General features: G+C 62.5%; 41 protein-coding genes and 2 pseudogenes (2 of these 43 cut by a window edge). 25 read left to right on the top strand and 18 right to left on the bottom strand.

The window, feature by feature from the left end:
• The 3 genes from J1G34_RS03925 to J1G34_RS03935 form a co-directional block, all read left to right on the top strand.
• Positions 1–4,920, top strand: the 3' end of a protein-coding gene (locus tag J1G34_RS03925) for a non-ribosomal peptide synthetase (RefSeq protein ID WP_222993384.1). The gene continues 9,552 nt to the left of window position 1, outside the view; 4,920 of the gene's 14,472 nt are visible here — the last part of the coding sequence; its start codon lies off the left edge, out of view; its stop codon occupies positions 4,918–4,920.
• A gap of 480 nt (positions 4,921–5,400) precedes the next feature.
• A complete protein-coding gene (macA, locus tag J1G34_RS03930) occupies positions 5,401–6,552 on the top strand; it encodes a macrolide transporter subunit MacA (protein ID WP_065885031.1) in 1,152 nt (383 codons plus the stop codon).
• 3 nt (positions 6,553–6,555) lie between these two features.
• Entirely contained in the window at positions 6,556–8,514 is a 1,959-nt protein-coding gene (locus J1G34_RS03935) for a MacB family efflux pump subunit (RefSeq protein ID WP_122463971.1), read from the top strand.
• A 326-nt stretch (positions 8,515–8,840) separates the two neighbouring features.
• Here J1G34_RS03935 and J1G34_RS03940 read toward each other — a convergent pair whose 3' ends face one another.
• The gene (locus tag J1G34_RS03940; RefSeq protein ID WP_122463985.1) at positions 8,841–9,512 is read right to left on the bottom strand and encodes a LuxR C-terminal-related transcriptional regulator; all 672 of its coding nucleotides are present in this window, start codon (positions 9,510–9,512) and stop codon (positions 8,841–8,843) included.
• A 342-nt stretch (positions 9,513–9,854) separates the two neighbouring features.
• On the opposite strand from J1G34_RS03940, the gene J1G34_RS03945 reads away from it, so the two are divergent.
• Positions 9,855–11,276, top strand: coding sequence for a M10 family metallopeptidase C-terminal domain-containing protein (locus J1G34_RS03945; protein ID WP_222993386.1), 1,422 nt, complete (start codon positions 9,855–9,857; stop codon positions 11,274–11,276).
• Between the two features lie 6 nt (positions 11,277–11,282).
• Here J1G34_RS03945 and J1G34_RS03950 read toward each other — a convergent pair whose 3' ends face one another.
• Positions 11,283–12,695, bottom strand: a complete 1,413-nt coding sequence (locus J1G34_RS03950; protein WP_122463975.1) for an aminotransferase-like domain-containing protein — start codon at positions 12,693–12,695, stop codon at positions 11,283–11,285.
• A gap of 158 nt (positions 12,696–12,853) precedes the next feature.
• On the opposite strand from J1G34_RS03950, the gene J1G34_RS03955 reads away from it, so the two are divergent.
• The 5 genes from J1G34_RS03955 (at position 12,854) to J1G34_RS03975 (ending at position 17,052) form a co-directional block, all read left to right on the top strand.
• Complete coding sequence (locus tag J1G34_RS03955; protein WP_065885035.1) at positions 12,854–13,036, top strand: rubredoxin; 183 nt, start codon at positions 12,854–12,856, stop codon at positions 13,034–13,036.
• A 27-nt stretch (positions 13,037–13,063) separates the two neighbouring features.
• Positions 13,064–13,933: a sugar phosphate isomerase/epimerase family protein gene (locus J1G34_RS03960; protein WP_065892981.1), complete on the top strand. Its 870-nt coding sequence runs from the start codon at positions 13,064–13,066 to the stop codon at positions 13,931–13,933.
• Positions 13,934–14,004: 71 nt separating this feature from the next.
• The gene (locus J1G34_RS03965; protein WP_057721872.1) at positions 14,005–14,637 is read left to right on the top strand and encodes a LysE family translocator; all 633 of its coding nucleotides are present in this window, start codon (positions 14,005–14,007) and stop codon (positions 14,635–14,637) included.
• A 78-nt stretch (positions 14,638–14,715) separates the two neighbouring features.
• Positions 14,716–15,774 carry a diguanylate cyclase gene (locus J1G34_RS03970; RefSeq protein ID WP_065892982.1) on the top strand — a complete coding sequence of 353 codons (1,059 nt, stop codon included), beginning with the start codon at positions 14,716–14,718 and terminating at the stop codon, positions 15,772–15,774.
• Between the two features lie 48 nt (positions 15,775–15,822).
• A complete protein-coding gene (locus tag J1G34_RS03975) occupies positions 15,823–17,052 on the top strand; it encodes a M20/M25/M40 family metallo-hydrolase (RefSeq protein WP_222993388.1) in 1,230 nt (409 codons plus the stop codon).
• Positions 17,053–17,106: 54 nt separating this feature from the next.
• Here J1G34_RS03975 and J1G34_RS03980 read toward each other — a convergent pair whose 3' ends face one another.
• The 4 genes from J1G34_RS03980 to J1G34_RS03995 all read right to left on the bottom strand — a co-directional run bounded on the left by J1G34_RS03980 (position 17,107) and on the right by J1G34_RS03995 (position 26,671).
• A complete protein-coding gene (locus J1G34_RS03980; RefSeq protein WP_065892984.1) occupies positions 17,107–17,526 on the bottom strand; it encodes a hypothetical protein in 420 nt (139 codons plus the stop codon).
• A 6-nt stretch (positions 17,527–17,532) separates the two neighbouring features.
• Positions 17,533–22,377 (bottom strand): RHS repeat-associated core domain-containing protein, encoded by a 4,845-nt coding sequence (locus J1G34_RS03985; protein WP_459077109.1) that lies wholly within the window; start codon positions 22,375–22,377, stop codon positions 17,533–17,535.
• Between the two features lie 110 nt (positions 22,378–22,487).
• On the bottom strand, positions 22,488–25,562 hold the full coding sequence (locus J1G34_RS03990; protein ID WP_222993390.1) for an efflux RND transporter permease subunit: 3,075 nt from the start codon (positions 25,560–25,562) through the stop codon (positions 22,488–22,490).
• 2 nt (positions 25,563–25,564) lie between these two features.
• A complete protein-coding gene (locus J1G34_RS03995) occupies positions 25,565–26,671 on the bottom strand; it encodes an efflux RND transporter periplasmic adaptor subunit (RefSeq protein WP_122582596.1) in 1,107 nt (368 codons plus the stop codon).
• Between the two features lie 99 nt (positions 26,672–26,770).
• On the opposite strand from J1G34_RS03995, the pseudogene J1G34_RS04000 reads away from it, so the two are divergent.
• From J1G34_RS04000 to J1G34_RS04015, 4 genes and pseudogenes are all read left to right on the top strand, one after another.
• A pseudogene (locus tag J1G34_RS04000) lies at positions 26,771–27,974 on the top strand (multidrug effflux MFS transporter).
• A gap of 76 nt (positions 27,975–28,050) precedes the next feature.
• Positions 28,051–28,917 (top strand): pirin family protein, encoded by an 867-nt coding sequence (locus J1G34_RS04005; RefSeq protein ID WP_222993392.1) that lies wholly within the window; start codon positions 28,051–28,053, stop codon positions 28,915–28,917.
• Between the two features lie 700 nt (positions 28,918–29,617).
• The gene (locus tag J1G34_RS04010; protein WP_065936170.1) at positions 29,618–31,063 is read left to right on the top strand and encodes a mechanosensitive ion channel family protein; all 1,446 of its coding nucleotides are present in this window, start codon (positions 29,618–29,620) and stop codon (positions 31,061–31,063) included.
• A gap of 93 nt (positions 31,064–31,156) precedes the next feature.
• Positions 31,157–31,594, top strand: coding sequence for a carboxymuconolactone decarboxylase family protein (locus J1G34_RS04015; protein ID WP_065892910.1), 438 nt, complete (start codon positions 31,157–31,159; stop codon positions 31,592–31,594).
• Here J1G34_RS04015 and J1G34_RS04020 read toward each other — a convergent pair whose 3' ends face one another.
• On the bottom strand, positions 31,595–33,757 hold the full coding sequence (locus tag J1G34_RS04020; protein WP_222993394.1) for a TonB-dependent siderophore receptor: 2,163 nt from the start codon (positions 33,755–33,757) through the stop codon (positions 31,595–31,597).
• A 337-nt stretch (positions 33,758–34,094) separates the two neighbouring features.
• Between J1G34_RS04020 and J1G34_RS04025 the strand changes: the two are divergent.
• Both J1G34_RS04025 and J1G34_RS04030 read left to right on the top strand, forming a co-directional pair.
• Positions 34,095–34,175, top strand: a pseudogene (locus J1G34_RS04025) (short-chain dehydrogenase/reductase SDR); the annotation flags it as partial.
• A gap of 28 nt (positions 34,176–34,203) precedes the next feature.
• The gene (locus J1G34_RS04030; RefSeq protein ID WP_065892912.1) at positions 34,204–34,620 is read left to right on the top strand and encodes an SRPBCC family protein; all 417 of its coding nucleotides are present in this window, start codon (positions 34,204–34,206) and stop codon (positions 34,618–34,620) included.
• A 24-nt stretch (positions 34,621–34,644) separates the two neighbouring features.
• On the opposite strand, the gene J1G34_RS04035 is transcribed toward J1G34_RS04030, so the two are convergent.
• Complete coding sequence (locus tag J1G34_RS04035; RefSeq protein ID WP_130139179.1) at positions 34,645–35,163, bottom strand: AAA family ATPase; 519 nt, start codon at positions 35,161–35,163, stop codon at positions 34,645–34,647.
• A gap of 164 nt (positions 35,164–35,327) precedes the next feature.
• Between J1G34_RS04035 and dapF the strand changes: the two genes are divergently transcribed.
• Entirely contained in the window at positions 35,328–36,143 is an 816-nt protein-coding gene (gene dapF, locus J1G34_RS04040) for a diaminopimelate epimerase (RefSeq protein WP_065936173.1), read from the top strand.
• Here dapF and J1G34_RS04045 read toward each other — a convergent pair.
• Both J1G34_RS04045 and J1G34_RS04050 read right to left on the bottom strand, forming a co-directional pair.
• Positions 36,103–37,263, bottom strand: coding sequence for a PAS domain-containing sensor histidine kinase (locus J1G34_RS04045; protein ID WP_065892915.1), 1,161 nt, complete (start codon positions 37,261–37,263; stop codon positions 36,103–36,105). The two genes, dapF and J1G34_RS04045, sit on opposite strands and share 41 nt — an antisense overlap.
• On the bottom strand, positions 37,253–38,068 hold the full coding sequence (locus tag J1G34_RS04050; protein ID WP_222993396.1) for an alpha/beta fold hydrolase: 816 nt from the start codon (positions 38,066–38,068) through the stop codon (positions 37,253–37,255). The genes J1G34_RS04045 and J1G34_RS04050 overlap by 11 nt, the downstream gene beginning before the upstream one ends.
• A 131-nt stretch (positions 38,069–38,199) precedes the next feature.
• On the opposite strand from J1G34_RS04050, the gene J1G34_RS04055 reads away from it, so the two are divergent.
• A complete protein-coding gene (locus J1G34_RS04055) occupies positions 38,200–39,399 on the top strand; it encodes a TPM domain-containing protein (RefSeq protein WP_222993398.1) in 1,200 nt (399 codons plus the stop codon).
• 191 nt (positions 39,400–39,590) lie between these two features.
• Here the strand turns inward: J1G34_RS04055 and J1G34_RS04060 are convergent, their stop codons facing one another.
• Complete coding sequence (locus J1G34_RS04060; protein WP_065892918.1) at positions 39,591–41,006, bottom strand: purine-cytosine permease family protein; 1,416 nt, start codon at positions 41,004–41,006, stop codon at positions 39,591–39,593.
• 250 nt (positions 41,007–41,256) lie between these two features.
• Between J1G34_RS04060 and J1G34_RS04065 the strand changes: the two genes are divergently transcribed.
• Positions 41,257–42,168, top strand: coding sequence for a LysR substrate-binding domain-containing protein (locus tag J1G34_RS04065; protein ID WP_222993400.1), 912 nt, complete (start codon positions 41,257–41,259; stop codon positions 42,166–42,168).
• A 121-nt stretch (positions 42,169–42,289) separates the two neighbouring features.
• Here the strand turns inward: J1G34_RS04065 and argE are convergent, their stop codons facing one another.
• The 5 genes from argE to J1G34_RS04090 form a co-directional block, all read right to left on the bottom strand.
• Positions 42,290–43,435: an acetylornithine deacetylase gene (gene argE / locus J1G34_RS04070; protein WP_222993402.1), complete on the bottom strand. Its 1,146-nt coding sequence runs from the start codon at positions 43,433–43,435 to the stop codon at positions 42,290–42,292.
• On the bottom strand, positions 43,432–44,109 hold the full coding sequence (locus tag J1G34_RS04075) for a DUF1028 domain-containing protein (RefSeq protein WP_065892920.1): 678 nt from the start codon (positions 44,107–44,109) through the stop codon (positions 43,432–43,434). The genes argE and J1G34_RS04075 overlap by 4 nt, the downstream gene beginning before the upstream one ends.
• A 10-nt stretch (positions 44,110–44,119) precedes the next feature.
• Positions 44,120–44,530: a RidA family protein gene (locus tag J1G34_RS04080; RefSeq protein ID WP_065884765.1), complete on the bottom strand. Its 411-nt coding sequence runs from the start codon at positions 44,528–44,530 to the stop codon at positions 44,120–44,122.
• A gap of 22 nt (positions 44,531–44,552) precedes the next feature.
• Complete coding sequence (locus tag J1G34_RS04085) at positions 44,553–45,884, bottom strand: flavin-containing monooxygenase (RefSeq protein ID WP_370737783.1); 1,332 nt, start codon at positions 45,882–45,884, stop codon at positions 44,553–44,555.
• A gap of 146 nt (positions 45,885–46,030) precedes the next feature.
• Positions 46,031–46,633: a LuxR C-terminal-related transcriptional regulator gene (locus tag J1G34_RS04090; protein ID WP_065884763.1), complete on the bottom strand. Its 603-nt coding sequence runs from the start codon at positions 46,631–46,633 to the stop codon at positions 46,031–46,033.
• A 112-nt stretch (positions 46,634–46,745) separates the two neighbouring features.
• Here J1G34_RS04090 and J1G34_RS04095 point away from each other — a divergent pair, with 112 nt between their 5' ends.
• On the top strand, positions 46,746–48,359 hold the full coding sequence (locus J1G34_RS04095; protein WP_065892922.1) for an ATP-binding response regulator: 1,614 nt from the start codon (positions 46,746–46,748) through the stop codon (positions 48,357–48,359).
• Here the strand turns inward: J1G34_RS04095 and J1G34_RS04100 are convergent.
• A complete protein-coding gene (locus J1G34_RS04100) occupies positions 48,349–48,684 on the bottom strand; it encodes a hypothetical protein (RefSeq protein WP_065884761.1) in 336 nt (111 codons plus the stop codon). The two genes, J1G34_RS04095 and J1G34_RS04100, sit on opposite strands and share 11 nt — an antisense overlap.
• Before the next feature lie 176 nt (positions 48,685–48,860).
• On the opposite strand from J1G34_RS04100, the gene J1G34_RS04105 reads away from it, so the two are divergent.
• Complete coding sequence (locus J1G34_RS04105; protein WP_065892923.1) at positions 48,861–49,343, top strand: GNAT family N-acetyltransferase; 483 nt, start codon at positions 48,861–48,863, stop codon at positions 49,341–49,343.
• A 53-nt stretch (positions 49,344–49,396) separates the two neighbouring features.
• Here J1G34_RS04105 and J1G34_RS04110 read toward each other — a convergent pair whose 3' ends face one another.
• Positions 49,397–50,215 (bottom strand): alpha/beta fold hydrolase, encoded by an 819-nt coding sequence (locus J1G34_RS04110; protein WP_222993404.1) that lies wholly within the window; start codon positions 50,213–50,215, stop codon positions 49,397–49,399.
• A gap of 172 nt (positions 50,216–50,387) precedes the next feature.
• Between J1G34_RS04110 and J1G34_RS04115 the strand changes: the two genes are divergently transcribed.
• The 5 genes from J1G34_RS04115 to J1G34_RS04135 form a co-directional block, all read left to right on the top strand.
• Positions 50,388–51,455: an NAD(P)-dependent alcohol dehydrogenase gene (locus J1G34_RS04115; protein ID WP_065892925.1), complete on the top strand. Its 1,068-nt coding sequence runs from the start codon at positions 50,388–50,390 to the stop codon at positions 51,453–51,455.
• Between the two features lie 955 nt (positions 51,456–52,410).
• Positions 52,411–53,028 (top strand): transcriptional repressor LexA, encoded by a 618-nt coding sequence (lexA, locus tag J1G34_RS04120; RefSeq protein ID WP_222993406.1) that lies wholly within the window; start codon positions 52,411–52,413, stop codon positions 53,026–53,028.
• A complete protein-coding gene (imuA, locus tag J1G34_RS04125; protein WP_065891791.1) occupies positions 53,028–53,642 on the top strand; it encodes a translesion DNA synthesis-associated protein ImuA in 615 nt (204 codons plus the stop codon). Before lexA ends, imuA begins: the two co-directional genes overlap by 1 nt.
• Positions 53,643–53,649: 7 nt before the next feature.
• Positions 53,650–55,065 carry a Y-family DNA polymerase gene (locus J1G34_RS04130; protein WP_222993408.1) on the top strand — a complete coding sequence of 472 codons (1,416 nt, stop codon included), beginning with the start codon at positions 53,650–53,652 and terminating at the stop codon, positions 55,063–55,065.
• Positions 55,066–55,201: 136 nt separating this feature from the next.
• Positions 55,202–57,671, top strand: the 5' portion of a protein-coding gene (locus tag J1G34_RS04135) for an error-prone DNA polymerase (RefSeq protein WP_222993410.1). It continues 602 nt past the right edge of the window; only the first 2,470 of its 3,072 coding nucleotides appear in the window; it begins with the start codon at positions 55,202–55,204; its stop codon lies off the right edge, out of view.

The following is a 57,671-nucleotide window of genomic DNA, read 5'->3' on the forward strand; positions in this document are numbered from 1 at the left end:
GACATGAACGTGCTGTTCAGCCAGCCGACGTTGACGGCCCTGGCGGCGACCCTGGGTGGCAGCCGGGAAGTGGCCGTACCCGCCAATGGCATCGCCGCCGATTGCGACGCCATCACACCGTCCATGCTGACGCTGGCGCGCCTGGATCAGCCGGCCATCGACCGTGTTGTCGCCGCCATCCCCGGCGGGGCCGCCAATGTGCAGGATATCTACCCGCTGGCCCCGTTGCAGCAGGGAATTCTGTACCACCACCGCGCGGTTCAGGAGGACGACGTGTATGTGCTGCAGGCGCAATTTGCCTTCGACAGCACGGCACGCTTGCACGCATTTGCCGAGGCATTGCAGGCGGTGATCCGGCGTCATGACATCCTGCGTTCCTCGTTCCATTGGGACGGCTTGCAAGAGCCGATGCAAGTAGTGTGGCGTGAGGCGTCCCTGCACGTTGAGAAAGGGCCGTTGCCGCAGCGCCTGGACCTGGCTCAGGCACCGGTGATGCGCCTGGTCTACACCGAGGAACCGCAGCGCGTGGTGGCCACCTTGCTGTTTCACCACTTGGTGATGGACCACGTGACCCTGGGCATCCTCAAGCATGACATGCAGGCCTTCCTGGGCGGCAAAGGCGATACGCTGAGCGCACCGGTGCCTTATCGCAATTACGTTGCCCAGACCCGCCTGGGCATCACCGACGAAGAGCATGAGGCGTTCTTTCGCGACATGCTCGCCCAAGTCGATGAGCCGACCTGCCTGTGCGAGCTGGGCCCGGTTGAGCAGGTGCAAAGCCTGCTCGATCATGCGCTGAGCCAGCGCCTGCGTACCCAGGCGCGTCGGGCCGGCGTGAGCGCCGCCAGCGTCATGCACCTGGCCTGGGCCCTGGTCATGGGCAAGGTGGCCGTGCGCGAGTCGGTCGTATTCGGCACCGTGATGCTGGGCCGCCTGCAGGGCGGGGAGGGGGCCGAACGGGCCATGGGTGTCTTTATCAATACCTTGCCGCTGCGCGTCGACCTGGGTGAACACTCGGTGCGGGGTGCGCTGCGCGACACCCATGCGCGCCTGGCGCAGTTGCTCAAGCACGAACACGCGCCCCTGGCGCTGGCGCAGCGTTGCAGCAGCGTGCCTGCAGGCACGTCGTTGTTCAACGTACTGTTCAACTATCGTCACAGTGCCGAGGTACCCGGCACGCCAAATGACGATGCCGCAAAGGCATGGCAGGGCATCTATTTGATCGAGGGCGAGGAGCGCTCCAGCTACGGCCTGTCGATGAGTGTGGACGACCTGGGCGAGAGTTTCAGTCTGAGCGCAGCGGGTCAGGGCGCGCGGCGTCTTTGCGGTTACCTGGCCACGGCGCTTGAGCAGATGGTGACGGCGTTGGAGGACACTGTCGACAGCGCCATCAGCGCTGTGTCGATTCTGCCGGCCGACGAGCGCCGACAATTGCTTGAGGACTTCAACGCCACCGCCCGCCAATTCCCCCGCGCACACACGGTGCAACGCTTGTTCGAGGCCCAGGCCGGGGCCCGTCCCGGTGCGCTGGCGGTGGTGCATGGCGAGCAGCGCGTGAGCTACCTTGACCTCAACCTTCGCGCCAACCGCTTGGCCCATCACCTGCTCGGCCTTGGCGTGCACACCGGGGACAGCGTAGCGATCCTGCTGCCACGCGGCGTGGACTTGATAGTCGGCCAGTTGGCCGTGTTGAAATGCGCCGCCGCCTACGTGCCGCTGGATATCAATGCACCCGCCGAGCGCCAGGGTTTCATGCTGCAGGACAGCGGCGCGGTGCGGCTGCTGACCCGCAGTGATATAGCTGTTGACTACCCGGCTCACCGCCTGGACCTCGATACGCTGACCCTGGATGCGCACCCTGACCACAACCCCGACCTGTCGCAATCGTCGGACAGCGTGGCCTACGTCATGTACACCTCCGGGTCCACCGGCACGCCGAAGGGCGTAGTGGTGCCTCATCGTGGCATCACCCGGCTGGTCATCAACAACGGCTATGCGGATTTCAACGCGGGTGATCGTGTGGCATTCGCCTCCAACCCGGCCTTTGACGCCAGCACGATGGATGTGTGGGGGCCGCTGCTCAACGGCGGCCAGGTGCAGGTCATCGATCATTCCATATTGCTCGATCCGGTGGCGTTTGGCGCTGCGTTGGAGGGGGCGACGATACTGTTCGTCACCACGGCGCTGTTCAATCAGTACGTGCAACTGATACCCGATGCGCTGGCGGGGTTGCGCATCCTCCTGTGCGGCGGCGAGCGCGCTGATCCGGCAGCGTTCCGCAGCTTGTTGGCGCGCGCACCGGCACTGCGTCTTGTGCATTGCTACGGGCCGACGGAAACCACCACTTACGCGACCACCCATGAGGTGCGCGCACTCGCCGACCACACGGACAGCGTGCCGATCGGTCGACCGATTTCCAATACTCAGGTCTATGTCCTGGATGCGCAGTTGCAGCCGGTGCCGTTGGGCGTGACCGGTGAAATCTGTATCGGTGGCGACGGCGTGGCCCTGGGGTATTTGAATCGTGCGCAATTGAGCGCCGAACAGTTTGTGCACGACCCCTTCAAGCCCGAGGCCCTGATGTACCGCACCGGCGACCTGGGTCGCTGGAACGCGGACGGCTTGCTGGAGTGCGTGGGGCGCAACGACGACCAAGTGAAAATTCGCGGTTTTCGTATCGAACTGGGCGAGATTGAAGCACGCCTGGCAACCCACGCCGCCATTCAGGAGGCGGTGGTGCTGGCCCGTGAAGACGCACCGGGCGACAAACGCCTGGCGGCCTATTTCACCTGGGCGGCAGAGCCTGTTGGCATCGATAGCCTGCGTGCCCATCTGCAGGAACAACTCCCGGACTACATGGTGCCGTCAGCCTATATGCCACTGGAGCGGTTACCCCTGACGGCCAATGGCAAGATCGACCGCAAGGCCTTGCCGGTCCCCGCGCTGCAAGCGCCGGCTGACCGCGTGTTCGAACCGCCTCGCGATGCTTTGGAGCACAGGCTGGGTCAGCTATGGGCCGACGTACTCAAGCTTGAGCAGGTCGGCCGCGATGACAGTTTCTTCGAACTGGGCGGTCATTCCTTGCTTGCCATTCGCCTGGTCGGCCTGATGGAGGAGGCGGGTCTGCAGGTGAGCCTGGCCGAGCTCTTTGAGCACGTCAGCGTGGCGAACGTGGCCTCGATGTTGCGCGAGCGTGACGAGCAGGCAACGCGCTGCACCACGGTGGTAACCGTGCGCAGCAGCGGTGCCCAGCCGGCCTTGTTCCTGGTGCACGAGTTCAGCGGCATGGACGTGTATTTCCCGGCGCTGGGTCAGCACCTGCCGGGTGATTACCCGATCTATGGTCTGCCGGGCCTGGCGCTGGGCGAGGCTCACCTGAACACCATGGAGGGCTTGGCGGCGCGCATGGTCGGCCTGATTCGCGAGATCCAGCCGCACGGACCCTACCGTGTGGCGGGATGGTCGTTCGGCGGGGTGCTGGCCTATGAAGTGGCCATGCAACTGTTGGGGCTGGACGAAAGCGTCGCGTTCCTTGGCTTGATCGACACCTTCGTGCCGCGCATGACCGATCAGGGCAAGGCACGCTGGGAAGGGCCGCAGGCGCTCAAGCGGCATCTGCTGCTGCAGTGCACGGCCCATTGGACCGTACAAGGAGGCACGCATGAAGTGGCGAGATTGGCGCAACTGGAAGCAGACACTCAACAGCTGGACCTTGCGGGCCTGCTGCAATGTTGTCGCGATGAAGGTTTGTTATACCCGCAAATGGCGGCGGCCGCGGACGCCGACTTGATCAGTTTCATCGAGCGCGAAGTCGGGCATGGGCATGCGCTGGCGCATTACAGCCTGTTCCCGCTGCCGATTCCGGTGCATCTGTTCAGCGCCCAGGAACGGCCGACCGAACTGTCGCGGCGCAGTGAGTCGTTGGGCTGGGAGGACGCGCTGGCATCCGGTCAACTGCGCCAGATTGAAGTGCCCGGCAATCACCAGAGCATGATGCAGGCTCCGCATATCCGCAGCCTGGGCGCGGCGATGGCCCAAGCGTTGGCTGAGTCTTTACCGGTGATGGAGGCGACGCATCAGCCCTTGCTGCGTATCCAGGGCGGCAAGGCCGGGCATGCACCGCTGTTCTGCGTGCCCGGTGCGGGCGACAGCGTGACCGGCTTCGTCGGCTTGAGCGAGGCGCTGGGGCGGGACTGGCCGTTGTATGGCCTGCAGCCGCGCGGGCTGGACGGTGAAGCGGTGCCCCACAGCCAGGTGGAAGCGGCGGCGCAGTGTTACCTCGCGGCGCTGATTCATGAGTGCCCGGCGGGGCCGGTGCATCTGGTCGGGCATTCGTTTGGCGGCTGGGTCGCGCTGGAAATGGCGCTGCGCTTGCAGGCGATGGGCCGCGAGGTGGCGTCGTTGACGGTGATCGACAGTGAGTCGCCGGGGGGTAATGGTGTGGTGGGGCGGCCGTATACGTCGACGGCGGCGTTGTTGCGGTTGATCGAGGCGATGCAGTTGGCGGCCGGGAGATCCCTGGGGATCGATCCGCTGGATTTTGCCGCGAGTGATGAGGTGGCGCAGCGCCAGGCGTTGCATGCGGGGATGGTTGGGGTTGGGTTGTTGCCGGCGCGGTCTGCCGGGGATGCGATGGTTGGCCCGGCGCGGACTTATGCGGCGGCTTTGCGTACGGTGTATCGGCCGCAGGCGCGGTATGACGGGGTGGTGCGTTTGGTGCTGGCGCGTGACCCGGCGCTGGATGCGGCGGGTAATCAGCGTGAGCAGGGGTTGATGATTGAGGGGTGGCGGGGGCAGGGGCGTGGGTTGCAGGTTTGGTATGGCGGGGGGAATCATTTCACTTTGCTTAAGGCGCCGAATGTGTCGGCGTTGGCCAGGTGGTGGGTTGAGGGGGTTGTGGTTGGGGAGGTGGTGTCTTGATGGCCGCCCAATGTGGGAAGGGGTTTGTTCCTGATACACCTCGGTTCAAATGTGGGAGGGGGCTTGCTCCCGATGGCGGCCTCTGGGCCGACCAGGATGTTGGACTAGACCGAGTACATATCCGTTTCTGCGGACACGGCTGCTATGGGTTCCGCTCTTACAGCGGCTCACTTTTGAAAAGCGCAAAAGTAAGCAAAACGCTCTTGCCCCACCACTCGGCACCTCGCCTAGGCTCGGTGTGCCCTCACTCCGGCTTGAATCCGTGGGCCGCCGCAATGGGCCATCCATGGCCCAGTGCGGCTAACCCGGCGTCCTGCCGGGTTACCCACGGATTCAAGCCTGCGTTCGGCCAGCGTGGTTTGACGGGGCGCCTGAGATCAAGATCAAAAGCCAGATCAAGATCAGGAGCGACTCGCTGCGCATCGTGGTTAGGGTTTGGATTTCCTTGCTCAATCAAAAAGCTCAACTTTATGGTCATTTATGCAAACGTCTAAGTTACGCAAAATCGGGATATTCGCCGTGCTGGCGGTTGCCATCGGCTTGATCATTTACACCGTCAAGGCGCCTGCCGATGCGCCTCAATACCTCACGGCCACTGTCGAGCGCGGTGATATTGAAAACGCCGTTCTCGCCACCGGCTTGTTGGAGGGCGTCAAGCAGGTCGATGTGGGTGCGCAGGTTTCCGGTCAGTTGAAGTCGCTCAAGGTCAAGGTCGGTGACAAGGTCAAGAAAGGCCAGTGGCTGGCTGAAATCGATCCGCTGATCCTGCAGAACACGCTGCGCAAGGCCCAGGTCGATGAGGAGAATCTGCAGGCTCAACGCCGCGCCACGGCGGCGCAGGTCAAGCAGGCCAGGTCGGTGTATGAGCGCTATAAGGGCTTGCAGGCCGATGAGTCGGTGTCGCGCCAGGATTTCGAGGACGCCGAGTCGACCTTTCAGGTGCAGCAGGCCAATCTGTTGTCTCTGGATGCGCAGATCAAGAGCGCGCACATTCAGATCGACACGGCCAAGGTCAACCTGGCTTATACCCGTATCAATGCGCCGATTGACGGCGATGTGGTGGGTATCGTTACCCAGGAAGGCCAGACGGTCATCGCCAACCAGCTGGCGCCGGTGCTGCTCAAGCTGGCCGACCTGGATACCATGACGGTCAAGGCCCAGGTGTCGGAAGCGGATGTGATTCACATCAGCCCCGGCCAGCAGGTGTATTTCACTATTCTCGGTGAGGCCGACAAGCGCTACTACGCCAAGCTGCGTGGCACTGAACCGGCACCGCAGAATTTCCTCGAAACCCAGACCGCCGGTGCGCCCAAGCAGAATACGGCGGTGTTTTATAACGCGCTGTTCGATGTGCCCAACCCCGACCACCGCTTGCGCATCGCCATGACCGCCCAGGTGCGTATCGTGCTCGACACCGCCGAGGCTGCGCTGATGATGCCGGTGGCGGCGCTGGGCGCGCGCAATGCCGAGGGCGGCTATGCAGTGCGGGTGCTCGACGCCAAGGGCAGGGCGCAGGTGCGTGAGGTGAAGACCGGTATCAACAACAACGTCAAGGTGCAGATCCTCGACGGCCTGGTCGAGGGCGACAAGGTGGTGATTGGCGACGCCTCGCCTGCCGTGGCGGGGAATTGAGCCATGACTCAACCTCTGCTGGAGCTCAAGGGCATCACCCGCAGTTTCATGGCCGGCGAGCGCGAATTCATCGCGCTCAAGGGCATCGACCTGACCATTCACGCCGGGGAAATGCTGGCGATCATCGGCGCCTCGGGTTCGGGTAAATCGACATTGATGAACATCCTCGGCGGCCTGGATTACGCCACCGCCGGCAGCTACAAAATCAACGGCATCGAAACCCGTTCCCTGGGCGATGAGCAACTGGCGGAACTGCGCCGCGATTACTTCGGGTTTATCTTCCAGCGCTACCACCTGCTGGCGCACCTGAGTGCCTTGCACAACGTGGAAATGCCGGCGATCTATGCCGGCATCCCGGAAGGCCAGCGCCACAGCCGCGCGCGGGAGTTGCTCGCGCGCCTGGGCCTGTCGGGGCATATCACCCATCGGCCGAGCCAGTTGTCCGGTGGGCAGCAGCAGCGCGTGAGTATCGCCCGGGCCTTGATGAATGGCGGCGAGGTGATCCTGGCCGACGAACCCACCGGGGCCCTCGACACCCATAGCGGCAAGGAGGTGATGCGCATCCTCGCCGAGCTGCACGCGGCCGGGCACACGGTGATCATCGTCACCCACGACCCCAAGGTGGCGGCCAATGCCCAGCGTATCGTCGAGGTGTGCGACGGCGAGATCGTCAGCGACAAGGCCAACGACAGTGCCGGCCTGGAGCTGCCCGGCGAAGCGCCGCTCGAGCCCCGGCGCAGCGGCGCGCGGCGCCTGGTGGCGAGCCTGGGGTTGTTCAAGGAAGCGTTCAACATGGCCTGGGTCGCGCTGATTTCCCATCGCATGCGCACCTTGCTGACCATGCTCGGTATCGTCATCGGCATCACCTCGGTGGTGTCGATCTCGGCCATCGGTGAGGGCGCCAAGCGTTATGTGCTCAAGGACATCCAGGCCATCGGCAGCAACACCATCGATATCTTTTCCGGCACCAGTTTCGGTGACAGCCGCGCCTCGGCCATCGAGACCCTGATGCCGTCAGATGTGGACGCGTTGAACCAGCTGTATTACGTCGACAGCGCCACCCCGGTGGTAGGGCGCAACCTGTTGCTGCGCTTTGGCAATATCGACGTGGACGCGCAGGTCAACGGCGTCAGCGACCGCTACTTCAAGGTCAAGGGCGTGAAGCTCGAAGCCGGTATCGCCTTCAGCGAAAGTGATGCACGGCGTCAGGCGCAGGTGGTGGTTATCGACCACAACACCCGGCATCGCCTGTTCGGACCGAACGTTGACCCCCTGGGCCAGGTGATCCTGGTGGGCAACCTGCCGTGCACGGTGATCGGGGTGACGGCGGACAACAAGAACCTGTTCGCCGCCAGCAAGGTGCTGAACGTGTGGGTGCCGTATGAGACGGCGGCGGGGCGCCTGTTGGGGCAGCGCCATCTGGACAGCATCACCGTGCGCATCAAGGACGGCCAGCCGAGCAAGGTGGTGGAAGACAACGTCAATAAGCTCATGCTGCAACGCCACGGCACCAAGGATTTCTTCACCAACAACCTCGACAGCATCATGCAGACGGTGCAGAAAACCAGCCGTTCGCTGGCGCTGCTGTTGTCATTGATCGCGGTGATTTCGTTGTTGGTGGGTGGTATCGGCGTGATGAATATCATGCTGGTGTCGGTCACCGAACGCACCCGCGAGATTGGCATTCGCATGGCCGTAGGGGCGCGGCAATCGGATATTCGCCAGCAGTTTCTGGTGGAGGCGGTGATGGTGTGTCTGATCGGCGGGATTATCGGTATCTCGCTGTCCTATGCCATCGGCTATTTGTTTTCGCTGTTCGTGAAGGAGTGGGAAATGGTGTTTTCCCTGGGCTCGATCATCACCGCGTTTGCCTGCTCGACGCTGATCGGCATCGTGTTCGGCTTCGTGCCGGCGCGCAACGCGGCGCGGCTGGACCCGATCGAGGCATTGGCTCGAGATTGATGGAGATCAAATGTGGGAGGGGGCTTGCCCCCGATGGCAGTGTGTCAGTCAATGCATAAGCAAGCTGACCCACCGCTATCGGGGGCAAGCCCCCTCCCACATTTTGACCGATGTCAGCTCAGAGGTTGGTGGTACGAATGCCAGCGCGCAATGCGGCGCGGCTGGACCCCATCGAGGCGCTGGCTCGGGACTGATCCGTTCAGGCCGCCGGAGATCAAATGTGGGAGGGGGCTTGCCCCCGATGGCAGTGTGTCAGTCCATGCATAAGCAAGCTGACACACCGCTATCGGGAGCAAGCCCCCTCCCACCTTTTGACCGATGTCGGCTTAGAGAATGGTGCTGTCTTCGGTGGCATACATCCACCGCAACAACGAATGCCGTCCGCTGATGCCCAGTTTGATCGCCGCGCGCTTGAGGTAGCTCTCGATGGTGTTGACCTTCAGCGCCAACTGTTCGGCCAACTCCGGCGCGGTGCGCCCGGCCAGCAGGCCTACGCACACTTCCAGTTCACGGTTGGACAGGGTCAACCCCGATTGCACAAGGCGCTCCTGAATGCGCCGCCGCAAGGTCTCGATGCCCTGGTTCTGTGGTTCCTGCGGCGTATTGCCTGGGGGGCATGGCTGGATCGCGCTGATGTGGTTTTCCACCATGGGCAGCAGCAGCGTGGAGAAATCCTCCAGCATGCTGCGCTCTTGCGCCGAGAAGGTTTCGGACTGGTGCGAGCGGTACACCGACAGCACATACCGCACATCGTCCTTACGGCGGGTGAGGTGCAGCTGGGCGGCCGGTTGCTCTTCGCCCAGCGCCACTGCCGAGTCGGTATAGACCGGGCTGATCCTGCGGCGAGTGTGGCCAGCGGCACTCACTCGCAGTTGCGTGATATGGGTGGCGTCCACTGCCAGTTGGGTGAGGATCAGGTCATGCAGCATACGTGGGAAGTGGCGACTGCCGGTGCTGGCGATGACCTTGCCTATATGTGGGAACAGGTGTGAGTTCATCAATTCGTCCATGAGTTTCGAGTGCAGGTATTCGGTCTTATAGCGACGGGGATTAAGAGACTAGCCAATGCGAATAACCTGCAGTGATAGTGCTGCCCGCCGAGACGTATGCTAGTACAGCCTGACCAAAGGGTGGGGATTCAATCATTAAAAAAGCAGATTAAAAGCGCATAACGACCTTTGCGCCTGATTTCGTGGCCGGCACAAGGATGTCGCCTACAGCTTCAGTGGTCGATGCCCAAGCCAGTTTCCGCAGGCGGCTATCCAGGAGGGCGAAGCAACGGGCAGCTTGTCGAGCTGAGGGCGCTCAAGATGGAACTCCAGCCAGATAGGAGTGTGCGTATGAATACGGTTGCCTCTCGTCCCAGTGATGCGTTGCGGCTCATCGAAGCCTTCCGGCACCGAGACGATCGCGGCGGTGACATCCGCCATAACGGCTTGCCCTCCAAGTCTGCCGAAGACGCGGCCTTGCACCTCTGGCGAAAGAGCCCGGGGTGGCCGGACAAGAACGGCGATGGCCGCCATAACGTGACCTACGAATTTCGTACCCCGCCCGTTGACAAGGACGCAAGGCAGTTCAACAAAACCGGTTTCACCCACGTTCTTGAAAACCAGCGCCAACAGACGCGGGCCAGCCTGCAGAGCATTGCCGATGTTGCCAACCTCAGGTTTACCGAAGGGCCGAGAGCCGCAGGCAGCGAAGGCCACATTACCCTCGCCAATTTCGGTCAGAGAGTCGATGACAAGGGGCTGCCCTACAACGATACGAGCTATGCCGTGCTGCCTTCGCCAGGCGTTGCCAGCAGCGGTGATGTCTGGTTTGCCGTCAACAAAGGCGACAGGTCTGTGGTTGACGCCGCATTGGGAAATGCGGGCCGCCATACCATCGTCCACGAACTGGGGCATGCCTTGGGGCTCGACCACTCCGGCGACTACGACAGGATACTCAAACAAGAGCAGGTGGGTTATCACGAGGACTCGCAGAGTCACAGCGCCATGAGTTATCGGGGCGAGCGTACCGGCTATATGAATCATGCAGGCATGCGCTCTTCGGCGCCGCAGCTTGACGATATCAGTGCCTATCAACGCAAGTACGGCGCCAACCACGACACCCGTAAAGACAACACCACCTACGGCTTCAATGCCAATGCGGACCGAGACTTCCTGAGCGTCAACACCGCCAAGGATAAAATGGTAGCGGCCATTTGGGACGGTGGCGGCAATGACACCCTGGACTTCTCCGGTTACACGCAGGTCCAGCGCATCAGCCTGCGGGAGGGGACCTTTTCTGACGTCGGCGGCCTCAAGGGGAATGTTTCGATTGCCTATGGCGTGACGATCGAAAATGCCATCGGCGGCTCCGGCAACGATTTGATGGTGGGTAACGAGGTGGCCAACGAACTCAGAGGGGGAGAGGGCGATGATTGGTTATATGGAGCAGGGGGGGCCGACACGCTGTGGGGCGGCAAGGGCAAGGACCGGTTTGCCTATGGGCGCATCAGCGACTCGACCCAGGCCGCGCCCGACCGGATCATGGACTTTGTCAGCGGCGAAGACAGGGTCGATGTGTCGGGCGTCAGGGCCTCGCTGGGGGTTGCGCAACTGAGCTTCGTCGACGCATTTTCCGGCGCCATCGGTGAAGCCATCGTGACTTACAACCCCGTGCTGAAAATGAGTACCCTGGAAATCAGCGCTACGCCGAGTGAGGCGAACTTCGTGCTTGTCGTAGAGGGCCATGTGCGGCGCAGTGATATCGTCAGTTAAGGCTTTTCAGACTTGCGCAACCCGATGGCGCAGCAGCGCTTCAAATACCCGCTGCGCCCGTGGCTCATCACTGTGAGCCACATTGAAGCGCATCAAGTCCCGATGAGCCGGGTCGTAGCCAAACAGCAAGCCGGGCGCCAGCACCATGCTGCGCTTCAGGGCTTGCTGGGCCAGCAGTTCGCCGTTGACCCCCGGCGGCAGGCGCGCCCAGATGAACATGCCGCCTTCGAAAGCCATCGGCAGTTCGCAGCCGCAGCGCTTGAGCCATTGCTCGACGCGCCCGCCGGCTTCCATCAGGCGCTGGACCATGCGCTTGCGGTGCTTGGCATAACTGCCTTCGCTGAGCATGCGGTACACGATCTGCTCGAACAGCTCCGAGGTCACGCCGCCGCTCATCAACTTCATGTTGGTCAGGTTGGCGGCCAGTTGTGGCGCGGCCACCACGTAGCTGACGCGGGTATTGGCGCTGAGGATCTTCGAGAATCCCGACAGGTAGGTGACCTGGTCCAGCCCGGCGACGGCGGCCAGGCGTGGCGGTGGGTTGGGGTGCAGGTCGCCGTAGAGGTCATCCTCGACGATATGGCAGTGGTACTGCTGGGTCAGTTGCAGCAGGCGAAACGCCTGGCTGGGGCTGAAGGAATGGCCCGTCGGGTTATGCAGCACGCTGGTGGTCAGGTACAGGCTGGGCCGGTGTTCGGCCAGCAGATGTTCGAGGGCGGTGAAGTCGAAGCCGTCGGGGCGGCGTTCGAGCGTCACCACCTTGACGCCATGCAGGGCCAGGTTGGCGTGGAAGTTGAAGTAGCACGGCGCGTCCAGCAGCACTGTGTCGCCGGGCCTTACCAGCAGACGCATGAGCATGTCCAGGCCCTGCACGGTGTTGGGGGTGGTGATGATCTGTTCCACCGGCACCGACAGGCCTTCGCCGTGGAGTTTCTGTTGCAGCGCCTGGCGCAACGGCAACAGCCCGGCTGGCGTGCCGAGCCCGGCGATGCGCAGCGACGGCGCGCGCACCACGCTGCGCATGGCCTGGCGGATGGCTTCGCCGTTCAGCCAGTCCTCCGGCAAGTGCCCGCCACCGGGGCGCAGCTCCCCACTGGCAGTGGCCAGTGGTCGGCGTAATACGCTGAGCAGGTCCTGGGGCAGCAGGTCGACCCAGGCCACCGACGCCGGGCGCGCGCTGTCCATCGCCACGAAATAGCCGCGGCCCTGGCTGGAGGTGAGCAAGTGGCGCCCGCGTAGACGGTCCAGGGCCTCATTGAGGGTGAACTTGCTGACACCGAGGATTTCGGTCAGCTCGCGCACCGACGGCAACTTGCTGCCGGGCGCCCATTCACCGGCCTCGATGGCCTGGCTGAACGCATCCACGATCTGCTGGACCTTGGGTGTGCCTTCCACAAAGGCGATGGCCGATACCAACATGAAACGTCCTTATGTTTGCCGGTGCTTTTACCGGTGAAGTCAGGCGGGATTAGGCATCACTTTACCTGCCTGGCGCAATGCCATTGCCCTAGACTGCGCGCCATCTCGCCAGGAGTTGGCGAAATTTCCTATACGCGAGCAATGGATTCTGCACTCTCATGAAGACTTATATGTGTGCACCCTGCGGTTTTATGTACGTAGAAGCATTGGGCATTCCGGAGGACGGAATTCCCGCCGGCACCCCTTGGGAAGAGGTGCCTGAAGACTGGACATGCCCGGATTGCGGCGTGACCAAGGCCGATTTCATGGCCATCGAACTCGCTGACGCTGTCACCGCCTGATCCTCCATCAACGAAAGGAATCGCTCCATGGAAAGCAAACTGATCAACCCTACCGTGCCGTTCTGCACCGGTGTGGCCCACCAGAAATACCTGGCCGCGGAACAGGGCCTGCAAGCCGCCATCGAAGGGCAGTGCACCCATTGGTATGTGGACGGCAGCCTGTTCGGCGAAATGGTCGACGACTGGACCGATGCGCGCATCGAAAGCCTGTTGGCGCAGATCGCCGCCAGTGGGGTCAAGCCGGTGTTCCATGGCAACTTCAAGGCGCCGCTGGGCAGTGACGTCGAGGCGTTTCGCGTGGCGGCGGTGGCCTATGTCAAGCAGGAGATCGATATCGCCAGTCGCCTCGGCGCGCCGCTGATCATTCACGGTGGCTGCATCGTCGAGCCGAAAATGGTACTCAAGGCCAAGAAAGTGGCGCTGGAGCATTACCTCAAGTCAGTCCAGGAACTGGCCACTTATGCGGCGACCAAGGGCACGGACATCTACCTGGAAAACCTGTCCAACTACGTCAACTATCGTCCTTTCCACTACATCTTCACCCATGAGGCTGAATACGCATTTGTGTTCGAGCGCCTGCAAGCCCACGACAACGTGTATTTCTTCCTCGATGCCGGCCACGCCAACATCGAGGACGGTCTGCCGGCGGCCGTGGTGCGCAAGTATCACCACTTGATCAAGGGCATTTCCTTCAGCAACAACAACGGCGTGCAAGACCAGCACTTCGGCATTCACGACGGCAACTGCGACTACGCCGACGTCATGCAGGCCATTGTCGAAACCAACTGGAAAGGCCTGGTGGCGTTTGAAACCCGCAACCAGACCGCCAAGGCGGCCCTGGCCGACCTGGCCTTGATGTACCGCGAATCCCTGACGACCGAAATCGCCGTCGCCTGATGTCATCCAGGGGTGTGCGCCTGTGGCGTGCACCCCGTTGTTGCCGTTCTCTCCATTCAAGGTCCCGGACCATGACAAGTGCGTTAACGCTGTCTTCGTTTCTCTACTTCCTGTTGTTCTGCGCCACCATGACCTTCAGTCCCGGTCCCATGACCCTGTTGCTGTTGAGCCTGGGCTTGAAGGATGGCCTGCGCAGTTCGATTCCGGCGCAGATCGGCGCCAGTGTGTCGTACCTGATTTCGATCCTGATCTTTGCCGTGGGCTTTTCGGAGCTGATCAAGGGCAACCTCGCGATTACCCAAGCCATCCAGTTTGTCGGCGTGGCCTACATCCTTTACCTGGCCTACAAGCAGTGGACCAGCAGCGGCGTGTCGATCGACAAGGCCGGCGCCGTGGAGGGCTCGCGCAGCCTGTTCGGCAAAGGTTTGCTGACCGGCTTTTCCAATCCCAAGACCATCATCATGTTCAGCGCCGTGTTCCCGCAGTTCGCCGGGGCGGGTGAGCACAGCTCAGCGGCGGATATCGCCATCCTCGGCCTGACGTTCCTGCTGCTGCAATTTGCCAGCGGCTGCCTGTACTGCTATTTCGGCCAGCGCATCAAGCACGTGCTGGAAAATCCCAGGCGGCGAGTGCTGCTGCAGCGGATCACGGCGGTGATGCTACTCGGCGTGGCGGTCATGCTGGCACGCGGCTTTTCGCATTGAAGCATTAGCTTGCACGCAGTAGTGGCGTTTTGACTTTGCCCTGATAGACTTCAGGGATTCACCCAGGATGCCCCTATCATGCCAGCCGTCGGAGGAAATGGACTTCCGCTCGCTTCGCGCTTGTACAAATCCCGTCTCCTGGGTATGACGCTCGGCTTTGTGTGCGTGGCGTTTGCGATGTATCCGCTGAACCCGTCCCCATGGGTGTGGGCCTGGATGCTGATCAACGCGTTTGTCTGGCCGCACCTGGCGTTTCAAGCGTCGTTGCGTGCCGTCCATGCGTTGCGCAGTGAGCGCCGCAACCTGTTGTTCGACTCCTTCTGCGGCGGGTTCTGGGTTGGTGCGATGCACTTCAATCCGCTGCCCAGCGTCACCACGTTGTCGATGATGAGCATGAACAATGTCGCCATCGGCGGGCCGCGCTTCATGCTGGCGGGGTGGGTGGCCCAGGCCCTGGGTATCGCCACGGCGCTTTTGATATTCACGCCGGCCTTTATTGCCGTGACCAGCCAGGTGCAGTTGTACGCCTGCCTGCCGATCCTGATGCTGTACCCCCTGGTTCTGGGCTGGATCTGCTATCGCCAGGCGCTGACACTGGCGCGGCACAAGCGCGAACTGCTGGCGCTGAGCCGCACCGACAGCCTGTCGGGCCTGCTCAACCACGGCGCCTGGAAAGACCATCTGGAAGTCGAGTTCCAGCGTTGCCGCCGTGGTCCGGCGGGAGCGGCCATTGCGCTGATCGATATCGACCACTTCAAACTCATCAACGACACCTATGGCCATGTCACCGGTGATATCGTTTTGCGCCAGTTGAGCAAGGTCTTGCGCCAGAACCTGCGCGGCACCGACCTAGCCGGGCGCTACGGCGGCGATGAGTTCTGCGTGATCCTGCCGGACATGCCGCTCAACCGCGCCACTGAGGTGATGGACGCCCTGCGTGATCGTTTCAACGCCTTGGCGTATGCCCAGGACCCGACCCTGCGTGCCAGCTTGAGCATCGGCCTTGCGCTGTATCACCCCGGCCATGCCGACTCCATCAGTTGGCTCAATGATGCCGACCGTGCCTTGTACGAAGCCAAAAGCAGCGGGCGCAACCGGGTCAACTCACTGCAGGGGGCTTGGTTGCGGTCCGTTTAGTGGGGTAGGGTGTGGCGATCTCCCTTCAACAAAAACAAGGACCGGTTCATGCCCTTCACCCTCCCCCGTACCCTTCTGGCCGCCACCCTGGCCTTGTCCTTCGCCCTGCCGGCCTACAGCGCCGAACCGCACAAGCAAATCCAGGCGGATGCCGTACAGTACAAGGCCGACGCCCTGAAACTGCTGGAACGCCTGGTGAATATCGACTCCGGCTCCGGCTACGAGCCCGGCCTGGCCCAAGTGCGCGATATTGCCGTGGATGAATTGAAACAGCTGGGTTTCAGTATCCAGCTGGTGCCGGACAAGGCCGCCAACAGCAGCCATGTAGTCGCCACCCTCAAGGGCACCGGCAAGGCCAAGATCCTGCTGATGGCGCACATGGACACCGTGTTCAAGGAAGGCTCGGCCGCCGAGCGTCCGTTCCATATCAAGGACGGCCGTGCCTATGGCCCCGGCGTGATGGACGACAAAGGTGGCATCGTCGCCGGCATCTACGCGCTGAAAGTCCTGAAAAACCAGGGTTTCAATGACTATGCGCAAATCACCTTCCTGCTCGATGCCAGCGAAGAAACCGGCTCCGACGCCGCGTCCGAACTGATCCGCACCACCGCCAAGGGCCATGACGTGACCCTCAACCTGGAACCCGGCCGCCCGGCCGATGGCCTGGTGGTCTGGCGCAAGGGCAGCGCTACCGCCGTGGTCGAAGTCAAAGGCAAAGCCGCCCACGCCGGCGTCGCGCCCGAATTGGGGCGCAACGCCGCCATGGAAGTTGCGCACCAGATCCTGCAACTGGGCAAGCTGGGGGACGAGGAAAAGAAAACCACCATCAACTTCACCGTGCTCAAGGCCGGCGACCGCACCAACGTCATCCCCGACCAGGCCACCGCCAAGGCCGACGTGCGCGCGGCGTTGCCGGAAGAGTTCGACCGCATCGAGAAGGACCTGGCGCGGGTTTCAGCGGACAAACTGATCCCCGAAACCGAAGTCAAGACCACCCTGCAACGCGGGCTGCCGCCAATGCCGCAAACGGCGGAATCGGACAAACTCGTCGCGATTGCCCAGGGCATCTACGGCGAGTTGGGCAAGACCCTGACCATCGAAGGCAGCGGCGGCGCCGCGGATGCAAGCTTGTCGGCCGGGGTAGGGACGCCGACGCTGGATGGGTTTGGGATCGTGGGCGGCAATATTCACACGCCCGAGGAATATGCCGAGGTGGAGAGTGTGGTGCCTCGGGTTTATTTGTTGAGTCGGATGATTATGGAGTTGGCCAAGCGTTGAAGTAGGTCATGCACTTGTGGCGAGGGAGTTTGTTCGCTCGCCACAGGCGGTGGGTTACCAAGTTGATTGGTCTTCGCGGCTGGCTTTTTGGAGGTCGTCTTTCCAGACTTCATTGGCGAGTCGGTAGATGTCGGCGAAGAAACCTCGAAGGTCGACTATTTCTGTTTCATCCCAGGCCATCGTAGTGTATTTGTCTGGATCGTCCTCAAAGTAAGATTGGAAGTTGAAATTCACGCTGTTTAAGGCGAAGGATAAGCTTTCTATTAATTTGTATCTGTGTCGATAGGAGAGTCTTTTGTATGGGTCTAAGCAATATTTTAGTATGAGATTTTCTCTGTCTTTACTGTCATTCGGGTTATAGCGAGCGAGTTCTTTTCCCTTGGTTTCTTCCCTGTCATAAATATCAAAAACTCCTACGAAATAGTAAAGGCTGGCGTCGAATGGGACGGTGTCGGAGCCGGGGTGATATAACATGTGTTGTCATTCCTTAATGGGGAATAAGGTGAAAGGTGTGCCGTCTTCTCGAAATTTCATTTCTACAGCATTCATGGATGGGTTAAAGGTTGGGTTGGTTGGGTCTCTTCTGTTTGGCCTGTAGCCTCGTCCAGCTCCTGGTAATTCTAAACGTACAATATCGTTTCTGTTGTCATCAACGCCGGTGTAGCGCGGTAGCCCCCGCTCTGTCCGCGAGGTGGCTTTTGTCCATGCCTGAAGCTGAAACTTCCAACTGTTAAATTGCGAACTCGGGACGCCCCTTCTATTTATTGGTGTTCTACCCGTTATTGGGTCTGTTCCATCAAACGATCGCCTTTCCACCTTGTGATGCTCTACCTCCGGGCCGTGCTTGCCGACCATATGCATGTCGTACTTTTCTTCGTACTCCAGGATTCGACGCTTCGCATTGGCCTCGGTAAGTTCCTCAATCCTGGCCTGTCTAGCTGTCAGCCGCGGCTCGGGAGTTCGTGGCTCACCGGAGTCAACTCTAGCGGAATCAAAAGGACTTTGGGCTTTATAGGCTGGTCTGCATTCAGCGGATTCCGGACAAGAACTTAATCCCAGCGGATCCACCCACCCCGTTGGGTTGGGCACGTACTGGTACCCATTGATCCCACCCGCCAGCTTCACCGGGTCCGGCGTCAGGTAACGACCAATATCCGGATTGTAGTAGCGATGGCGGTTGTAGTGCAGACCGCTTTCCTGGTCGTAGTACTGGCCTTGAAAACGTAGAGGGTTGTCGATTTTGCCTACGTCGAGGCGGCTGATTTCGCCGTAGGCGCGGTAGTGGGCGGACCAGGCGATTTCGCCTTCGGGGGTGGTGAGTTCCTGCGGTGTGCCGAGGTGGTCGAGTTGGTAGTAGTAGGGCTTTACGTTTTCTGGACCGAAGCCTTCCAGCAGTGCCAGCGGGCGGAAGCTGTCGGGTTCGTAGAGGTAGCTGCGATGTTGATCGGCATGGTGTTCGGCGATCAGCTTGTCGCCTTGCCAGAAGAACTCCGTTGTTTTCTCTTCGATGGTTTTGCTGATGCGCCGACCAAACGGGTCATAGCGATAGCTTGCGGTTTGGCCGTTGGGTTGGGTGACGCCGATCAGCCGGTGCTGGCAGTCGTAGCGGTACTCGGTGACGAGTTGCTGGCCCTTGCCACGCCGTTCACGGATAAGGTTGCCGAAGGCGTCGTAGTCGTAATGGTGGTCGCCTTGGATCATCAGGCGATTGCCCGCCACGATGTCGGGCCCCGGCCTGTCTTGCATAAGCAAATTGCCGGCGGGGTTGTGGCCGAAACGCTCCTGCACATCCTGCGAATGATCCGCCCGTGTCAGACGCTGGAGTGGGTCGTAGCGATAAAGGTGTTCGCCTTTGCGGGTGTCGAGCAGGCGGGCGAGGTTGCCGGCTTTGTCGTAGTCGTATTGGCGTTGGTAAAGGTGGTTTCCTTGCTGGGTGACGGCGTGGGCGTGCAGGCGGTTTTGGTCGTCGTAGTGGTAGTGGCTGAGCAGTTGGCCTTGTTGGCGTTGGTGTTCGCGACCGGCGTGGAACAGGTGGGAGGTCAGCAGTGCGCCATTCAGCTCGACGGTGGCCAGGTGGCCGCCTTTGTCGTGGTTGAAGGTCAGACGGTTATTATCCGGCAGGCGTAAATGCTGAAGTTGGCCACAGGCGTCATAGCCATAGCGCAAGGTGCCCCAGCCCTGGTGCTCAGCAGTGAGGCGGTTTTGTTTGTCGTACTCGTAGGCCAGCGCCCAGTGGCCGTCTTCGACGCTGAGGAGGTTGCCTTGGCGGTCGTAGGTGTAGTCGACCGTATTGCCATCGGGGAGGGTTTTTCTTACAAGACGACCGGCGTGGTCGCGCTCGTAACGGGTAACAAGCTGACTACCGTCGTCGCCGTGTTCGGTCTTTTCCAGCAGGTTGCCGTTGAGGTCGTAGGCGTAGGCGGTGCGTTGGCCGTCGAAGCCGGTTTCCTGTCGGATCAGGCCGTTGGGGTGGTAGTCCAGTTGATAGGTTTCGCCAACTTCGTTTTCGATTTCAGTTAGCAAAAGGCGGGCGTTGTCGTAGCGATACTTGACCTGAGTGCCGTCGGCGTTGATGCGGCGGCTGATCAGGTGCAGGCCGTCGGCGTATTCGTAGCGGGTGACGTGGCCGAGTTCATCGCGTTCGGCGATGATTTTTCCGTAGGGGTTGTAGTTGAATTCCCGATAGCTACCGTCGGATTGGGTCAGTTTCAGCAGGCGTCCTATAGCGTCCCATTGATACTGAATCAGCGCGCCATGCTCATCCTCCCGCGCAACCTGCCGCCCCAGGTCGTCATAGCGATAGCGCTTGATGCCGCCATTGGGCAGCTGTTCTTCAACAAGCTGCCCACGCTCATTCCACACCAGCCGATGACAACTGTTGTCGGGATACCAGACCCCAGTCAGTTGCCCGCGCTTGTCGTAGCTGTAGTCGGTCGCGTTGCCCTCCGGATCAATCCTGCGGATGACATCGCCTTGCTCATTACGCTCGTATTTCCAAACCGCCTCACCACGCCGCACGACCCGTACGAAACCATTGTCATGCTCGTAGGACGTCGGCTCATCCTCCCCCGGAAACAGCGCGACCAAGCGTCCGGCGGCGTCGTACTGATACGCCGTCACCGCGCCCAGCGGGTCCTGCTCGACGGTCAGTCGGCCCTTGTCGTCGTAGGATTTGAAATGCCGGGCGCCGTCGGGATCGATGCGCTGTACCAGTCGCGCCCGGTCGTCATGGACATACACTTCCTGGCTGCCATCGGCGTTGTGCACGTTGACGCTGCCGTCATCGCCCCATACATAGCGCGTGTCCATCTGTGAAAAACTGGCCCAGTGCCGGACACAGCGCGCGGCTTTACCAGACCTTTCCCACGCCCAAAAGAAACTTGCCCCACCGGCCAACTGCCGCTCAAGAATGACTTGCTCTTCGTCGTACCGATAAACCTCGCGTTCACCGACGGCATTGGTCGCCGACACCAGTCGTCCGGCGGCGTCGTAGGCGTAGGAAACGACGTTCTGCTCGGTCACCCACACGAAGGGTTCATGGCCTTTGGCGCGATGAACCTGGTAGTCCACCGCCACAATCCGACCCAACTCGTAGCGCAAGAGCAAAGAGCGCCCCGCACCGTTATCCAGCCGCTCAATACGCCCCAACCGATCCCGGAAAATGCGCAATCGGTTGTCATACGCATCGCTGATCGCCGTCAGCACACCGTCGCAAAAGTGATAGAACCGAGAAGCCTGGGCCAGCACCAACTCGTCAGGCGCAGACCCCAAGTAGATCGCAGCTTCCGCCAGGCTATTGGTAATCGCCGGTCGAGCCGCCGTCGGCAAGGGCAGGGTGGTCGAGCGATTCTCATGGTCGGTCCACACCACCGAATCGCCTGAAACTACAAGCCGATGCGCCAGCGCATGACTCCAGCCAAACCCCAACCCGCAATCCACGTCGACCGCACTGGTGCGGTACAAGCGCGTCCACTCGAACGGCAAGATCCCATCCAGCGCGCCGTCGGTCAGGGTCAGCAGTTCCTCGCCGGTGACCATCGATACGGGGCAACCGTGAGTAACGGTCTTGTCCGCAGAAGCCGCCGCATCGCCCTTCGGGTTGGACGCCACGGCCGGCACATCATCCACCGACTCCTGGCGGACCAATGCGGTGCGCTGCGTTTTGTTGCGCACCATCGGCACCGGATTCGAAACCAGATGCTCGCCTGCCTTCAACGGCGCCACCGGCACTGCCTTGATCGGCGTCGCCGCACTGTTCAGCAACAGAGGCTTGGCCGCCTGCACGTGAGTTTCCAGCCCAGGCCCCGGCACCTGCCTGGCCAGCAACTCCAACAGCGCCCGCGCCCGCCCGGACTTGATAGAACTCAACACCTGAGCCCCCAGCCGAAGCTGCACCCCCATCCCCCGCGTGGCCCATATCAGCAACAGGTTGATCAGGACTTCGCCGGTGAGCTCACCCAACAGCTCGTACATTTCGGGCGGCGGCTGCAGGCGTATCCAACTGACCATCGCCGACAAATAGATAAACAGCAGCGGCTCATCGCTGAGCACCAGAAAGCCTTGGGCGAGTGTGTCCTTGCCCAGTTTCAGCAGTTCATCGAGTTCGGCTTGGGAAAGGTACTGCAGCAGCTTTTCGCTGTTGGACTTAAGGTTCGCCAGCAGGTCGTACAGCTCGGTGATGTTGTCCCACAGGTTGTAAAAGGCCTGGCCAATCCCGCTTGCAAAGGCCGCACCCTGTTTCACGCTGCGCTTGAAGGACGGGGCTTTGGCAAAATCGGCCCATTGAGGCTCGAAGCGCTCGCGCCACTGCTTGCGCAGATCCGCTTCCAGTCCGGCAATCACCGACTGGTAGGACGCATACAGCGCCTTGACGTGATCTTTGGAAACATTGGGGTAGAAAGTGACTCGGTATCGCTGGTCGCGAGTACATTCGGGCACTTCAAGCATGCCGCTGGGGCCGATGGTGCGGTGCAGCGGCGCGCCAATGGGCGTGCCGTCCGGTGCAATGGCTTGCAGCGTGACCGGCGTGTTGCCGATAGGGACGAAGCGGGTGCTCTCGAACAGATGCACCAGGGTCAGCCCACCCTGGGCCTTGCATTGAGCGACGGTGCGACTGGGTGTGTCGGAAGAGATCGGCGCGACCAGTGCGACGTCGTCACCGATCTTGAACACCTGCTCGACTTCCAGTGCCGAGCCACTGAAAAAGCTGTCGGCCCACGCGTCGAAGGTGTTCAGGCAATTGCGCAAATCCCCAAGCACGTTTTCAACATCCGGCGCTTTGGGGTCCATGGGGGCCAGGACGAAGCTGGCAAGCACCGGAATCAAAACACAGCCCCAATAACCGGGGCTCTAACGAAAAGAACCATCTGCAATCCCTCGCACTGAATGATCAGGCGAGGGACTTTGCAGCGGTTTGCGGGGCAGGGGAGTAGAGCTTATCCGGCAGTTGCGTGGGAAGTTTCAACAAGCCTGTCGCGCAGCACCAGGCTGCACAGCGCCGGCAAAAACAACAGCGTCAACACGGTGCCCACCAGCACTCCGCCGATCAGCACATAGGCCAGGGACGACCAGAACACCGACAACGTCAGCGGAATAAAGGCCAGCGCCGCCGCCAGGGCAGTGAGGATCACTGGTCGCGCGCGACGCACGGTGGCTTCGACAATGGCTTCGCGTATGGGCATGCCGTGGTCCTGGTTCTGGCGAATCTGGTCGGTGAAGATCAGTGTGTTGCGCATCAGAATCCCGCCGATGCCGATCAGCCCGAGAATCGCGTTGAACCCGAACGGCTGGTTGAACAGCAGCAAGGTCGGCACCGCGCCAATCAGGCCCAGCGGCGCCGTGGCGAAGACCATGAACATCACGCCGAAGGAGCGCACCTGGAACATGATCACCGTGAGCGTCAGCAGGATCATGATCGGGAACAGCGCCGCCAGGGCGACGTTGGCCTTGGCGCTTTCTTCCACCGGGCCGCCGATATCGATGTGGTAACCGGCAGGCAACTTGGCGATCAGCGGCTGCAGGTCCTTGTACACGGCCATTTCCACATCGGGCGGTTGTACGCCGTCGATGATGTCGGCGCGCACTTCCACCGTGGTCGCGCGGTTGCGGCGCTTGAGGATCGGTTCTTCCATCACCGCCTGGAAATGCCCCACCTGCGCCAGCGGCACCGAGGTGCCGGCGCTGTTGGTCAGGGTCATGTTGTTGAGGTTGCCCAGGTCTTCGCGTTGACTGCCTTGGGCGCGGGCCACCACCGACACCGTGCGGTTGCCTTCACGCACTTCGGTGATCGGATTGCCGCTGAGCAGGGCATTGAGCTGGGACTTGACCTCATCGGGCGTGAAGCCGAGCAGGCGCAGGCGATCCTGGTCCAGCACCAGGCGATAACCGCTGGCGCGCTCGCCCCACTCGAGAAAGGCGTCGCGGGTCAGCCTGTTGTCGGCCACCACTTGACGCACCTGCTCGGAGAGCCCGCGCAGCACGTCCAGGTCCGGCCCGGACACGCGGAACACCACCGGAAACGGCACCGGCGGGCCGAACACCAATTGCGTGACGCGCACCCGCGCCGCTGGAAACTCACCGGCGGCGATGCGTTCGCGCATGCGCACTTTCAACGCATCGCGGGCGTGGGAGTCCGGGGTTTGCACGATCAACTTGGCGAACGCCGGGTCCGGCATCTCAGGGTTCAACGACAGGAAAAAGCGCGGAGCGCCGCCGCCCACATAGGTGTCGACCATGCTCGTCTGCGGTTCCTGCAGCAACGCTTTCTCGACCTGCGCCGCCACCGCTTCGGTGCTTTTGAAGGCGCTGCCGGGGGGCATGTACACCTCCAGGATCAGCTCCGAACGGTCGGAGTCGGGGAAGAACTGTTTCTTCACCACTGCCATACCCAGGCCGCACAGCACAAACGCCGCCACCACCATCCCGGTCACCAGCCAGCGCCCGCGCACGCAGATCTCCACCAGGCTGCGCAGTTTCTGGTAATAGCGCCCGGCGTAAATCGCATCGTGCCCGCCGCGCACCGGCTTGATCTGCGGCAACAGCTTCACGCCCAGATATGGCGTGAACACCACCGCCACCAGCCAGGAGGAAATCAGGGCAAAGCCCACGATCCAGAAGATGTTCCCGGCGTATTCGCCGGCCCCGGAGCGCGCGAACCCCACGGGCAGGAAGCCGATGATCGTCACCAGCGTGCCGGTCAGCATGGGCGCCGCCGTGGAGCTCCAGGCATAGGTGGCCGCATGGATGCGGTCGAAGCCTTCCTCGAGTTTGACCACCATCATCTCGATGGCGATGATCGCGTCGTCCACCAGCAGGCCCAGGGAAATGATCAGGGCGCCGAGGGTGACGCGGTCGAATTCACGCCCGGTGACCAGCATGATCACGAACACGATCGACAGCGTCAGCGGCACCGCCGCCGCCACCACCAGCCCCACACGAAAGCCCAGGGCCAGCAGGCTGATCAGCATCACCACGGCCAGGGCGACGAAGAACTTGAGCATGAACTCGTTCACCGCCAGGCTGATGTTTTTTGCCTGGTCGGACACCTTGGCGAAATTCACGCCCAGGGGCAGGTCGGCCTGGATCCGGGCTTCCTGGGCTTGCAGGCGCTTGTCCAGCTCCAGGCCGTTCCAGTGCTTCTCCATGATCACCCCGAGCATCAGCGCCGGGTCGCCCTGATGACGGATGCGGTAGCTGGGCGGGTCTTCATAGCCACGCCGCACCGTCGCCACATCAGCGATGCGCAGCACGCGGCCATTGACTTGCAAGGGCACGTTCTCGATCAGCGCCAGGCTGTCGAAGGCGCCATCGATACGGATATAGGCGCGGGCGCCGGCGGTTTCGACGAAGCCCGAAGGCGCCACGGCATTTTGCGCGGCGAGGGCGGCGAAGATCTGTTCGGGCTTGATGCCCAGGGTCGCCAGGCGCTCATAGGAAAATTCGACGAATACACGCTGGGCCTGTTCGCCGAGTATATTGACCTTCTTCACCCCCGGCAGGTTGAGCAGGCCCTGGCGCAGCGTTTCGGCCATTTGCACTTGCTGGCGATGGGGCAGGTGCTCGGCCTCCAGGGCGTACAGCGCAAAGTACACATCCGAATATTCATCGTTGAAAAACGGCCCGATCACACCTTTGGGCAGGTTTGCGGCTTCGTCGCTGAGTTTTTTACGGGTCTGGTAGAACAGGTCCTGTATTTCGCTCGGCCGCGTGGATTCGAGGAAGGTCATGCGCATCGAGACGAAACCCGGCTGGGCGATGGTCTCGACGCGGTCGTAGTAATCGAGTTCCTGCAGGCGCTTTTCCAGGCGGTCGGCCACCTGTTCCTGCATTTCCTCGGCGGTAGCGCCGGGCCAGGCGGCGGTGATGGTCATGACCTTGACCGTGAACGACGGGTCTTCGGCGCGCCCCAGTTTGCCGAACGCGAAGATCCCCGCAGCGATGATCGCGATGATCAGGAACAGCGTGACGGCGCGGTGCTTGACCGCCAGTTCCGAGAGGTTGATTCCACGCATGCTCATTGGTCCTGTTTGCGGTTGAGGGCCAGCGCCTGGGCGGGCAGCAGGCGCACCCGGTCACCGCTGTGCAGCAGGTGCGCGCCTAGGGCGACGATGGTTTGGCCAGGCGTGACGCCGCTGTCGAGCAGGGCTTCTTCCTGGCCGAGACTGGCGACTTTCACCGGGGCGAAGCTGAGCGTGTTGTCGTCAGCGATCAGCCACACGCCGGTGCCTTGCCCCGCATCCTGCAACGCACCGATGGGCACGCGGGTTTGCTGGGCCTGGCCGTCACCTTGCAGGCGCACGGTAATGGTGGAACCGAGGGCGAAACGCTCGACCGGGCCGTGCAGCACGTAGCGCGCGCGGTAGGTGCGGGTGGTGGGGTCGGCGCTGGCGGACAGCTCGCGCAGCGTTGCGGTAACGGCCTGGTCCGGCGCACCGAACGGGAAGGCCAGGGCGTTTTGCGCAGCCCGGGCGCGTTGCTGTTCCGGCAGGTTGACGATGGCTTCGCGGGCGCCGTCATGGGCCAGGCGCGCCACGATCTGCCCTTCGGCGACCACCTGGCCGCGATCAGCCAGCACATCGGTGATGATGCCGTCGCCATCGGCCTTGAGTACCGAATAGGTGCGACGGTTCTCGATCTGGCTGGCATCCGATTGCGCCGCCGCCAGTTCCGCTTCGGCAACGCGCAGGTTGGTCGCCGACTGGTCGAAGATCTGCCGCGACACCGCGCCGGTGCTGGCCAGCCGTTGGTAGCGGTTTTCGTCGTCACGGCGCTGGCGCAACTGTGCCTGGGCGGCGTTGACGCGGTTTTTCGCCGAGCGCAACGCCAGTTCGAAGTCGCCGATATCCAGCACCAGCAGCGTGTCGCCACGGGAGACGTGCTGGCCGGGATCGACCTTGCGTTCGATCACTTTGCCGCTGACCCGAAAGCCCAGGTTGCTTTCTGTGCGGGCCGCCACCACGCCGGTATACGCGCTTTGCTGGGTGCCGCCAGCCTCGACCTTGACGGCCAGCACCGGACGCGGCGGCGAGACTTGGGCGGCGTTGTCGGCCTGGCTGTTGCAGCCGCTGAGGATCATCAACAACGCCAGGGGCGTGAAAAGGCGCAGGTGGAGAGGGGGCATGACGGACTCCTGGGTGATCATGGGTAAAAAATTATGGACATAATTTTTTGCTCATATTATGGTCGAAATATAAATTAATCCAGCCCCCGGATATTCCCCATGGCAAACCCCACGGCACCTTCACGCAGCTTGTTGTTCTTGTTGGTTGCCCTCACCGCATTGGGTGAAGTCTCGACGCAACTGATCATCCCGGGCCTGGGCGCCATCGAGCAGGCGCTGGCGGCGCCGCCAGGCTCGGCGTTGATGGCGCTGTCGGCGTTTGTCGGTGCATTCGGCCTGGGGCAGTTGCTGTTCGGGCCACTGTCGGACCGCATCGGCCGCCGCCCGGTATTGCTCGCCGGCCTGACGCTGTATGTGCTGGCGACGCTGTCGATGCTGCTGGTCACCGACATTCACCAATTTATCGCCGCCCGCGTGCTGCAAGGCCTGGGCGCGTGCGCCGCGCTGGTGCTGGTACGCACCGTGGTGCGTGACGTATGGAAAGCCGAGGCAGGCCCGGCCCTGGCGCTGACCATGATCGGCATGCTCTATGCCATCGTGGTGGCGCCGATGGCGGGCGGCTTGCTGATCAAGCTGTTCGGCTGGCATGCGCCAATCATTCTCGCCCTGATGATCGGCAGCGTCGTGTGGCTGCTGGCGGTGCTGTTTTCGCGAGAGCAACCATTACCTCGACCCCAAGGCCGCGCATTGGCGCACCCTAGGCGGGCAGTACCTGGATTTGCTCAAGGGCCGCCCGTACCGCGCCTACGCGGTGGCCCTGGCTTGTACCTACGGGGCCATGTTTGCGGTGATTGCCGGTTCGTCGGCGGTGTTTATCAACCTGCTGGGCCTGAGCAGCCTGGAGTACGGCATCAATTTCGGCCTGATCGTGTCGATGCTGATCGTCGGTTCCACCTATACCCGGCGCAATATCCTGCGCCTCGGGCCGCAGCGGATTGTGACGATGGGCGTGACGCTGGTTGCCGCGGGCGGGGTGTTGGCACTGCTGATTTATGCGCTGTTCGGGCTCTCCGTGGCGGGCCTGGATATTCCCATAGCCCTGGCCACGCTTGGCGGCGGGCTGGTATTGCCCGGTGCGGTCACGGGCGGGGTGATGCCCAACGCCCACCGTGCCGGGCTGGCGGCCGGGCTGATGGGCTTCGCGCAGATGTTCGGCGCCACCTGCAGCGGCGTGCTGTTGAGCCAGCTACGCGATGGTAGCGCGACGCCGATGATCGTCATCCAGGCCGCCTTTGCCGTCACGGCCTTCGTCGCCTTTCATCTGTTGCGTCAGCGCGCGCCCAAGGCACTGTCCTATACATAGGACGATCAGGGCCGCTTTCGCCGGCTAGTGCTCTGCGGCTTTGGGACTTATGGTGTAGGCACTTTGGAGGTACACCATGAAAAAACTGATCGGTCTCTACACCAGCCCCCGCGCCCACTGGGTCGGCGACGGCTTTCCGGTACGCACGCTGTTTTCCTACGACACCATGGGCAAACACATCAGCCCATTCCTGTTGCTGGACCACGCCGGCCCGGCCGATTTCACCCCCACCGACACCCGTCGCGGCGTTGGCCAGCACCCGCATCGCGGCTTTGAAACGGTGACCATCGTCTATGACGGCGAAGTCGAGCACCGCGATTCCACCGGCGCCGGCGGCAAAATCGGCCCGGGCGATGTGCAATGGATGACGGCGGCCAAGGGCATTCTCCATGAGGAATTCCACTCTGAAGGCTTTGCCCGCACAGGCGGGGCATTGGAGATGGTGCAACTGTGGGTCAACCTGCCGGCCAAGGACAAAATGGCCGACGCCGGTTACCAGACCATCGTCGATGGGGACATCCCTGTATTGCCGCTGGCGGGCGACGCGGGGCAACTGCGCCTGATCGCCGGTGAATTCGCCGGTACCCAAGGGCCTGCCCGTACCTTCACGCCCATTGACGTGTGGGACCTGCGCCTCAATCCCGGCAAGGCGGTTACGCTGGACCTGCACGCCGGGCGCAACACCGCGCTGGTGATCCTGAGCGGAACCGTGCAAGTCAATGGCGATGAAGTCGCGCGCCAGGGGCAGTTGGCGTTGTTCGAGCGTGACGGTGACCGCATCACCCTGGAGTCCAACGACGACGCCAAAGTGCTGCTGCTCAGCGGCGAGCCGATTGACGAGCCCATCGTCGGCCACGGCCCGTTCGTGATGAACACCGAGCAGGAGATCCACCAAGCGTTTGCCGATTTCCAATCCGGCAAGTTCGGGCGGATGCAGGCCTGAATGCCAGAAGCCTGGCGCAAGCCCTGCGGGAGGGGGCTTGCCCTGAATGCCAGTCTGTTAAGCGTACACCGCCTTCTGTAGGAGCGAGGGGGGCGCCTACCTCTTGCTCGCGAAAAACGTCAACGTCAACGATAACGCGTGCTACCTGACTCAACGCGGCGCCTGTGAGTTTTTCGCGAGCAAGCTCGCTCCTACATAAAGCAGCCGCGCCCACCCGTAACCACGATGCGCAGCGAGTCGCTTTTGATCTTGATCTCAGGCGCCCCGTTAAACCACGCTGGCCGAACGCAGGCTTGAATCCGTGGGTAACCCGGCAGGACGCCGGGTTAGCCGCACTGGGCCAGGGATGGCCCATTGCGGCGGCCCACGGATTCAAGCCGGAGAGAGGGCACACCGAGCCTAAGCGAGGTGCCGAGTGGTGGGGCAAGAGCGTTTTGCTTACTTTTGCGCTTTTCAAAAGTGAGCCGCTGTAAAAGCGGAACCCATAGCAGCCGTTACCGCAGAAACGGATATGTACCCGGTCCAACCCAACATCCTGGCCAGCCCAGAGGCCGCCATCGGGGGCAAGCCCCCTCCCACAGTGGACCGCGGCGTGTCAGTTGAGTAGCCGCCGGCCGGCAGCAAACCCCCTCCCACATTTGCTATACCCGCCAATCCCATTTCATGCGATCTTCTCGGCATTCGCCCTGGAGTCGCCTGGATGCCCTCATTTATCGCTGAAAACCCGATGGTGTGCGCCCTGGCGCTGATCCTCATCGACATCGCCGTATGGCGCCTTATCACCCCCACGCTGGCCAACTGGAAACTCGCCGCGCGGCTGGTGATCTTCGCGGTGTTCAGCGCAGTGTTGTTCAACGACGGCATGAACCCCATGCAGGCGGCGCCCTATGTCGACGACACCGCCCGGCACCTGGCGGCCACGGCCTTGCAGATCGGCTGGTGGCTGTTCGCCGCGCGCACCCTCACGGTCCTGCTCGGCGCGGTGATGATGCAGCGGGTCGGCCACACCGGGCGATTATTGCAGGACCTGATGGGCGCGGTGATTTTCCTGATCGCGATCATCGCCGCCATGGCCTACGTGCTCGACCTGCCGGTCAAGGGCGTGCTCGCCACCTCCGGCGCCGTGGCGATCATCGTCGGCTTGGCGCTGCAAAGCACCCTGAGCGACGTGTTTTCCGGGATCGTGCTCAACACCACCAAGCCTTACCAGATCGACGACTGGATCTCCATCGACGGCACCGAAGGCCGCGTCACCGATATCGACTGGCGCGCCACACGCCTGCAGACCTCCCAGGGCAGCCTGGCGGTGATCCCCAACTCCCTGGCGGCCAAGGCCAAGATCATCAACTTCTCGCGCCCGGCGGACATGTTCGGCCTGACGGTCAGCCTGCAAGTCAGCCCCCATGCGCGCCCGCAAACCGTGATCGAGTCTCTGGAGCGGGCGATGCAGGGCTGTCGCCCGTTGTTGGCCAAGCCGGCGCCCAGCGTAGCGTTCAAGGCCTCGGCCAGTGGCGGCGTGGAATATGAAATCAGCGGTTTCGTGCCGGCCATGGGCCTCAAGCGCGAAGTGCGCAACCAGCTTTACGACCTGGCCTTCCGGCATTTGCAGGCGGCGGGCGTGGGGCTGTTGTCCGCCACCGAAGGCAGCACGCCCGCCACGGTCTCCGGCGCGCGGGCACTGCTTGAGCGGTCGTCGATCTTCTCCACCCTGCGCCAGGAAGAAAAGGACACCTTCAGCCAGAACATGACCCTGCACACCTACCGCGCCGGCGACATGATCCTGCCGGCGGGGGAGGTCAGCGATCACCTGTTCATCATCGAGTCCGGCGTGGTCTCGGTGATGCTGGTCAAGGGCGGCCACACGTTCGAGGCCGGGCGCATGGGGCCGGGTGAGGTGATTGGCGAATCGGGCATCCTCACCGATCAGGCCACCCTGGCGGATTTCACCGCCAAGACCTTCTGCACGCTGTACCGCATCGAAAACGAATACCTCAAGCCTTGCCTGGACGCGCGCCATGACATCGGCGAAGCCATGAAGGCGCTGCTCGACTTCCGTGTGCACGCCGCCCAGGCGCTGACCGAAGACGCGCCGGTGGTGCCGGTGAAGAAAGGTTTCCTGCAGTGGTTGAGGAGTCGTGGCCTGTAGATTGGTCACCTGTTCTTCGCCCGGATTGGCTATTTCTCCAGAACGCCCAGGTGACTAATCTGCGCACCAATCCCACCGTTCTGGAGTTCCACCATGCAAACCCGTACCGATTTCTACACCGCCTCCCCGGACGCGATGAAGGCCATGCTGGCCCTGGAGGCGGCAGTCGGCAAACTGTCCATCGAACTGCCGCTGCTGGAACTGGTGCGCCTGCGCGTCTCGCAAATCAACGGCTGCGCATTCTGCCTGGACATGCACACCGCCGATGCGCGCAAGGGCGGTGAAACCGAGCGCCGCCTGTACACCCTGTCGTCCTGGCGTGAAACGCCGTTCTTCACCCCGCGTGAACGCGCCGCCCTGGCCTGGTCCGAAAGCCTGACCCTGCTCAGCCAGACCCACGCCCCCGATGAAGACTTCAACGCCCTGGCGGCCGAGTTCAGCGCGCAGGAACAGGTCGACCTGAGTGTGGCGATTGCCACCATCAACAGTTGGAATCGCCTGGCGGTGGGTTTTCGCAAGATGCCCAAATAATCAGAAATTCACTGATGCACTCAAGCGCGCCGTCAACGGCGCGCCCTGGAACAGGTAGTCATCGCCCATGTACTCGCCGGCGTCGCGCCAGTAGCGCTTGTCGAACAGGTTGTCGACGCTCAGGCGAAACACGGTTTCATAGCCATCGACTTTGGTGGTGTAGCGGCTGCCGATATTGACCACCGCATAATCGCCCACTTCCACATTGCCGGTGCGGTTAGCGTACTTTTTGGCGCTGTATTGCACACCGCCGAGCACCGCCAGGCCATTGACCCACGGCAACGCATAATCGGCGTACAGGCTGGCGCGCAGCGTGGGCACGTTGATCGCCTGGTGGTCTTCATAGTCCGGCGTGCCGCTGCCGCTCACCCGTGCCCGAATCGCGGCCACGCTGGAGGCGATCTGCAGGCGGTCGGTGGCCCAGCCATTGGCGGACAGTTCGATCCCGGTGTTTTTCTGCTGGCCTTGTTGCACGTAGGTGAAGCCGCCACTGTCGGGCTTGGCGTACTGGTAAGCCTGGCGCGTCTGGAACACGGCGGCGGCGAAGCTGATACGGCGCCAGTCGTATTTCACCCCGGCTTCGAGCTGGCGCGAGAGCGTTGGCGCCAGTGTTTCGTCCGCGTTTTTTGCGAACCAAGGCGCAGTGCCGCCCAAAGACAGGCCCTTGCTGTAACTGGTGTACAGCGAAACGTTGTCCACCGGTTTGTAGATCAATGAGGCCTGGGGCAGGAACACGTACTGCTGGGTGTGGCGTGTTTGCTTGCCGGTGACGCCGTCGAAGGCTTTTTCATCCAGGCGCACTTCGCGACCACCGAGGAGGGTTTGCCATTGCTCGTTGAAGCGGATGCGGTCGGTGACGAACAGCCCGTACTGGCGGCTGTCGAGGTTGCGGTGGCTGTCGTTCAACGGCTTGTCGGTGGGGGTAAAACTCGGCACCTGTTCGTCGATATTGGCGGTGCCAATCATCTCGTTGACCGACTTGCGCTTGTCGATCACCCGGCGAAAGGCGCTGGTGCCGAAGGTCAGTTCATGGCCGATGCCGGCGGTGTCGAACAGGCCGGTCATGGCCGCCTGGATTTCGTCGTCGCGACGCGTATCGTCGGGGCTGCGGTAGTCGTAGACGTCGTAATTGCCTTCGGGGCTGAAGTAGTTCGGCACGCTTGCCGAGCTGCAGCTGGTCGAGCCGTAGCAGCCCCAGGCAAATGAGCTGTAATCGTCAATCACCACCTTGCTGCGCGCCGCGCTGAGGCTGCCTTTCCACTGGTCGCTGAAACGGTATTCGAATTTGCCGTTGAGGTTCAGTGAATCGATGCCCACCTGCTTGCCCCCGGTCTGATGGCCCAGCAGTTTTTTCGGCGAGGCGTCGTGAGGCACTTCAGTGCCGCCCAGCAGTTGATAACCCGGCACCGAGCGCTGCTGTTTGTTCTGGTACTCGGCATCCAGCTGCAGCACGGCGTCGGGGCTGATGTTCCAGTCAAAGGCCAGGGACACAAAGTCGCGCTGGCCGTTGGCGTGTTCCACGTAGGTATTGAGGTCTTCATGGGCGATATTGGCGCGCAGGCCAAATTGTTGCTCGCTGCCAAACCAGCCGCCGACATCGGTGGCGAGATAACCGCTGCCGCGATCATCGGTGGACACCGTCACTGAGCGCACCTCCTCAGGGCGCTTGGTCACGTAGTTGATCACGCCGCCGGGTTCGGAAATGCCGCTCTGCAACCCGGCCAGGCCCTTGAGCACTTCGACCTGTTGTTTGTTTTCCAGGGCGACGTTCTGCTCGCCGGTGATGGTGCGCCCATTGATCTTGTAGCTGCTCGCCGCATTCAGCGAGAAACCACGCACCACGAAGTTTTCGTAGTAGCCGATGGGCGCGTAGCTGTCGCCCACCGAGGCGTCGTTGCGCAGCACTTCACTGAGCAGACGGGCTTGCTGGTCCTTGATCAGTGCGGCGTTGATCACGCTGATGGAGGCCGGGGTATCGAGCAGGGGCGCTTCATCGAAGCCGCCGACCGCGGCGGTATCAGTGCGATAACCGGACTCATCCTGGCCCTGGACCTTCACCGCCGGCAGTTCGATCTGCGCCGCCAGGCTATTACCGATGCCGCCACTGAGGAGCAGGCCGAGGGCGAAATGTGACGTGACGACGGGACGAAAACGCAAAACCATGGGCAAGGCCTTAAAGCGCTGGACGGGGGGCGCATAAGCTAGGGGGAAGTGCTGAGCTTTACAAGTTATCGAATACGGACTCGGTCCAATGTGGGAGGGGGCTTGCCCCCGATAGCGATGGGTCAGTCAGCTCATCTATGGCTGATATACCGCAATCGGGGGCAAGCCCCCTCCCACATTTGCGCTGTGGAGCATCCGTTAAATAGCCTCGGCCGCAAGTTGATCCGATGCCATGCCGCCCATAGCGGCGCGGTTTAGCTCAGCCACGGCGGTCCGCCCAGCCCGGCATAATAGGCTTTGGCACCGCACCGCTGGCGCAATCCGGCGCCACCGTGGTATTGCTTCACCGCTGTCGTCTGCCACCACCGGTGCCGCGTTGCGGGTCGACGGCGGTGTGGTCGACAGCGTGGCGATCTGAATTGTATTAATGTTATGGAGTATTCACCGTGGCAACAGCCTCTTCTGTGATTGAAATCCCTGCGTCGGCGGACCAGGTCTGGAACCTGATCGGCGGCTTCAACAGCTTGCCTGACTGGCTGCCCTTTATCGCCAGGAGCGAGTCGGGCGAAGGCGGCCGCGTGCGCCACCTGCATACCGCTGATGGCGGCGAGATTGTCGAGCGGTTGCAGACCTTCGACAATGTGGCGCGCACCTACAGCTACACCATTGAACAGTCGCCGTTTCCGGTGAGCGCCTACCTTGCGACCTTGCAGGTTGAAGCCTTGACTGACGCGTCGGCGAAAGTGACCTGGTCCGGCGTGTTTACACCGGTTGCGGGCACCACGGATGCGGCGGTGGAGGAGCTCTTTACCGGCGTGTACGGCGATGGCCTGAAGGCCTTGCGCGCCAATTTTCCCGGCTGACGCCTATCAGGGGTGTGAGCTGCGCTAACGCTCAACAGCTCTCACACTCGACAGATAGGCATGGGCTGCGGCGACGGCCTGCGCCGGTGTTAACGCTGCCGTATCGAGCGTGAAGGGCGGGCTGTCCCAGGCTTCATACTCATGCGCCAGCACCGATGGCCAATTCGGCGGCAGCAGTCCTGGAATATCGCCCTCACGGCTTTCCACTCTGCGCCGATGCTCCTGCTGATCAGAACACACCACCCGGATATCGATCAGTTCGACGCCCGCCGCCAGGGCCACGGCCCGCCAAGCCTCACGGCTTTCCCTTACCGGGTTCACACAGTCAGCGATCACTCGCTGGCCCACACGCACATTACTCAATGCCAGCGCATTTGCCACGCCGTAGCCTGCGGCACCCACATCGCCGGCCAGGGCACCAGACTCGCGCAGCGCTTGTTCGATCACATCGATGCGCAGATAAACCGCGCCCATCCGGCGCGCCAACTCCCTGGCAATCGTGGTCTTGCCGGTGCCGGGCAGGCCGCTGAATACGATAAGCATGGTCCACCAATCCTTTTTTTTGTAGGAGCGAGCTTGCTCGCGAAAAACGTCAACGATGACGCGTAGCGCCAGGTAAAAACGTGCGGTCCCTGCGCTTTTCGCGAGTAAGCTCGCTCCTGCAGGGGTGTTAGAGTAGGGCTGCTCAGTTGACCACAGGACTGCCCATGACTTTACCCTTCGTGAAGATGCACGCCCACGGCGACGACTTCATCATCATCGACCGCCGTGGCCAGGATAACCCCATTACCCCGCAAATCGCCCGGCGCCTGGGGGATCGACATACCGGTATCGGTTTCAATCAGCTCGCCGTGATTCTCGACTGCGAAGACGCCGCCGCCCGCGTGCAATTCTGGAACACCGACGGCACGCCCCTGCAAACCTGCGGCAGCGCGACACGCGGCGTTGCTGATCGCCTGATGCATGAAACCGGCACCCACGCCATTGTGCTGCGCACCGACCGAGGTTTGCTGACATGCGTGCGCGTCAGTGGCCAGCGCGTCTCGATAGACATGGGCGCGCCTTCGTTGGAGTGGGCCGGCGTGCCGCTGGCCAGGGCGATGGACACCCGCGTGCTGCCTATCGACGGTGAGCCGTCTGCCTGCGGCATGGGCAACCCGCACTGCACGTTTTTCGTGGACGACATCGCCGTCGTCGATGTCCAGGCCATCGGCCCGGCCCTGGAACGTCACCCGCTGTTCCCGGCCAGGACCAATGTGCATTTTGTCCAGGTGCTTGACCGCAACCGTATCCGCCTGCGTATCTGGGAACGTGGCGGTGGCGTGCCTTTAGGTTCCGGGTCGTGTTGCTGCGCGGCGGTGGTCAACGGGGTGCGGCGCGGGCTGCTCGATGACAAGGTAGAAGTCGAATGCGACGGCGGCACGCTGACGGTGCAGTGGGACGGGCAGGGCGGGGTGGTATTGACGGGCAGCGTCGAGCCGATCATGCAAGGTACGGCGTACCTGCCTGGAACGTCACGCTGAAGGTGGTGCCGCGCGTCGCGCAGGAGCTAACCGCCACATCGCCGCCGTGTACCCTGGCCAGTTCGCGCACGATATACAGGCCCAGGCCTACGCTGCGCACATCGCTGCCCTGGTGAGTGCCGCGGGTCATGGGCTCGAACAGCCCGGCCAGCAACGTCTGCGGAATCGGCGCGCCGTAGTTGTGTACCGACACCTCAGCGCCCCAGGCACCCAGGCGCGAGGTGATGGTGACCGGCTGTTGCAGGTCGCCATAGGCCACGCTATTGGCGACGAGATTGCCGATCACCTGCTGCACACGGTCGGCATCCAGGCACGCATTGCCAAGGCCCTGGGTTTGATGCACCAGCGTGGCTCTGGGGAAGGCCACCCGCAGTTCGTCCACGGCGCGATGAATCACGTCGTGCAGATCCAGCGGTTGGGCCCTGATGGTGATGCCCTGGCCGACCCGGGCCTGGGTGAAGTCCAACAGGTCGGCAATCATGCGCTGGGCGCGTTCGGACGACTGGTCGATATGCCCAAGCAACTGGAGTTCCTTGGGCGTGCGCTCGCCGCGTCGAAGAAAGTCCGACGCCATGCGGATCGCGGTCAGCGGGTTCTTCAAGTCGTGGCTGACAATCGCCACCATCTGTTCGGCGAACAACGCGCGTTGCTGGGCAATGGCATAGGCCTCGCTCAGTTCGGCCTTGGCCTGGTGCAGGGCCCGTTCGGTGGCGGTTTTTTCTTCAAGCAGCGCTTCGGCCAGCTTGCGTGCGTTGAGCAGCTCGCGCTCGTACTTGTCGCGGTCGGTGGTGCCGAACAGCGCCAGATCGTACACCACGCCCTCGGCCTGCTGGCGCTGACTGGCATTGAGCAGCACCGTGACTTTGTGCCCGTCGCGATGGCGAATGTCGAGCTTCACCTCGTTGACGCTGCCATGCATACGCAGCATCGGCGCCAGATGGGTCTGGTAGAAAATCCGTCCGCCCATGGTCAGCAGGTCTTGAAAGCGTTGCCCGATCAGTTGGGCTGCGCTGAGGCCGAGCCAGTCGCTCAAGCGCTGGTTGGCGTGCACAATCGTACCGTCTTGCCGGGTCACCGCCAGGGCACAGGCGGCGTTGTCGAACAGCGACTCAGCCGGCATTGGCGATTGCCCACGGCGCCAGGAACGTGTCCATCGCCGCCGCGCACGCCTGGGGCGCGCTCATGTGCGGGCAGTGGCCGATGTTGTCCACCAGGTGATAGGTGCTGTTGGGCAGCACGGCATGCAGGTATTCGCCAACGGCCACGGGCGCGATCAAGTCGTCGCTCGACTGCAGGATCAATACGGGCGTGGTCAGGCCGATCACATCCTGGCGGTTGTCCGAAAGAAACGTCACCCGCGCAAATTGCCTGGCGATGTCGGGTTCGGTGCGGCAGAAACTCGCGGTCAGTTCGGCGCTCAGTTCAGGTTGGTCCGGGGCGCCCATGATCACCGGCGCCATGCTGCTGGACCAGCCCAGGTAGTTGCTGTCGAGGGTGTCGAGCAGGTCGTCGATATCGCCGCGCTTGAAACCGCCGACATAGCCGTCGGTGTCGATATAGCACGGCGATGGGCCAATCATCACATGCGCCGCCACGCGCCCCGGGGCGAGACGGTCGGCAAGGGTGCCGATCATTGCGCTGACCGAGTGCCCCACCAGAATCACCGGGCCTTGGGCGTAGGCGTCGATAATTTCGTTGAGATCGCGGGCATAGCCGCCCAACGTCGCGTATTTGTCTTTATCGAACGCGCTGAGGTCCGACAGCCCGGCACCGACCAGGTCATACAGGACCACGCGAAAGCGTTCGAGAAAATGCGGCGCCAGGGCATTCCACATCGCCTGGTTGCAGCCAAAGCCATGGGAAAACACCAAGGTCGAAGACCCTTGGCCCATCACACTGACGTTGTTGCGGTGACGTAGGTCCATGGCGTTCTCGTAGATGGCTTAGTGCTATGCGGCGTAGCGGCAGTTTAGAGAGTCGCGGGCCCTGGGTCACGCGCTTGCACGCAGATAGGGTAAAGTCGGCGCCTTCAGGAAGAAACTTCAGGTAACAATACATGATGGTGATGCTACGGCAATCAGTCTTGAGCGTGCTGGTTCTGGTACTGGCCAGTCTGTTGATCACCGCCAGGGCCGACACGTCGCCTATCGGCGTTGCGCTTGACCAGCGCGTCATTGACTTGACCAACACCCTCGACGCGGACAGCGTCCAGCGCCTCAAGCAGCAACTGGCCGACCTGGAGCAGCGCAAAGGCGCGCAGGTCGCCGTATTGCTGGTGCCCAGCACCGGTGATACCGCCATCGAAGACTATGCCAACCAACTGTTCCGCGCCTGGAAACTGGGGCGCAAGGACGTCGACGACGGCATCCTGCTGGTGGTGGCCAAGAACGATCACACCTTGCGCATCGAGGTGGGGTACGGGTTGGAAGGCACGGTCACCGACCTGCTGGCCCATCGCATCATCGAAGAGCGCATCACGCCGGCGTTTCGCCAGGGCGACTTTGCCGGCGGTGTTCAACAGGGCGTGGACGCGCTGACGATGCTGGTGGACGGCGGCGACCTGCCCGAGGTGGCCGCGCCCCGGATCAATCCGCAGTTCATCGCGCTACTGGTGGCATTTGTGCTGGGCGGCCTGCTGGGTGTGCTGCTGGCTTCCCGCAAACTGCACTGGCACAAGGCGTTGATCGTTGCGGCGGCGGCCACGCTGTTACTGACGCTGCTGGGCGGCGGGCGGGAATGGCCGATGTTTCTGTTTGTCATGCCGCTGACCATAGTGATCGGCGGTGCCCTGTTTGGCGCATTGTGGCAGGTGCGGGCGCTGTTCTACGGCGTGATCGGGTTGTTGATCTATATCGCCGCTCTGGTGGTGGCGGACCGCTACGTGGACATCAGTTTCATCCATTGGCTGCTGTGGCCGGTGTGCGTGTTGGTGGTGCTGGGGTTGTACCTGGTGCTGCTGCTGATCATGCGGCACACCTGGCGAACCAGCCGCACCGGTTTTATCGTGCGACTGGTGGCGGCGGGCGTGGTGTATGGGGTGGCCGGGCTGGTGATCGATCACGGCCGCGACGGCTGGCTGTTGGCGTTCCCTATCGCGTCGTTCGTGGCGTTGATTCTTTTCGGCAAGGTCGGCGAGGGCTCGGGGTCTGGATCGGGCGGTGGCTCCGGTTCGAGTTCCAGCGGCTCCAGTTCCGGCAGCAGCTCGTCCGGTGGCGGTGGTTCCAGCGGTGGCGGCGGGGCGTCGGGGAGTTGGTAACGGGGTAGAAGACGCCACTGAGATCCAAATGTGGGAGGGGGCTTGCCCCCGATAGCGGTGGTTCAGTCAATACCTACAGTGACTGACACACCGCCATCGGGGGCAAGCCCCCTCCCACAGTTTTGACCGAGTTGGGCATGCCAGGTTGGTCGGATGCAGTTCTTTCAAAAACAGAAAACCGAGACTCTGTATCAAACCCCACTCACCAATTTCCCCCCATCCATCCGGCGCTTATACGCACTGTCCCGACTGGCCAACCAGAAGTACAACGGCGACGTCACCACCAACCCCACCACCCACGACAAATCCGCGCCGTTGATGTGTTCGGAGATCGGCCCCACGTATAGCGGCGTGTTCATGAAAGGAATCTGCACCGCGATCCCCACCGCATACGCCAGCAGTGCCTGGGGGTTGTACTTGCCGTAGATGCCGCCATCCACGCGGAAGATCGAGGCGATGTCGTATTGGCCTTTGTGGATCGCGTAGAAGTCGATCAGGTTGATCGCGGTCCACGGCACCAGCACTACGAGCAGCACCAGCACCATGTCGACGAAGTGGCCGATGAAGTCCTTGGAGGCGAACACCGCCGCAATCGCACAGGCCACCAGCACCACAATCGAGATCACCGCGCGGCTTTTCGCCGTGGGGATCCAGCGGTAGGCGAAGGTCTGCACCAGGGTGATGATCGACAGCACCGCGCCGTACAGGTTGAGGGCGTTGTGGCTGATCACGCTGAGCAAAAACAGCACCAGCATCAAGGGGCCGATGGAACCGGTGGCGAGTTTGACCGCCTCCATGGTGTCCATGCCGACGGGCGTGGCGAGCACGGCGACGGCGCCGAAGATGAAGGCCAGGCTCGAACCCAGCGCCGAACCCAGGTAGGTGGTCCAGAAGGTGGCGGCGACGGGCACATCGGCCGGCAGATAGCGCGAGTAATCCGAGACGTATGGCGCAAAGGCGATCTGCCACAGCGCGGCCAGGGACACGGTGGCCAGCCAACCGGAAATGTTGAAGCTGCCACGGGTCAAAAAGTCGCTGGTCTGCACATGGGTAAAGATGTAGCCGAAGCCCAGCACGATGCCGGCACCGAGTACCCAGGTGCCGATACGGTTGAGCACATGAATGAAGCGATAGCCGATGATGCCGATGATCCCGGAACCGATGGCGCCGATCACGATACCGACCGGCACCGGTACCGCATCGACCACGCCGTGCAGGGACTTACCGGCCAGCACAATGTTGGAGGCGAAGAAGCCGATGTACATCACGCCGGCAATCACCACCACCAACAACGCGCCAAGGGAGCCGAACTGGGCACGGCTCTGGATCATCTGCGGAATGCCCATCTGCGGGCCCTGGGCCGAGTGCAACGCCATCAACACACCGCCGACCAAGTGGCCGACCAGGATGGCGACGATGCCCCACACCAGATTGAGGTGGAACAACTGCACCCCCAGGGCGCCGGTCACGATCGGCAGCGGTGCGATGTTGCCGCCGAACCACAGGGTGAACAGGTCTCTTACCTTTCCATGGCGATCTTCCGGGGGCACGTATCCAATCGTGTGTTTTTCGATAAGCGGGGCGGAGGATGTTGCAGTGGTAACCATGACGAGCTCCAAGGCAAGGTGAGTACGTGGACGTACTTCGCTGTGCGCAGCAACGGCGGCGCTTTGTTGTTGCAGCGATCATCTGCAATGGACACGGGGAGGTAAATTAGTAAGTTTGTTGCTACAGACCTTAAAAAAAGTATCTCGCGGTGATTTTTGCTCCGGTATGTTGCATGGGCTCGGATCGATTAAAAAAGCCGGTTTTTCCTGCACTGGTCTGGGGCAAAACACCCTGTTTTTCGGAGGCCCGATGGCTGCCTACAACCTGCGCCAACTCAGATATTTCGTCACCACGGCCGAATGCGGCAGCGTCGCCGAGGCGTCGCGCAAGCTGTATATCGCGCAGCCGTCGGTTTCCACGGCGATCAAGCAGTTGGAAGACAGTTTCGGCGTGCAGTTGTTTATCCGGCATCACGCCCAGGGCATGTCCCTGACCCCCAGCGGCGCGCGGTTCTATCGCAAGGCGCTGGAGCTGTTGCGCGTGGCCCATGAGTTCGAACAGAACGCCTTGGCGGACAATGATGTGGTGGCCGGACAGATCGATATCGGCTGCTTTGAAACCGTGGCGCCGCTGTACCTGCCGCGCCTGATCGCCGGCTTCAAGGCGCGTTGGCCGGGAGTGGAGATCCGTATTCGCGATGGTGAGCAACAGGAGCTGGTACAGGCGCTGACGGCGGGTACCATCGACGTGGCGATGCTGTTCGAGCACGACCTGGGCGGCTCCATCGAAACCACGCCGCTGATGCCGCCGCAGCAGCCGTACGCGTTGTTGCCGGCCGATCATCGCTTTGCCCGGCAGGCCAAAGTGTCGTTGGCGGACCTGGTACTGGAACCGATGATCCTGCTGGACGTGCTGCCCAGTCGGACCTACTTCGTGAGCATCTTTGAAGAACGCGGGTTGACGCCGAATATCGTATTCAGCTCGCCGTCCATCGAGATGGTGCGCGGGATGGTGGGGCGTGGGTTCGGGTTTTCGATCCTGGTGACCAAGCCGTTCAGCGAGTACACCTATGATGGGCAGCAGGTGGTGTGTATTCCGTTGGTGGAAACCGTCACCGGCTCCGGGTTGTCGGCCGTGTGGCTCAAGCGCGCACCGCTGACCAAACCGGTGCAGTTGTTCGTCGATTATTGCCGTGAAGAACTGGCGCGATTACTCGGGTAAAAACACAGGGTCCAATGTGGGAGGGGGCTTGCCCCCGATTACGGTGGATCAGCTACAGATAAGTTGACTGATACACCGCTATCGGGGGCAAGCCCCCTCCCACATTTGATTTGTAGTGCATTCAGAGGCGGATGGCGTCGAGCATCCGCTGCAACATCGCATCGCAACCCTCGAGCTGTTCCAGGCTGACAAATTCATCCGGCTTGTGCCCCTGGTCCATGCTCCCCGGCCCGCACACCACGGTGGGGATACCGACTGCATCAAACAGCCCACCCTCGGTGCCAAACGCCACGGTGCCGAACGCCCTGGAACCGGAAAACGCCGCAATCAGCTCGGCGGCCTGGCTGCGCTCATCGGTGACCAAGCCCGGGTAGGCCGACAACTCGGTGAACCGGATCGAGCTCTGCCGGCTCACGGCCTGCATGCGCGGCAGTACCTCTTGCATGGCGTAGGCTTGCAGCGCCTCGGCCACTTCACCTGGGTCCGTCGAGGGCAGGGCACGTATTTCAAAATCAAACCGGCAATCGGCCGGCACGATATTCAGGGCCTTGCCGCCGCTGATCACTCCGGTCTGCACGGTGCTGAACGGCGGATCGAAGCGCGGGTCCTGGCGTGCGCGCAAGCGTTGGCCGATGCGCCCCAGTTCGCCGATCAACTCGGCGGCATGCTCGATCGCATTCACACCGGACGGTGCATACGCTGAGTGACACGCCTCGCCATGCACCTCGCAGCGCATCGCCAGCTTGCCCTTGTGGCCGAGCACGGGTTTGAGCTCGGTCGGCTCGCCGATAATGCACAGCAGCGGTTTTACCGGCCGTTGTTCCAGCACGCCAAGCAGCGAACGCACACCGAGGCAGCCGACTTCTTCGTCGTAGGACAGGGCGATGTGCACCGGCAGGCGCAACGGCGCCTCGATCAGTTCCGGCACCAGCGCCAGCACGCAGGCGATATAGCCCTTCATGTCAGCGGTGCCACGGCCATACAGCTTGCCGTCACGCTCGGTCAGTTGAAACGCTGGCAGGGTCCAGGGTTGCCCATCCACCGGCACCACGTCGGTGTGCCCCGACAGCACAATGCCGGGCAGTTCCACCGGGCCGACGCTGGCGAACAGGTTGGCCTTGCTGCGCGATTCGTTGTAGATCAACTCACTGGCTACGCCGAAGCCCGCCAGGTAATCGCGCACAAATTCGATCAACTGCAAATTGGATTCACGGCTGGTGGTGTCGAACCCCACCAGCGTCTGCAGCAGTTCGCGGCTGCGGCTCATCGCTCGTCACCGGCCACGCCGTAGCCCGGCGAGCGGTCGGGGGCGAGGGCGCGGTCGATGTAGTCCTGCACTTGCGGGCGGTAGGCGTCCCAGAGTGTTTGCAGTTCGTCGATGGGCGCTTCATCGGCCCAATCCACGCGCAAGTTGATGATCGGCCAGGTCAGCTCGCCCACCACCACCAGCGCGGCCGAATGCACTGGACCTGCTTCGCCGCCGGCGGCGATGGCGGCATGCATGGCCGCGAGCAAGCGGTCGGCCAACTGGCCTTCGCCGTGCTCGAAAGCCTGGACCATTGCTTCGATCACCCCCCGGTCAGCGAGCATATTGCCCGCCGCTACGCACTGTTCGCCCGACACGGCGTTGTGGGTGCCCAGGGTTTCGCTGCCGCTGAAATGCACGCTGCGGCCAAGGTGATCAATCGCGGTCAATTGCCGGTATTGGCTGTAGCCGTTGCGCGTCAAGGCGGTGTCGATGGCATCGGCAGGCGTGAGGCCTTGTTCGAGCAAATCGAGCACGTCGGGTCCGAGGGCCGGCAATGTGATGTTTTGCGTAGCGACCGCGCCCACACCGGGGCGCAGCCATGGGCAGCGGGCGCCCACGGCGATGCTCGATGAGCTGATAGCGATGCCCAACTGGCCGGTGTCCGCGCAGCGGCCGACGATTGAAAAGGTCATGGGTGGCTCCTTATTCGGGAATAACCGCGATCACGTCGATTTCCATCAGCCACTGCGGCTGGCCCAGGGCCGAGACCACCAGCCCGGTGGAGATCGGGAACACGCCCTTGAGCCACTTGCCGACTTCCTGGTACACCGGTTCGCGGTAGCGCGGGTCGATCAGGTAGGTGGTAGTCTTGACAATATGCGACAGATCCGAGCCCGCCTCCTCAAGCAGCTGCTTGACGTTTTTCATCGCCTGTTCGGCCTGGGCCCGCGGGTCACCAAGGCCCACCAGTTGGCCTTCGAAATCCGTGCCCACCTGGCCACGCACATACACGGTGTTACCGGCGCGCACGGCCTGGCACAGGTCGTTGTCCAGGCTCTGGTTGGGGTAGGTTTGCTTGGTGTTGAACATGCGAATACGGGTGTGAGTAGGCATTATAAAAACTCCGGCAAAGGGATCAGGCGCTGACAGGGGACGGGCGAACCAGCGAGGCGGGCGCGCGGTACTCAAGGTATTGACGCTGGATGGCGATGTGGTCCGCCACGTACTTGGCGTCGTGCCACACTCCCCAGATAAATGACGAGCCACGCCGTGACTGCCAGGGCAGCCCGAGGAAATAAATCCCGGCCTCGCTGGAGACGCCGCGCTGGTGCCGGGGCTTGCCGGCCGCATCGAACGCATCCACCTGGAGCCAGCTGTAGTCCACGGCAAACCCGGTGGCCCAGATGATCGAGGTGATGCCGGCCTGGGCCAGGTCCAGTTCCAGGATCGGCTGCTGGATGCAGTCGGCATCCGGGAACACGCGGCGGGCTTCGGGCTCCAGGGGCAGGTCGAGGCCGTTGCGCTCGATGTAGGCGTCGGCCGCATCCAGCAGGGCCAGGTAGTTCTCATCGCCACGGGCCAGGTTGTCCACCAGGTTGGCTTGGAACGTTGCCACGTTGCCATTGAAGGAGTGGGTGAGGCCGACCAGGGTCATGCCTTGCTGGGCCAGCTCACGAAAGTCGATGGTCTTGCCGCCGTGGGCGCCGCTCACCGCGATGGTCACGTGCTCACGGCCAGGTTTCATCGCCGCCTGGTCCCACTCGCCCAACACCCCCAGCCACCAGCAGAAATCGCGGTTGCGATAAGCGCGCGGCGGGCGGTCATGGGCGCCGACCGACAGGTACACCTGGCGACCGGCGCGCTGCAATTCATCGGCGATCTGCACCCCGGAAGAACCGGCACCCACCACCAGCACAGCACCTGCCGGCAATTGCGCGGGGTTGCGATAGTCGGCGGAATGGATCTGGTGCAGCGCAGTGTCTTTTGGCGCGATGGCCGGGATCACCGGCTTCTGGAACGGCCCGGTGGCGGCCACCACGCGGTTGGCTTCGATCACGCCTTCGCTGGTGTGCACGGTAAAGCCCGGGCGACCTTCGTTGCGCACCACCGACGTGACTTCCACGCCCGTGCGAATCGGCGCATTGAACTTGCATGCATACGCTTCGAAGTAGTCCGCCACGCGCTCCTTCGGCGCAAAGCCGTCGGGCGCCACATCATCGAATTCCAGACCCGGGAAACGGTCATGCCAGGCCGGCCCGTTGGCGACCAGCGAGTCCCAGCGCCCGGTACGCCAGCGCTCGGCGATGCGGCTGCGCTCGAGCACCAGGTGCGGCACGCCGTGCTTGCTCAAGTGCTCGCTCATGGCCACGCCGGCCTGGCCGGCGCCCACCACCAGGGTGTCTGTTTTTGTTATTGCTTGGGTCATGTGTCTGTCCTTGCGTAATGCAGTTGGATTCAGCTTGGGCATGACTTCAAGGCTAGGGGGAGGGTGGTTTTTAATAAAATATTATTAAGCTGGGAAGTGAGCATAAATATCGGATGCAGAGCGGGGGAGGTTAACGGGTGCACCATAGTCCAATGTGGGAGGGCAAGCCCCCTCCCACAGTTTTGGATCTAGAACTCCCCGGAGTATTTCACCGCCGCCGCCGCCCGCGTCGTCACCTTCAAGCTGCGCAGCAACGACGACACATGAATGCGCACGGTAAACGGTGAAATATCCAGGGCCTTGGCGATTTCCTTGTTGGTCTTGCCCTGGGCAATCAGGCGCAGCACGTCCTGTTGGCGCGGGGTGAGCGTATGGGTGTCCAGCGGCAGCAGGCCAGAGGGGGCGAACCTGACCAGCACTTCACCGTCGCGGATCGCCAGCAGCGCGTGGCCGATTTCGTCGGGGGCGATGTTCTTGCCGATAAAACCGTCGACGCCCAGGGCCATGACCTGTTCGATCAGCGCCGGATCATCCACCATCGAGACCACGATCAACGTGGTACGCCGCAGTTGCCGGCGCAGGTCGGCGAGCTGGCTGATGCAGGTCAGGCCGGGAAAGCGCAGGTCGAGGATCAGGGTGTCGATGTCGCCTGGGTCGAGCAGCAACCCATGCACCGCGTCCAGGTCGCCGGCTTCCTGTACCCGGGCCTCGGGCAGCAGGCGTTGCACGGTGCGCGCCATGGCTTCGCGAAACATCGGATGGTCGTCGGCGATAATAATCCGGCCGGTCATGGTGAGCTCCTTGCTGGGCATGGCTGTGTGCAGGCATGCTGTTTTATTATCGGGCCCAATGCCCGCCTCGCTCATATAAAGGGCCAGGGCTATGACAACAAGGACGTAACCCATGGGGCTCGAGACCAACTCCGAACTCGACCAGGCGAACCTGCGCATTGTGGTGGCAACCATCGCCATTGTGTATATAGGCGTGCTGGGCTTTTTGCCCGGGCATTCGCTGGACACTTACTGGCCGGTGCTCCTGTATATCGTCCTGTTCCTGCTGGCGTCCATTGCCTTGCGCCAGGTGATCGCGCGTTGGCCCGGGCATTACCCGGCGCGGCGGATTTTCGGCATGCTCCACGACTATACCGGCACTTCGTTTGGGCTGGTGGTGGGCGGTGAGGCGGCGTTGCCGCTGTATGCGGTGATGGTGTGGGTCAACCTGGGCAACGGCATGCGCTATGGGTCGCGCTACCTGGCGATTGCCACGGGGCTGGCGTTGTTGGCGCTGTTGATGGTCTACCAGCTCACGCCGTGGTGGCAGGCACAGCCGTTCATGGTGCTGATGCTGATGATCACCAGCACGGTGATTCCGATCTACGCGCATATCCTGCTGGAGCGTACGCGCAAGGCCTCCGAACAAGCCATCGCCGCCAACCTGGAAAAATCCCGTTTTCTCGCCCAGGCCAGCCATGACCTGCGCCAGCCGATCCACTCCATCGGCCTGTTCACCGCCTGCCTGCGCGAAGCCCGCCTGGGTGATGACGAACGGCGGCTGGTGGACAATATCGATCGCTCGCTGCTCAACGTGTCGCAGTTGTTCCGTTCCATTCTCGACCTCTACACTCTGGACAACGGGCGTCTGCTGCCCAAATACCAAGTGATCCATCTGGGCGATTTTCTCGCCGACCTGGTACGCCAGAACGCCGAAGCCGCACGCTGGGCGGGTGTGGAGTTGCGCTTGCGACCGTGCGCCCACTGGGTGCTGGTGGATCCAGGGATGCTGGCGACCATGGTGCAAAACCTGCTCTCCAATTGCTTCAAGTATGGCGCGCAACGGCCAGTGCTGATCGGTGTGCGTATTCGCGATAACCGCTTGGTAATAGAGGTGCATGACCAGGGCCGGGGGATTGCAGGGGAGCATCTGGCGAAGGTCTTCGAAGAGTTCTATCGCGTGCGCCAACTGCGCGACAAGGACGTCGAAGGCGTCGGCCTGGGGTTGTCCATCGTCAAGCGCCTTGGGCAGTTGATGGGGCTGCAGGTGAGCCTGCGTTCGCGGGTGGGCCGTGGCACTTCGGTAGGTCTGCATGGCCTGGCCCTGGCCACTGCGCCGGCTCAACCGGCATCGCGTGACGACGCACGCCAGGCCGGCCTGCTCAGCGGTTTGAAAGTGTGCCTGGTCGAAGATGACCATAATGTGCTGCTGGCCACCCAGGCGCTGCTCGAACGCTGGGGCTGCGAGGTGCAGGCCGAGTCCACGGGGCAGGGCCTGGTCAGCGACTGCGACATCATCGTCGCTGACTATGACCTGGGCAACCACGCCACCGGCATCGAATGCATCGACCACTTGCGCCGGCAACGCGGCTGGGCGGTGCCGGCGCTGATCCTCACCGGGCATGATGTGGAGAAAATCCAGGCTGCGTTGCACGACCGTCAGATCGCCATTCTGTCCAAACCGGTGCGCCCTGCAGAACTGCGCGGCGCCTTGCGTGAGCTCAGCCAGGAAAAAATTATTGTGTGAACGGCGTCAACCCATTGCCTCGCGCACCCTTGGGCATGCAGTAGGCCGCGGGTTTCATCAGGCCAAAGCTGGCAATCGCAAACGCGCCGCCGCTGGCACCGCTGGGCACCGAGCAGTTGTACTCGCCGGAGGCGGTGTTGACCACGTAGTAGGTGGTCATGGAGTCGCTGCGTACATTGGAGATGCGTTTGACCGGTTCGCCCAGGTTGGTCTCTGAGAGTTTCTTGAGATGGTCTTCGGTGGGTTTGATATTGCTGCAACCGGCAACGCTGATGATCAAGGCGCCGAGCAGGGCAAGGCGCGTCACAGGGGAGGGGAGTTTCATAATGCTTCTTCCTTGGGATTGTTTTGGTTTTTCCAGCGCGCAACGACCCTTCGCGCATTGAGTGCGCGGTGTTGGCTGAGCGTTGGAAGTGCCGGGGAATATAGCGCCGGGGGAAGCGCGGGTCGATTAGCACACATGGGCTAATGGCATATTGAAATCAAGGAAGGAAGAAGGCTGTGTTGCAGATAAAACGAGCTACGCCAGAGGATGCCGACAGCGCGTTTGAGATTCGTCGTGAGGCTATTCTCGGCCAATGCATCGGCGCCTACACCGCAGAACAAATGGCGCTCTGGACGCGTGGCAGTGCGAGCGATGGTTACAGCGTGCTGATGGAAAAACGCTTCTACCTGGGCTGTGTGAACGGCGAGCCAGTCGCCACCGGCATGCTCGATCTTGCCAACAATGAAGTCGGCGCCTTGTTTGTGCGTCCCGCATTCACCGGGCGGGGGTATGGCAAGGCAATGCTCGACCACCTGGAGACGGTCGCGCGTCATATCGCCGTTGAAGAGGTGGTATTGGATGCGACGCTCAATGCGGTGAGTTTCTACAGGGCGTGCGGCTATGTGGGGGATGAGCAGGCGGTGTATCACTCGCCCTCGGGGTTGGTGTTGGCGTGTGTGCCGATGGTCAAGCGCCTGCGGCTGATGAGTGAGTCTTGAACCAAATGTGGGAGGGGGCTCTCCCTCATCGAGAGCCCCCTCCCACAGGGATTTCAGCGGTTCAGGAACGCCAGCAGGTCTTCATTGAGTTGTTGGGTATGGGTAGCGCCAAACCCGTGGGGCGCGTCCTTGTACACCTTCAGTTGCGCGCCCTTGATCATTTCGGCCGCGACCTTGCCGGTGGTTTCGAACGGCACGACCTGGTCACCGTCACCGTGGATGACCAGGGTCGGCACGTCGATGCTGGCCATGTCCGGGCGGAAGTCGGTCTGCGAGAACGCGGTCACGCAGTCCACGGTGGATTTGAGCGAGGCCTGCAGGGCGATCTGCAGGGTCTGGGTGAGCACACCGTCTGAGACTTTCTGGCCCTTGTTGAGGCCGAAGAATGGCGTGTTGAAATCGCTGATGAACTGCGCGCGATCCTTCAGCAGGCCGGCCTTGATGCCATCGAATACGTCGTCGGGCACGCCCTGCGGGTAATCGTCCTTCCGGCCGAAGATCGGCGTCACGGCGCCGAGCAGCACCAGGCCGGCGACCCGTGCGCTGCCATGGCGCGCAATGTAGCGGGCCACATCGCCGCCGCCCATGGAGAAGCCCACCAGGGTCACGTCCTTGAGGTCCAGATGTTCGATCAACTGGGCGATATCGTCAGCGAAGGTGTCGTAGTCGTTGCCGGTCCACGGCTGGTCCGAGCGACCAAAGCCCCGGCGGTCGAACGCGAGGGTGCGAAAGCCACGGCTGCTCAGGTATTCCATCTGGTATTCCCACATGTCGGCATCCAGCGGCCAGCCGTGGCTGAACAACACGGGCTTGCCGCTGCCCCAATCCTTGAAATAGATCCGGGTACCGTCTTTGGCAACGAATGTGCTCATCTGAAACTCCTTTGTCTGCATGAAAACAGTGAGTTGAAAATCCGCCTGGGCTTATGTCTCGAAAGCTTGCGCCCAAAGCCGCCGCGCGGCTTGTATGGACGTGCTCGGTTGAACGTTTCAGCGGCCAGGCGTGTCCACCGAACTCTTCCGTCAGATCATACAGGTGAACGAAATGGCCAGGACTTACAGCTACGCCGCTCGGGACTCCAAGGATTCGCTCAAGCCCTTTACCTTCGAGCGCCGCGCCCCCGGCGCGGATGACGTACAGATCGACATTCTGTATTGCGGCGTGTGCCATTCCGACCTGCACACCGCCCGCAACGAGTGGAACAACACTCTTTATCCTTCGGTCCCCGGCCATGAAATCGTCGGCCGTGTGACGGCGGTCGGCGCCAATGTGAAGACGTTCAAGGTGGGTGACCTGGCCGGTGTCGGCTGCATGGTCGACAGCTGCCAGCAATGCGCCTCCTGTGCCGAGGGCGAGGAGCAATATTGCGAGAATGGCTTCACCGGCACCTATAACGGGCCGCTGTTCGGCGGCGAAAACACCTACGGTGGCTATTCCGACAACATCGTGGTCAAGGCGCAGTTCGTGCTGCGCATTTCCCACGACGACACCAACCTGGCGGCAGTGGCGCCGTTGCTGTGTGCCGGGATTACCACCTATTCGCCGTTGCACCACTGGAAGGTCGGCCCGGGCAAAAAAGTCGGGGTGGTCGGCCTCGGCGGGCTAGGGCACATGGCGGTGAAGATTGCCCATGCCATGGGCGCCCATGTGACGCTGTTCACCACTTCACCGAACAAGCGCGAAGATGGCCTGCGCCTGGGTGCCGATCAGGTGGTGGTGTCGAAGAACGCGGATGAAATGGCCAAGGTTGCCAACAGCCTGGACTTCATTCTCAACACCGTCGCTGCGCCGCATAACCTGGATGCCTTCATCAGCCTGCTCAAGCGCGACGGCACCATGACCTTGGTCGGCGCGCCTGACAGCCCGCACCCGTCGCCTGCGGTGTTCAACCTGATCTTCAAGCGCCGCAGCCTGGCGGGTTCGTTGATCGGGGGGATTCAGGAAACCCAGGAGATGCTCGATTTTTGTGCCAAGCACGGGATTGTTTCGGATATTGAGATGATCGATATTCAGGGGATCAATGAGGCGTATGAGCGGATGCTCAAGGGGGATGTGAAGTATCGGTTTGTGATTGATATGGAGAGTTTGAAGAAGGAGAGTCGTGTGGCTTGAGCGCAAGTGCGGCGGATTTGGAGCTGACCGGTATCTTGTGCCGATCCGAGGCCCAAATGTGGGAGGGGGCTTGCCCCCGATGGCGGCCTCTGGGCTGGCCAGTATCTTGGATCAGACCGAGTACATATCCATTATTTAGGTAACGGCCACTTAGGGTTCCGCTTTTACAGCGGCTCACTTTTGAAAAGCGCAAAAGTAAGCAAAACGCTCTTGCCCCACCACTCGGCACCTCGCTAATGCTCGGTGTGCCCTCTCTCCGGCTTGAATCCGTGGGCCGCCGCAATGGGCCATCCCTGGCCCAGTGCGGCTAACCCGGCGTCCTGCCGGGTTACCCACGAATTCAAGCCTGCGTTCGGCCAGCGTGGTTTAACGGGGCGCCTAAGATCAAAAGCCAGATCAAGAGCGGCTCGCTTCGCATCGTGGTTACGGGTGGGCGCGGCTGCGTTGTGTAGGAGCGAGCTTGCTCGCGAAAAACGTCAACGATAACGCGTGCTTCCTGACTCAACGCGGCGCCTGTGAGTTTTTCGCGAGCAAGCTCGCTCCTACAGATGGCGGTGTACGCAAGCCCGCGTATCCACGATGCGAAGCGAGCCGCTCTTGCTTTTGATCTTAGGCGCCCTGTTAAACCACGCTGGCCGCAATTCGATATTGATGTGGGGGGTAAACCGGCAGGACGCCGGTTTAGCCGCCCCGCGCCATGGATGGCGCGTGGCGGCGGCCCCCCACATCAATGTCGGATTGTGGGCACACCGAGCCTAGGCGAGGTGCCGAGTGGTGGGGCAAGAGCCCTTTTGGTTACTTTTGGGGCTCTTTTCCAAAAGTGAGCCGCCGTAAGGGCGGAACCCATAGCAGCCGTGACCGCAGAAACGGATATGTACCCGGTCCAATCCAACATCCCGGCCACCCCCCACCCCCGACTGACGGCTATTGTCAGAAATTTCCCACAGGAGTACAAATGTACTCCATGACAACCCTGACCCCCCGCCGTACCGCCATCCTGACCTTCATCCGCGACCGCATCGCGCAGCAAGGCCAGTCCCCCAGCCTCGCCGAGATCGCCGAGGCGTTCGGCTTTGCCTCGCGCAGCGTCGCCCGCAAGCATGTGGTAGCCCTGACCGAAGCCGGCTTTATCGAAGTCAACCCCAACCAGGCTCGTGGTATTCGCCTGCTCAATCAACCGCCGCGCCCGGAATGGCTGGACATCCCGGTGCTCGGTCGTGTGGCCGCGGGTCTGCCCATCGGGGCGGATGCCGAAGTGCACAATCGCCTGCAACTGGACCCCGCCACGTTCGCCAAAACCCCGGACTACCTGCTGCGTGTGCAGGGCGATTCGATGATCGAGGACGGTATTCTCGATGGCGACCTGGTGGGCGTGCGGCGCAGTGCCGAGGCCTTGAACGGGCAGATTGTGGTGGCGCGCCTGGACGGTGAAGTCACCATCAAGCGTTTCGAGCGCACGGGCGACAAGGTGCGCCTGCTGCCGCGCAACCCGGCGTATCAGCCTATCGTGGTCGGGGCCGATCAGGACCTGGCTATCGAAGGGGTGTTCTGCGGCCTGGTGAGGCAAGGCTGATGGGCGCCGTGGTTGCCCTGGACTCGCTGTTCAATGGCGGGCGAGTCTGGAAGGGCCGGCCCGCCGCGCCACCGGCCAGTGTGCATCCCACGGGGCTGGCGGCGCTGGACGCGGTGCTGCCCAGCGGCGGCTGGCCGGAGGCGGCCTTGAGTGAAATCCTGATGGCCCGGGACGGCGTGGGCGAACTGCAACTGGTGCTGCCGACCCTGGCGCGCTTGTCGGCGCTGGGCGAGCGCATTGTGCTGGTGGCGCCGCCCTACACGCCGTACCCCCACGCCTGGCAGAACGCCGGGGTGGATGTGCGCCAGCTCGCAGTGATCCAGGCCCAGGAGCGTGATGCGCTGTGGGCGGTGGAACAATGCCTGCGCTCGGGCAGTTGCGGCGCGGTGTTGTGCTGGCCGCACAAGGCCGATGACCGGGCCTTGCGCCGTTTGCAGGTGGCGGCGGAAACCGGGCAGACCCTGGCGTTTGCCTGGCGCTCCTTGAGTGAGGCGATCAATCCATCACCGGCCGCCTTGCGCCTGGCGGTCGAGTCACGGCCGGCACAAGTGCGCGTGCTCAAATGCCGGGGCGGCCTGGCTCACCCGGCGCCGATTGCCCTGGCGGGGCATTGAGGTTGCCATGCGCTGGGTCTGTATTGTTTTCCCGCAATTGGCGCTGGACGCCGTGCTGCGTGCCCATCCCGAGCCCGATCAGCCGCTGGCACTGCTGGCCGGTACGCCGCAGCGGCGCGTGCTGCAAACCGTCAATACCGCCGCCCGCGCCCTGGGGTTGCGTCCCGGCCAGTCGCTGACGGCGGCGCATGCGCTGACCAAGGCCTTTGCCTGCGCTGAATACGACCCGCTGGAGATCGAGCGCTGCCAGCAATTTCTGGCCGCCTGGGCCTACCGCTTCAGTTCCCAGGTCAGCGTGTATTACCCGCGCGCCTTGCTGTTCGAGATCGAGTCGAGCCTGGGCCTGTTCGGGCCCTGGCCGCAGTTCGAAGCGCGCTTGCGTCAGGAGTTGACCGAGCTGGGCTTTCGGCACCGCATCGTCGCCGCGCCCAATCCAGCGGCGGCGCGGGTGTTGGCCAATCGGTACGATGGCCTGGCGGTGGCTGATGACAGCGCCTTGATGCAGGCGCTGGCGCCACTGCCGGTCGACCGCGCCGGGATTGACCCGCAGGCCGCCATCGCCTTGTCGCGCATGGGCCTGCGCACGTTGGCCCAGGTGCAGGCGCTGCCCCGGCATACCCTGGCGCGGCGCTTTGACGCCAGCCTGCTCAAGCACCTCGACGCCCTGGCCGGGCAGCGGCCATTGGCCCTGGGTTTCTATCAACCGCCGGACCGGTTCGATGTGCGCATCGAGTTGAATTTCGACGTGCAATCCCACCAGGCCTTGCTGTTTCCCTTGCGCCGCCTGACCGCTGACTTGTCCGCCTTCCTGTGCGGGCGTGACAGTGGCGTGCAGCGTTTCGACCTGCACCTGGAGCATGCCCAGGCGCCCGACAGTGTGATCAAGGTCGGCCTGCTGAGTGCCGAGCGCGAGCCCTCGATGCTGTTCGAACTGGCCCGTGGGCGCCTGGAACAGGTGCAAGTCACGGCACCGGTGCGCGGGTTTCGCCTGGTGGCCCAGGACTTGCCGGTGTTCGTGCCGCAGCGCCAGGACCTGTTCGATGACCGCCCGCAACAGACCCTGCCCTGGGAACAATTGCGCGAACGCCTGCGCGCACGCCTGGGCGATGAAGCGGTGCAGGGCCTGCGCTTTCACGCCGACCATCGCCCTGAGTGCGCCTGGCAAAACGCCGTTGACCCCCGTCCATGCCCGACCTTGAACAAGGTGCGGCGCCCTGGCTGGTTATTGCACCAGCCGACCTTGCTGGCCGAGCAGGGCGTACAGATCCTGATGGGGCCGGAACGCATCGAATCCGGCTGGTGGGATGGCGCCGATATCCGCCGCGACTATTACCTCATCCAGACCCGCACCGGCCAGCAAGGCTGGGCCTACCGCACGGTGGGGCAACAGGATGGTTTGTGGTTGCAAGGCTGGTTTGCATGAAAGCCCATAGGTCGCCACCCTCTGTAGGAGCGAGCTTGCTCGCGAAGGTGGTTAACGATAACGCGGGGCACCAGAATGAATGCGGTGCCCTTGGGTTTTTCGCGAGCAAGCTCGCTCCTGCAGGGGCGGGGCAGGCATGAGCTACGCCGAGCTGCATTGCCTGTCCAACTTCAGCTTCCAGCGCGGTGCCTCCAGTGCGCTGGAATTGTTCGAGCGCGCCAAACGCCAAGGCTACAGCGCCCTGGCGATCACCGACGAATGCACGCTGTCGGGCATCGTGCGCGCCTGGCAGGCGGCCAAGGCGCTGGAGCTGCCGCTGATTATCGGCAGTGAAGTGCGCCTCGAGAACGGGCCGACACTGGTGCTGCTGGTGGAAAACCTGAGCGGTTACCAGCACCTGTGCCGCTTGATCACCCTGGCCCGACGCCGCGCCGAAAAGGGCAGCTACCGCCTGCTGCAGGAAGACTTCGAGCAACCGCTGCCCGGCCTGCTGGCGTTGTGGGTAGCGCAGGACAGCGACACCCAGGCCAGCATCCAGTGGCTGCGCCGCACCTTCTCCGAGCGCCTGTGGCTGGCGGTGCACCTGCACTGCGGGCAAGACGATGCGCGCCATCTGGAGCAACGCCTGCAACTGGCGGCCAGCCTGCAGATTCCGGCCGTCGCCTGCGGGGATGTGCACATGCATGCGCGCGGCCGTCGTGCCCTGCAAGACACCATGACCGCCATCCGCCATCACGTCCCGGTGGCCGAAGCCGGCCTGCACTTGCACCCCAATGGCGAGCGGCACCTGCGCAGTCTCGATGCCCTGGCCGCGCTGTACCCCCAGGCCCTGCTCGATGAAACCCTGGCCATCGCACGGCGCTGCACTTTCGACCTCGGCCAGTTGCGCTATCACTACCCGCGTGAGCTGGTGCCCGCAGGCCATGATGCCGAATCCTGGCTGCGCACCCTCACCCAGGAGGGCATTGCCCAGCGCTGGCCCGAAGGCATTGACCCCAAGACCCTGGAGCAGATCGACAAGGAACTGGGGCTGATCAGCGAGCTGGGCTACGAAAGTTACTTCCTTACCGTGCACGACATCGTGCGCTTTGCCCGCAGCCGTTCGATCCTGTGCCAGGGCCGCGGTTCGGCGGCCAACTCGGCGGTGTGTTTTGCCCTGGGCATCACCGAGATCAACCCGAGCCTGAGCAACGTGCTGTTCGAACGCTTCCTGTCCAGGGAGCGCAACGAGCCGCCGGATATCGACGTGGATTTTGAACACGAGCGCCGCGAGGAAGTGCTGCAATACGTCTTCCAGCGCTATGGCCGCACGCGTGCAGCGTTGACGGCGGTGGTCAGCAGTTACCACGCCACCGGCGCGGTGCGCGATGTGGCCAAGGCCCTCGGGTTGCCGCCGGATCAGGTCAACGCATTGGCCGACTGCTGCGGGCGCTGGAGCGACGACGCGCCGCCATTGGAGCGCCTGCGCGAAAGCGGCTTCGACCCGGACAGCCCGCTGCTGCGCCGCGTACTGACCCTGACCGGGCAATTGATCGGCTTTCCCCGGCATTTGTCCCAGCACCCCGGCGGCTTCGTGATTTCCGAATACCCGCTGGACACCCTGGTGCCGGTGGAAAACGCCGCCATGGCCGAGCGCACCATCATCCAGTGGGACAAGGACGACCTCGACGCCGTCGGCCTGCTCAAGGTGGATATCCTCGCCCTGGGCATGCTCAGCGCGATCCGCCGCTGCTTCGATTTGCTGCGCCGCCATCGCCACCAGGATTGGAGCCTGGCAACTATTCCCAAGGAAGACCCGGCCACCTACGCGATGATCAGCAAGGCAGACACCATCGGCGTGTTCCAGATCGAATCGCGGGCGCAGATGTCGATGCTGCCCAGGCTCAAGCCGCAAACCTTCTACGACCTGGTGATCGAAGTCGCCATCGTGCGGCCGGGGCCGATCCAGGGCGGCATGGTGCATCCGTATTTGCGGCGCAGGAACAAGGAAGAACCCACCACGTATCCGTCGCCTGAATTGAAAGTGGTGCTGGAGCGCACCCTGGGCATCCCGTTGTTCCAGGAACAAGTGATGCAGATCGCCATGGTCGCCGCCGACTACAGCCCCGGCGAGGCCGACCAGTTGCGCCGCTCCATGGCCGCCTGGAAACGCCACGGGGGCCTGGAACCGCACCAGCAGCGGCTGCGCGACGGCATGCTCAAGAACGGCTACACCGAAGCCTTTGCCGCGCAGATTTTCGAGCAGATCAAAGGCTTTGGCAGTTATGGTTTTCCCGAGTCCCACGCGGCCAGTTTTGCCTTGCTGACCTACGCCAGTTGCTGGCTCAAATGCCATGAGCCGGCGGCTTTCGCCTGCGCGCTGATCAACAGCTGGCCAATGGGCTTCTACAGCCCGGACCAGATCCTGCAGGACGCGCGCCGTCATCGCCTGCAGATCCGCCCGGTGCACGTGCAGGCCAGCGACTGGGATTGCAGCCTGGAACCCATCGACGGCGCGCAACCGGCGATTCGCCTGGGGCTGCGCATGATCTCGGGCTTTCGCGAAGACGATGGGCGGCGCCTGGAGGCCGTGCGCCAACGCCGTGCGTTCAGCGACATCGCCGACC

Origin of the sequence: Pseudomonas sp. Wu6 (assembly GCF_019891515.1) — a bacterium.
Lineage (GTDB): Bacteria > Pseudomonadota > Gammaproteobacteria > Pseudomonadales > Pseudomonadaceae > Aquipseudomonas > Aquipseudomonas orientalis_A.

Bases quoted from the DNA above. Each gene is read 5' to 3' on its own strand.
- macA (WP_065885031.1), top strand. From the start codon at position 5,401: ATGCAAACGTCTAAGTTACGCAAAATCGGGATATTCGCCGTGCTGGCG.
- J1G34_RS03935 (WP_122463971.1), top strand. From the start codon at position 6,556: ATGACTCAACCTCTGCTGGAGCTCAAGGGCATCACCCGCAGTTTCATG.
- J1G34_RS03940 (WP_122463985.1), bottom strand. From the start codon at position 9,512: ATGAACTCACACCTGTTCCCACATATAGGCAAGGTCATCGCCAGCACC.
- J1G34_RS03945 (WP_222993386.1), top strand. From the start codon at position 9,855: ATGAATACGGTTGCCTCTCGTCCCAGTGATGCGTTGCGGCTCATCGAA.
- J1G34_RS03950 (WP_122463975.1), bottom strand. From the start codon at position 12,695: ATGTTGGTATCGGCCATCGCCTTTGTGGAAGGCACACCCAAGGTCCAG.
- J1G34_RS03955 (WP_065885035.1), top strand. From the start codon at position 12,854: ATGAAGACTTATATGTGTGCACCCTGCGGTTTTATGTACGTAGAAGCA.
- J1G34_RS03960 (WP_065892981.1), top strand. From the start codon at position 13,064: ATGGAAAGCAAACTGATCAACCCTACCGTGCCGTTCTGCACCGGTGTG.
- J1G34_RS03965 (WP_057721872.1), top strand. From the start codon at position 14,005: ATGACAAGTGCGTTAACGCTGTCTTCGTTTCTCTACTTCCTGTTGTTC.
- J1G34_RS03970 (WP_065892982.1), top strand. From the start codon at position 14,716: ATGCCAGCCGTCGGAGGAAATGGACTTCCGCTCGCTTCGCGCTTGTAC.
- J1G34_RS03975 (WP_222993388.1), top strand. From the start codon at position 15,823: ATGCCCTTCACCCTCCCCCGTACCCTTCTGGCCGCCACCCTGGCCTTG.
- J1G34_RS03980 (WP_065892984.1), bottom strand. From the start codon at position 17,526: ATGTTATATCACCCCGGCTCCGACACCGTCCCATTCGACGCCAGCCTT.
- J1G34_RS03990 (WP_222993390.1), bottom strand. From the start codon at position 25,562: ATGCGTGGAATCAACCTCTCGGAACTGGCGGTCAAGCACCGCGCCGTC.
- J1G34_RS03995 (WP_122582596.1), bottom strand. From the start codon at position 26,671: ATGCCCCCTCTCCACCTGCGCCTTTTCACGCCCCTGGCGTTGTTGATG.
- J1G34_RS04005 (WP_222993392.1), top strand. From the start codon at position 28,051: ATGAAAAAACTGATCGGTCTCTACACCAGCCCCCGCGCCCACTGGGTC.
- J1G34_RS04010 (WP_065936170.1), top strand. From the start codon at position 29,618: ATGCCCTCATTTATCGCTGAAAACCCGATGGTGTGCGCCCTGGCGCTG.
- J1G34_RS04015 (WP_065892910.1), top strand. From the start codon at position 31,157: ATGCAAACCCGTACCGATTTCTACACCGCCTCCCCGGACGCGATGAAG.
- J1G34_RS04020 (WP_222993394.1), bottom strand. From the start codon at position 33,757: ATGGTTTTGCGTTTTCGTCCCGTCGTCACGTCACATTTCGCCCTCGGC.
- J1G34_RS04035 (WP_130139179.1), bottom strand. From the start codon at position 35,163: ATGCTTATCGTATTCAGCGGCCTGCCCGGCACCGGCAAGACCACGATT.
- dapF (WP_065936173.1), top strand. From the start codon at position 35,328: ATGACTTTACCCTTCGTGAAGATGCACGCCCACGGCGACGACTTCATC.
- J1G34_RS04045 (WP_065892915.1), bottom strand. From the start codon at position 37,263: ATGCCGGCTGAGTCGCTGTTCGACAACGCCGCCTGTGCCCTGGCGGTG.
- J1G34_RS04050 (WP_222993396.1), bottom strand. From the start codon at position 38,068: ATGGACCTACGTCACCGCAACAACGTCAGTGTGATGGGCCAAGGGTCT.
- J1G34_RS04055 (WP_222993398.1), top strand. From the start codon at position 38,200: ATGATGGTGATGCTACGGCAATCAGTCTTGAGCGTGCTGGTTCTGGTA.
- J1G34_RS04060 (WP_065892918.1), bottom strand. From the start codon at position 41,006: ATGGTTACCACTGCAACATCCTCCGCCCCGCTTATCGAAAAACACACG.
- J1G34_RS04065 (WP_222993400.1), top strand. From the start codon at position 41,257: ATGGCTGCCTACAACCTGCGCCAACTCAGATATTTCGTCACCACGGCC.
- argE (WP_222993402.1), bottom strand. From the start codon at position 43,435: ATGAGCCGCAGCCGCGAACTGCTGCAGACGCTGGTGGGGTTCGACACC.
- J1G34_RS04075 (WP_065892920.1), bottom strand. From the start codon at position 44,109: ATGACCTTTTCAATCGTCGGCCGCTGCGCGGACACCGGCCAGTTGGGC.
- J1G34_RS04080 (WP_065884765.1), bottom strand. From the start codon at position 44,530: ATGCCTACTCACACCCGTATTCGCATGTTCAACACCAAGCAAACCTAC.
- J1G34_RS04085 (WP_370737783.1), bottom strand. From the start codon at position 45,884: ATGCCCAAGCTGAATCCAACTGCATTACGCAAGGACAGACACATGACC.
- J1G34_RS04090 (WP_065884763.1), bottom strand. From the start codon at position 46,633: ATGACCGGCCGGATTATTATCGCCGACGACCATCCGATGTTTCGCGAA.
- J1G34_RS04095 (WP_065892922.1), top strand. From the start codon at position 46,746: ATGGGGCTCGAGACCAACTCCGAACTCGACCAGGCGAACCTGCGCATT.
- J1G34_RS04100 (WP_065884761.1), bottom strand. From the start codon at position 48,684: ATGAAACTCCCCTCCCCTGTGACGCGCCTTGCCCTGCTCGGCGCCTTG.
- J1G34_RS04110 (WP_222993404.1), bottom strand. From the start codon at position 50,215: ATGAGCACATTCGTTGCCAAAGACGGTACCCGGATCTATTTCAAGGAT.
- J1G34_RS04115 (WP_065892925.1), top strand. From the start codon at position 50,388: ATGGCCAGGACTTACAGCTACGCCGCTCGGGACTCCAAGGATTCGCTC.
- lexA (WP_222993406.1), top strand. From the start codon at position 52,411: ATGTACTCCATGACAACCCTGACCCCCCGCCGTACCGCCATCCTGACC.
- imuA (WP_065891791.1), top strand. From the start codon at position 53,028: ATGGGCGCCGTGGTTGCCCTGGACTCGCTGTTCAATGGCGGGCGAGTC.
- J1G34_RS04130 (WP_222993408.1), top strand. From the start codon at position 53,650: ATGCGCTGGGTCTGTATTGTTTTCCCGCAATTGGCGCTGGACGCCGTG.